General features: G+C 73.8%; 48 protein-coding genes and 1 tRNA gene (1 of these 49 cut by a window edge). 20 read left to right on the plus strand and 29 right to left on the minus strand.

Annotated features, from left to right (window positions below; genetic code table 11):
* Positions 1-151 precede the first annotated feature (151 nt).
* Positions 152-604, minus strand: a complete 453-nt coding sequence (locus ACIQTO_RS21500) for a GNAT family N-acetyltransferase (protein ID WP_402390248.1) — start codon at positions 602-604, stop codon at positions 152-154.
* 167 nt (positions 605-771) lie between these two features.
* A complete protein-coding gene (locus ACIQTO_RS21505; RefSeq protein ID WP_402390250.1) occupies positions 772-1,563 on the minus strand; it encodes a VOC family protein in 792 nt (263 codons plus the stop codon).
* Positions 1,564-1,719: 156 nt separating this feature from the next.
* On the opposite strand from ACIQTO_RS21505, the gene ACIQTO_RS21510 reads away from it, so the two are divergent.
* The 3 genes from ACIQTO_RS21510 (at position 1,720) to ACIQTO_RS21520 (ending at position 6,702) form a co-directional block, all read left to right on the plus strand.
* Positions 1,720-3,957: an ATP-dependent RecD-like DNA helicase gene (locus tag ACIQTO_RS21510; protein WP_402390253.1), complete on the plus strand. Its 2,238-nt coding sequence runs from the start codon at positions 1,720-1,722 to the stop codon at positions 3,955-3,957.
* A gap of 224 nt (positions 3,958-4,181) precedes the next feature.
* The gene (locus tag ACIQTO_RS21515; RefSeq protein WP_402390255.1) at positions 4,182-5,471 is read left to right on the plus strand and encodes a citrate synthase; all 1,290 of its coding nucleotides are present in this window, start codon (positions 4,182-4,184) and stop codon (positions 5,469-5,471) included.
* 511 nt (positions 5,472-5,982) lie between these two features.
* Positions 5,983-6,702, plus strand: coding sequence for an SDR family NAD(P)-dependent oxidoreductase (locus ACIQTO_RS21520; RefSeq protein ID WP_402390258.1), 720 nt, complete (start codon positions 5,983-5,985; stop codon positions 6,700-6,702).
* Between the two features lie 76 nt (positions 6,703-6,778).
* On the opposite strand, the gene ACIQTO_RS21525 is transcribed toward ACIQTO_RS21520, so the two are convergent.
* The 3 genes from ACIQTO_RS21525 to ACIQTO_RS21535 all read right to left on the minus strand — a co-directional run bounded on the left by ACIQTO_RS21525 (position 6,779) and on the right by ACIQTO_RS21535 (position 10,599).
* Complete coding sequence (locus ACIQTO_RS21525; RefSeq protein WP_402390261.1) at positions 6,779-9,118, minus strand: heavy metal translocating P-type ATPase; 2,340 nt, start codon at positions 9,116-9,118, stop codon at positions 6,779-6,781.
* Between the two features lie 70 nt (positions 9,119-9,188).
* A complete protein-coding gene (locus tag ACIQTO_RS21530) occupies positions 9,189-9,407 on the minus strand; it encodes a heavy-metal-associated domain-containing protein (protein ID WP_380579522.1) in 219 nt (72 codons plus the stop codon).
* Positions 9,408-9,657: 250 nt separating this feature from the next.
* Positions 9,658-10,599, minus strand: coding sequence for a PrsW family intramembrane metalloprotease (locus ACIQTO_RS21535; RefSeq protein ID WP_402390264.1), 942 nt, complete (start codon positions 10,597-10,599; stop codon positions 9,658-9,660).
* 151 nt (positions 10,600-10,750) lie between these two features.
* Here ACIQTO_RS21535 and ACIQTO_RS21540 point away from each other — a divergent pair, with 151 nt between their 5' ends.
* On the plus strand, positions 10,751-11,923 hold the full coding sequence (locus tag ACIQTO_RS21540; RefSeq protein WP_402390267.1) for a PP2C family protein-serine/threonine phosphatase: 1,173 nt from the start codon (positions 10,751-10,753) through the stop codon (positions 11,921-11,923).
* Between the two features lie 15 nt (positions 11,924-11,938).
* Here the strand turns inward: ACIQTO_RS21540 and dhaL are convergent, their stop codons facing one another.
* Together dhaL and dhaK are read right to left on the minus strand one after the other, a co-directional pair.
* Positions 11,939-12,574 (minus strand): dihydroxyacetone kinase subunit DhaL, encoded by a 636-nt coding sequence (gene dhaL / locus ACIQTO_RS21545; RefSeq protein WP_402390269.1) that lies wholly within the window; start codon positions 12,572-12,574, stop codon positions 11,939-11,941.
* Between the two features lie 16 nt (positions 12,575-12,590).
* A complete protein-coding gene (gene dhaK / locus ACIQTO_RS21550; protein ID WP_402390272.1) occupies positions 12,591-13,586 on the minus strand; it encodes a dihydroxyacetone kinase subunit DhaK in 996 nt (331 codons plus the stop codon).
* Between the two features lie 159 nt (positions 13,587-13,745).
* Here dhaK and dhaM point away from each other — a divergent pair, with 159 nt between their 5' ends.
* Positions 13,746-14,138, plus strand: coding sequence for a dihydroxyacetone kinase phosphoryl donor subunit DhaM (dhaM, locus tag ACIQTO_RS21555; RefSeq protein ID WP_402390275.1), 393 nt, complete (start codon positions 13,746-13,748; stop codon positions 14,136-14,138).
* 49 nt (positions 14,139-14,187) lie between these two features.
* On the opposite strand, the gene ACIQTO_RS21560 is transcribed toward dhaM, so the two are convergent.
* Positions 14,188-15,903: a bifunctional 3'-5' exonuclease/DNA polymerase gene (locus ACIQTO_RS21560; protein ID WP_402390278.1), complete on the minus strand. Its 1,716-nt coding sequence runs from the start codon at positions 15,901-15,903 to the stop codon at positions 14,188-14,190.
* A 169-nt stretch (positions 15,904-16,072) separates the two neighbouring features.
* On the opposite strand from ACIQTO_RS21560, the gene ACIQTO_RS21565 reads away from it, so the two are divergent.
* A complete protein-coding gene (locus ACIQTO_RS21565; RefSeq protein WP_402390280.1) occupies positions 16,073-18,097 on the plus strand; it encodes a M3 family metallopeptidase in 2,025 nt (674 codons plus the stop codon).
* A gap of 67 nt (positions 18,098-18,164) precedes the next feature.
* Here ACIQTO_RS21565 and ACIQTO_RS21570 read toward each other — a convergent pair whose 3' ends face one another.
* On the minus strand, positions 18,165-19,712 hold the full coding sequence (locus tag ACIQTO_RS21570) for a cellulase family glycosylhydrolase (protein ID WP_402390283.1): 1,548 nt from the start codon (positions 19,710-19,712) through the stop codon (positions 18,165-18,167).
* Between the two features lie 74 nt (positions 19,713-19,786).
* On the minus strand, positions 19,787-20,419 hold the full coding sequence (locus tag ACIQTO_RS21575) for a TetR family transcriptional regulator (protein WP_402390285.1): 633 nt from the start codon (positions 20,417-20,419) through the stop codon (positions 19,787-19,789).
* A gap of 268 nt (positions 20,420-20,687) precedes the next feature.
* Here ACIQTO_RS21575 and ACIQTO_RS21580 point away from each other — a divergent pair, with 268 nt between their 5' ends.
* Positions 20,688-21,911 (plus strand): acyl-CoA dehydrogenase family protein, encoded by a 1,224-nt coding sequence (locus ACIQTO_RS21580; RefSeq protein WP_402390288.1) that lies wholly within the window; start codon positions 20,688-20,690, stop codon positions 21,909-21,911.
* Between the two features lie 32 nt (positions 21,912-21,943).
* Here the strand turns inward: ACIQTO_RS21580 and ACIQTO_RS21585 are convergent, their stop codons facing one another.
* The 3 genes from ACIQTO_RS21585 to ACIQTO_RS21595 form a co-directional block, all read right to left on the minus strand.
* Positions 21,944-22,531: a hypothetical protein gene (locus ACIQTO_RS21585; RefSeq protein WP_402390290.1), complete on the minus strand. Its 588-nt coding sequence runs from the start codon at positions 22,529-22,531 to the stop codon at positions 21,944-21,946.
* A gap of 70 nt (positions 22,532-22,601) precedes the next feature.
* On the minus strand, positions 22,602-23,411 hold the full coding sequence (locus ACIQTO_RS21590) for an enoyl-CoA hydratase/isomerase family protein (protein WP_402390293.1): 810 nt from the start codon (positions 23,409-23,411) through the stop codon (positions 22,602-22,604).
* A 118-nt stretch (positions 23,412-23,529) separates the two neighbouring features.
* A complete protein-coding gene (locus ACIQTO_RS21595; RefSeq protein WP_402390296.1) occupies positions 23,530-24,228 on the minus strand; it encodes a TetR/AcrR family transcriptional regulator in 699 nt (232 codons plus the stop codon).
* Positions 24,229-24,450: 222 nt separating this feature from the next.
* On the opposite strand from ACIQTO_RS21595, the gene ACIQTO_RS21600 reads away from it, so the two are divergent.
* Positions 24,451-25,923 (plus strand): MFS transporter, encoded by a 1,473-nt coding sequence (locus tag ACIQTO_RS21600; RefSeq protein WP_402390299.1) that lies wholly within the window; start codon positions 24,451-24,453, stop codon positions 25,921-25,923.
* 57 nt (positions 25,924-25,980) lie between these two features.
* Here the strand turns inward: ACIQTO_RS21600 and ACIQTO_RS21605 are convergent, their stop codons facing one another.
* Positions 25,981-26,529, minus strand: coding sequence for a GNAT family N-acetyltransferase (locus ACIQTO_RS21605; RefSeq protein WP_402390302.1), 549 nt, complete (start codon positions 26,527-26,529; stop codon positions 25,981-25,983).
* A 149-nt stretch (positions 26,530-26,678) separates the two neighbouring features.
* On the opposite strand from ACIQTO_RS21605, the gene ACIQTO_RS21610 reads away from it, so the two are divergent.
* Complete coding sequence (locus tag ACIQTO_RS21610) at positions 26,679-27,302, plus strand: TetR/AcrR family transcriptional regulator (RefSeq protein ID WP_402390304.1); 624 nt, start codon at positions 26,679-26,681, stop codon at positions 27,300-27,302.
* 313 nt (positions 27,303-27,615) lie between these two features.
* Here the strand turns inward: ACIQTO_RS21610 and ACIQTO_RS21615 are convergent.
* Positions 27,616-27,688: transfer RNA gene (locus ACIQTO_RS21615), tRNA-Arg, on the minus strand.
* A gap of 636 nt (positions 27,689-28,324) precedes the next feature.
* Between ACIQTO_RS21615 and ACIQTO_RS21620 the strand changes: the two genes are divergently transcribed.
* From ACIQTO_RS21620 to ACIQTO_RS21640, 5 genes are all read left to right on the plus strand, one after another.
* A complete protein-coding gene (locus ACIQTO_RS21620; RefSeq protein ID WP_402390307.1) occupies positions 28,325-28,876 on the plus strand; it encodes a single-stranded DNA-binding protein in 552 nt (183 codons plus the stop codon).
* Positions 28,877-29,222: 346 nt separating this feature from the next.
* Positions 29,223-30,710: a Cys-Gln thioester bond-forming surface protein gene (locus ACIQTO_RS21625; RefSeq protein WP_402390310.1), complete on the plus strand. Its 1,488-nt coding sequence runs from the start codon at positions 29,223-29,225 to the stop codon at positions 30,708-30,710.
* 372 nt (positions 30,711-31,082) lie between these two features.
* Positions 31,083-32,747 carry an energy-dependent translational throttle protein EttA gene (ettA, locus tag ACIQTO_RS21630; protein WP_402390313.1) on the plus strand — a complete coding sequence of 555 codons (1,665 nt, stop codon included), beginning with the start codon at positions 31,083-31,085 and terminating at the stop codon, positions 32,745-32,747.
* A gap of 109 nt (positions 32,748-32,856) precedes the next feature.
* On the plus strand, positions 32,857-33,315 hold the full coding sequence (locus ACIQTO_RS21635; protein WP_380579483.1) for an acyl-CoA thioesterase: 459 nt from the start codon (positions 32,857-32,859) through the stop codon (positions 33,313-33,315).
* A 55-nt stretch (positions 33,316-33,370) separates the two neighbouring features.
* Complete coding sequence (locus ACIQTO_RS21640; protein WP_402390317.1) at positions 33,371-34,066, plus strand: hypothetical protein; 696 nt, start codon at positions 33,371-33,373, stop codon at positions 34,064-34,066.
* Between the two features lie 86 nt (positions 34,067-34,152).
* On the opposite strand, the gene ACIQTO_RS21645 is transcribed toward ACIQTO_RS21640, so the two are convergent.
* The 10 genes from ACIQTO_RS21645 to ACIQTO_RS21690 all read right to left on the minus strand — a co-directional run bounded on the left by ACIQTO_RS21645 (position 34,153) and on the right by ACIQTO_RS21690 (position 47,656).
* A complete protein-coding gene (locus ACIQTO_RS21645; protein ID WP_402390319.1) occupies positions 34,153-34,557 on the minus strand; it encodes a globin in 405 nt (134 codons plus the stop codon).
* Positions 34,558-34,649: 92 nt separating this feature from the next.
* The gene (locus tag ACIQTO_RS21650) at positions 34,650-35,810 is read right to left on the minus strand and encodes an ABC transporter permease (RefSeq protein WP_402390322.1); all 1,161 of its coding nucleotides are present in this window, start codon (positions 35,808-35,810) and stop codon (positions 34,650-34,652) included.
* A complete protein-coding gene (locus ACIQTO_RS21655) occupies positions 35,807-36,724 on the minus strand; it encodes an ATP-binding cassette domain-containing protein (RefSeq protein WP_402390325.1) in 918 nt (305 codons plus the stop codon). The genes ACIQTO_RS21650 and ACIQTO_RS21655 overlap by 4 nt, the downstream gene beginning before the upstream one ends.
* 242 nt (positions 36,725-36,966) lie before the next feature.
* Entirely contained in the window at positions 36,967-38,172 is a 1,206-nt protein-coding gene (locus ACIQTO_RS21660; protein ID WP_402390326.1) for an FHA domain-containing protein, read from the minus strand.
* Between the two features lie 72 nt (positions 38,173-38,244).
* Entirely contained in the window at positions 38,245-39,600 is a 1,356-nt protein-coding gene (locus tag ACIQTO_RS21665) for a VWA domain-containing protein (RefSeq protein ID WP_402390328.1), read from the minus strand.
* A gap of 68 nt (positions 39,601-39,668) precedes the next feature.
* Positions 39,669-41,015 (minus strand): PP2C family protein-serine/threonine phosphatase, encoded by a 1,347-nt coding sequence (locus ACIQTO_RS21670; RefSeq protein WP_402390329.1) that lies wholly within the window; start codon positions 41,013-41,015, stop codon positions 39,669-39,671.
* Between the two features lie 3 nt (positions 41,016-41,018).
* On the minus strand, positions 41,019-43,673 hold the full coding sequence (locus ACIQTO_RS21675) for a tetratricopeptide repeat protein (protein ID WP_402390332.1): 2,655 nt from the start codon (positions 43,671-43,673) through the stop codon (positions 41,019-41,021).
* A gap of 5 nt (positions 43,674-43,678) precedes the next feature.
* Positions 43,679-45,031 carry a hypothetical protein gene (locus ACIQTO_RS21680; protein WP_402390335.1) on the minus strand — a complete coding sequence of 451 codons (1,353 nt, stop codon included), beginning with the start codon at positions 45,029-45,031 and terminating at the stop codon, positions 43,679-43,681.
* Positions 45,032-45,289: 258 nt separating this feature from the next.
* The gene (locus ACIQTO_RS21685; RefSeq protein ID WP_402390337.1) at positions 45,290-46,246 is read right to left on the minus strand and encodes a glutamate ABC transporter substrate-binding protein; all 957 of its coding nucleotides are present in this window, start codon (positions 46,244-46,246) and stop codon (positions 45,290-45,292) included.
* A 15-nt stretch (positions 46,247-46,261) separates the two neighbouring features.
* Positions 46,262-47,656 (minus strand): hypothetical protein, encoded by a 1,395-nt coding sequence (locus tag ACIQTO_RS21690; RefSeq protein ID WP_402390339.1) that lies wholly within the window; start codon positions 47,654-47,656, stop codon positions 46,262-46,264.
* Positions 47,657-47,982: 326 nt separating this feature from the next.
* Here ACIQTO_RS21690 and ACIQTO_RS21695 point away from each other — a divergent pair, with 326 nt between their 5' ends.
* Positions 47,983-48,558 (plus strand): nucleosidase, encoded by a 576-nt coding sequence (locus ACIQTO_RS21695; RefSeq protein WP_402390342.1) that lies wholly within the window; start codon positions 47,983-47,985, stop codon positions 48,556-48,558.
* A gap of 45 nt (positions 48,559-48,603) precedes the next feature.
* Here ACIQTO_RS21695 and ACIQTO_RS21700 read toward each other — a convergent pair whose 3' ends face one another.
* A complete protein-coding gene (locus ACIQTO_RS21700) occupies positions 48,604-49,314 on the minus strand; it encodes a hypothetical protein (RefSeq protein WP_402390344.1) in 711 nt (236 codons plus the stop codon).
* A 137-nt stretch (positions 49,315-49,451) separates the two neighbouring features.
* Here ACIQTO_RS21700 and ACIQTO_RS21705 point away from each other — a divergent pair, with 137 nt between their 5' ends.
* Both ACIQTO_RS21705 and ACIQTO_RS21710 read left to right on the plus strand, forming a co-directional pair.
* Positions 49,452-49,970 (plus strand): DinB family protein, encoded by a 519-nt coding sequence (locus ACIQTO_RS21705; RefSeq protein WP_402390347.1) that lies wholly within the window; start codon positions 49,452-49,454, stop codon positions 49,968-49,970.
* Between the two features lie 107 nt (positions 49,971-50,077).
* Positions 50,078-51,505, plus strand: coding sequence for a trypsin-like serine peptidase (locus tag ACIQTO_RS21710; protein WP_402390350.1), 1,428 nt, complete (start codon positions 50,078-50,080; stop codon positions 51,503-51,505).
* A gap of 107 nt (positions 51,506-51,612) precedes the next feature.
* Here the strand turns inward: ACIQTO_RS21710 and sigJ are convergent, their stop codons facing one another.
* The gene (sigJ, locus tag ACIQTO_RS21715; RefSeq protein ID WP_402390353.1) at positions 51,613-52,500 is read right to left on the minus strand and encodes an RNA polymerase sigma factor SigJ; all 888 of its coding nucleotides are present in this window, start codon (positions 52,498-52,500) and stop codon (positions 51,613-51,615) included.
* Positions 52,501-52,604: 104 nt separating this feature from the next.
* On the opposite strand from sigJ, the gene ACIQTO_RS21720 reads away from it, so the two are divergent.
* Together ACIQTO_RS21720 and ACIQTO_RS21725 are read left to right on the plus strand one after the other, a co-directional pair.
* On the plus strand, positions 52,605-53,369 hold the full coding sequence (locus ACIQTO_RS21720; RefSeq protein ID WP_402390356.1) for an SDR family oxidoreductase: 765 nt from the start codon (positions 52,605-52,607) through the stop codon (positions 53,367-53,369).
* A 75-nt stretch (positions 53,370-53,444) separates the two neighbouring features.
* Positions 53,445-53,969 (plus strand): hypothetical protein, encoded by a 525-nt coding sequence (locus ACIQTO_RS21725; RefSeq protein ID WP_402390358.1) that lies wholly within the window; start codon positions 53,445-53,447, stop codon positions 53,967-53,969.
* A 38-nt stretch (positions 53,970-54,007) separates the two neighbouring features.
* On the opposite strand, the gene ACIQTO_RS21730 is transcribed toward ACIQTO_RS21725, so the two are convergent.
* The gene (locus ACIQTO_RS21730) at positions 54,008-54,625 is read right to left on the minus strand and encodes a cysteine hydrolase family protein (protein ID WP_402390361.1); all 618 of its coding nucleotides are present in this window, start codon (positions 54,623-54,625) and stop codon (positions 54,008-54,010) included.
* A 141-nt stretch (positions 54,626-54,766) separates the two neighbouring features.
* Between ACIQTO_RS21730 and ACIQTO_RS21735 the strand changes: the two genes are divergently transcribed.
* A complete protein-coding gene (locus ACIQTO_RS21735) occupies positions 54,767-55,831 on the plus strand; it encodes a GlxA family transcriptional regulator (protein WP_402390363.1) in 1,065 nt (354 codons plus the stop codon).
* Here the strand turns inward: ACIQTO_RS21735 and ACIQTO_RS21740 are convergent.
* On the minus strand, positions 55,723-56,452 hold the 3' portion of the coding sequence (locus ACIQTO_RS21740) for a TetR/AcrR family transcriptional regulator C-terminal domain-containing protein (protein WP_402390366.1). 281 nt of this gene lie beyond the right edge of the window; 730 of the gene's 1,011 nt are visible here — the last part of the coding sequence; its start codon lies off the right edge, out of view; the stop codon is at positions 55,723-55,725. The genes ACIQTO_RS21735 and ACIQTO_RS21740 overlap by 109 nt on opposite strands.

Here is a 56,452-nt window from a genome sequence, read left to right on the forward strand (position 1 = left end):
TACTGCAGGGGGGACCCTGTGGGAGAGTAGGACGCCGCCGAACAATCATTGTGAAGAACCCCCACCCGATTTCGGGTGGGGGTTCTTTGCGTTGTATCGGCAGCTGCTGCGGAATGCCGCGGAGCCGCCGGTGACGGAATCGCGGACGGAATTACAGCGGGAGCTTGAACCCCAGGTGCGAGGGGACGAAGCCGAGGCGCTCGTAGAAGCGGTGGGCGTCGGTCCGGGTCACGTCGGAGGTGAGCTGGACGAGGTCGGAGCCGAGCTCGCGGGACCGGTCGATCGCCCATCGGATCAGGTCGGTGCCGAGGCCGGTGCCGCGCTCGTCCGCGTGGATCCGGACCGCCTCGATGATGGTGCGGGTGGACCCCTTGCGGGAGAGTCCGGGCACGACGGTCAGCTGCAGTGTCCCGACGGTTCGGCCGGCCCGCTCGGCGACGACCAGGTGCTGGTGCGGATCGGCGTCGAGGCGGGCGAAGGCGGCCAGGTAGGGAGTGAGGTCGTCGGGGCTCTCGCGGGCGGCACCCAGGGGGTCGTCGGCGAGCATGGCCACTATCGCCGGCAGGTCGTCGGTGCTGGCGCGGCGGATCGTCAGGTCGGTCATGATCACAGCCTAGGCGGGCCCGTGGGGAGCCCGGGGGCTCGTCCGGCGACCGCAGGCCGCCCAGATCTCCCCGCTGGGTGCCACAGCCCCCGCAACGGCCGCCACAGGCCGTCCGGAGCCGCCCCGGGAGCCGCCCCGGGAGGTGGCCCCGTTCAGGTGATCCGGCGTCACGCGCCGGGCAGCGCACTGGTGATGACGGCGAAGACGGCGCCGTGCGGGTCGACGAGCTGGGCGAGGCGGCCGACGCCGTGCACGTCCGTCGCGGGGATGCGGACGGTCGCGCCCAGCTGACCGGCCAGGGCGAGCGCGGCGTCCACGTTCGTGACCTCGAAGTAGGGGAGCCAGTGCGAGGTGGTGCCGGCGGCCGTCTGCTCGGGCCCGAGCTGCACGATGCCGCCGTGCGCGTCGTCGGTGCCGCCGCCGGCGGGGGTGAGGACGGTGTACGTCACGTCGCCCAGCGGGACGTCCTGCTCCTGCCAGCCGAAGGTGGCGCGGTAGAAGGCCTTCGCCGCCTCGGCGTCGACGCTGTAGCACTCGGCCCAGCAGAAGGTGCCCTGTTCGGTGACGGTGTCCAGCCCGCGGGTGTCGTGCGGCTGCCAGACGGCGAAGTCGGCCCCGGTGGGGTCGCGGTAGCCGGCCATGCGGCCGCTGCTGAACACGTCGAACGGGGCGAAGCGGACCGTGCCGCCGGCGGCGTCGACGAGTGCGGTGGTGCGGTCCGCGTCACGGGTGCTGAAGTAGATGGTCCAGCCGGGGTGGGCGCTGTCGTCGGTGAGCGGCCCGAGGGCGGCGACCGTGCGGCCGCCCTGCTGGAAGAAGCCGTAGCCGCCGGCTTCGGGCCCGGCCGAGGCGAAGGTCCAGCCGAAGACGGTGCCGTAGAAGGCCTCGGACGCGATGGTGTCGGGGCTGGCGAGGTCGAGCCAGTTGGGGGAGCCGGGGGTGAAGTCGGTGCTGAGCATGGTGGCGGTGCTCCTTGGGAGGGCCCGTCGTGGCGGGGCACGGGCGGGGACGGCGCCCCCCGGTTCCCCTCCAGCCTGGCATCAGGACGTCCGCTGTCGCACCCGGGCGGTACGGTGCGTAGCGGAACTGCACCCGCACTGATAAAGGGGGGCCCGGTGGCCAGGCAGACGCAGGCGGACCAGGCGCCGGTGCCGCGCCAGCTCGCTCAGGTCGAGGGCGTGCTGGAGCGGATCACGTATGCCAACGAGGAGACCGGCTACACGGTCGCCCGGGTGGACACCGGGCGTGGTGCGAACGACCTGCTGACGGTGGTGGGCGCGCTGCTGGGGGCGCAGCCGGGGGAGTCGCTGCGGCTGCACGGGCGGTGGGGTTCGCACCCGCAGTACGGCAAGCAGTTCGTGGTGGAGAACTACACCACGGTGCTGCCCGCGACGATCCAGGGCATCCAGCGCTATCTCGGCTCGGGTCTGATCAAGGGGATCGGGCCGCGGTTCGCGGAGCGGATCGTGGAGCGGTTCGGGGTGGACACCCTGGAGGTGATCGAGAACGAGCCGGGCCGGCTGATCGAGGTGCCGGGGCTGGGACCGAAGCGCACCAAGAAGATCGCGGCGGCCTGGGAGGAGCAGAAGTCCATCAAGGAGGTGATGGTCTTCCTGCAGGGGGTCGGCGTGTCGACGTCGCTCGCGGTACGGATCTACAAGCAGTACGGGGACGGCTCGATCGGGGTGGTGAAGAACGAGCCGTACCGGCTGGCGTCGGACGTCTGGGGCATCGGCTTCCTGACGGCGGACCGGATCGCGCAGGCGGTGGGGATTCCGCACGACAGTCCGGAGCGGGTGAAGGCGGGCCTGCAGTACGCGCTGTCGCAGAGCAGCGACCAGGGGCACTGCTATCTGCCGGAGGAGCGGCTGATCGCGGACGGGGTGAAGTTGCTCCAGGTGGACGTGGGGCTGGTGATCGACTGCCTGGCGGAGCTGGTGGCGACGGAGGGGGTGGTGCGGGAGTCGGTGCCGGGGGAGGGGGGTGAGCCGATCACCGCGGTCTACCTGGTGCCCTTCCACCGGGCGGAGATCTCGCTGGCCAACCAGCTGCTGCGGTTGCTGCGCTCGGAGTCGGACCGGATGCCGTGGTTCGCGGACGTGGACTGGCCGGCGGCGCTGGGGTGGCTGGCGAAGCGGACCGGGGCGGAGCTGGCGCCGGAGCAGGAGCAGTCGGTGCGGTTGGCGCTGACGGAGAAGGTGGCGGTGCTGACGGGCGGTCCCGGCTGCGGCAAGTCGTTCACGGTGAAGTCGATCGTGACGCTGGCGCTGGCGAAGCGGGCGAAGGTCGTCCTGGCGGCGCCGACCGGCCGGGCGGCGAAGCGGCTGGCCGAGCTGACCGGGGTGGAGGCCTCGACGGTGCACCGGCTGCTGGAGCTGCGGCCGGGCGGGGACGCGGCCTACGACCGGGACCGCCCGCTGGACGCCGATCTGGTGGTGGTGGACGAGGCGTCGATGCTGGACCTGATCCTGGCGAACAAGCTGGTCAAGGCGGTGGCGCCGGGGGCGCACCTGCTGTTCGTGGGGGATGTGGACCAGCTGCCGTCGGTGGGGGCCGGCGAGGTGCTGCGGGACCTGCTGGCCGACGCCGGCCCGGTCCCGTCGGTGCGGTTGACCAGGATCTTCCGGCAGGCCCAGCAGTCGGGGGTGGTGACCAACGCGCACCGGATCAACGAGGGGCTGCCGCCGTTGACGGAGGGCCTGCCGGACTTCTTCCTGTTCGTGGAGGACGACGCCGAGCTGGCGGCCGGGCTGACGGTGGACGTGGTGGCACGGCGGATCCCGCAGCGGTTCGGGTTCGACGCGCGCCGGGACGTCCAGGTGCTGGCGCCGATGCACCGGGGGCCGGCGGGCGCGGGGAATCTGAACACGCTGCTGCAGGCGGCGGTGACGCCGGCCCGGGAGGGGCTGGCGGAGCGGCGGTTCGGCGGGCGGACGTTCCGGGTGGGGGACAAGGTCACGCAGATCCGCAACAACTACGACAAGGGGCGCAACGGTGTCTTCAACGGCACCGTGGGAGTGGTGACCTCGTTGAGCGTGGACGACCAGCGGTTGACGGTGGTCACCGACGAGGACGAGGAGGTGCCGTACGACTTCGACGAGTTGGACGAGTTGGCGCACGCGTACGCGGTGACGATCCACCGGTCGCAGGGCAGCGAGTATCCCGTGGTGGTGATTCCGGTCACCACCTCCGCGTGGACGATGCTCCAGCGGAACCTGCTGTACACGGCCGTGACCAGGGCACGGAAACTGGTAGTGCTGGTGGGGTCACGCAAGGCGATCGGGCAGGCGGTTCGCACCGTCAGCGCAGGTAGGAGGCACGCCGCGCTGGATCATCGGCTGGCGACTGGATGATTCTCCAACGGATGGTTGCCTCTATTGTTCTCTTGACGTGAAGAGATTTACGGCAGAGCCTGGGGTGGTGCCGATCTTGTCCGGTTCGTACCGGCTGCGGCGGCAGGTTTTGTAGGGGCGGTCCCTTTCGGGCCACCCCGGGTGCGCGGCTGTCCGCCAGATGGGGGATGGTAGAGACAGTCAGGGCACCTTGGAAGAGGATTCATTTCGTCGGTGAGGAAGACGTGAGCGACAACTCGGTAGTACTGCGGTACCAGGACGGCGAGTACGAGTACCCCGTCGTCGAGAGCACTGCGGGCAACGCCGGCTTCGACATCTCGAAGCTGCTCCCGCAGACCGGCCTGGTCACCCTGGACAACGGCTTCGGTAACACCGCCGCGTACAAGTCCGCGATCACCTTCGTGGACGGCGACAACGGCATCCTGCGGTACCGCGGCTACCCGATCGAGCAGCTCGCCGAGCAGGGCAGCTTCATCGAGACCGCGTACCTCCTGATCAACGGTGAGCTGCCGACGGCGGACCAGCTGTCGGAGTTCAACCGCGAGATCACCCAGCACACCCTGCTGCACGAGGACGTCAAGCGCTTCTACCAGGGCTTCCCGCGCGACGCCCACCCGATGGCGATGCTGTCCTCGGTGGTGGGTGCGCTGTCCACCTTCTACCAGGACAGCCACAACCCGTTCGACGCCGCCCAGCGCCACCTGTCGACGGTCCGCCTGCTGGCGAAGCTCCCGACCATCGCGGCCTACGCGTACAAGAAGTCGGTCGGCCAGCCCTTCGTCTACCCGCGCAACGACCTGAGCTACGTCGAGAACTTCCTGCGGATGACGTTCGCCGTCCCCGCCGAGGACTACGAGCTCAACCCGGTCGTCGTCAACGCGCTCGACAAGCTGCTGATCCTGCACGCGGACCACGAGCAGAACTGCTCGACCTCCACCGTGCGCCTGGTGGGTTCCAGCCACGCCAACCAGTTCGCCTCGATCTCGGCCGGTATCTCGGCGCTCTGGGGTCCGCTGCACGGCGGCGCCAACCAGGCCGTGCTGGAGATGCTGGAGAGCATCCAGAAGGACGGCGGCGACGTCGACGCGTTCATCCGCAAGGTGAAGAACCGCGAGGACGGCGTCAAGCTGATGGGCTTCGGCCACCGCGTGTACAAGGCGTTCGACCCGCGCGCCGCGCAGGTCAAGCTGCTGGCGCACGAGGTGCTCGGCCAGCTCGGCAAGTCCGACGAGCTGCTCGACATCGCGCTGAAGCTGGAGGAGCACGCGCTCCAGGACGACTTCTTCGTCTCGCGCAAGCTCTACCCGAACGTGGACTTCTACACCGGCCTGATCTACCGCGCCATGGGCTTCCCGACCAGCATGTTCACCGTGCTGTTCGCCCTCGGCCGGCTGCCGGGCTGGATCGCCCACTGGCACGAGATGATCAACGACCCGACCAGCCGGATCGGCCGTCCGCGCCAGATCTACACCGGCACCGCGATCCGCGACTACGTGGGCCTCGAGGGCCGCTGACGACGCAGGACCCGTCAAGGGCCCGGCCGCATCGCGCGGCCGGGCCCTTCGCCGTCCCGCGCGAGGGTGGGAGACGTACAGCGCACGACTCCGGGGCGGCCGCAGCCGGGGACGGCCGCTCAAAGCGTCCCTGACCCGCCACACCCCGGCGTCGTGCGCGAAGGCCGCCAACAGTCGGCGACCGACCCGGGGCCCGCCGGAGCCCCGTCGGCGGCAGTGGTGGCCGTGCGGCGACGTGATGCCGTTCGCCACGTCTCCGCCCACCGAAAAACTGCCGCACTACCAACCTAAGACGTATCAGGGTGCGAGAAGTTACGCCCGGGGGGTGTGACCTGCCTCTCGCCACGCTCCGTGTGCGGGCCGTGGCCCGCCCATAGCACACGTTCCGACGGCCGCGACGTCACCCTCCCCGCAGTCACGGCAACCGAGCGTGATAGGAATCGTGGCATTCCGGTACGGACCGTCCCGCACCCTCGCAGCGTGGCGGCGGAACTGGGGAGGGAGTGCGCAGATGGCCAGGAACGTCGTTGTCACCGGCGGTGGCACGGGTATCGGGTACGAAGTGGCGCGGCGGTTCGCCGAGGCGGGCGAACAGGTCGTGATCGTGGGCCGTCGGCGGGCGGTGCTCGAACGGGCCGCGGCCGATCTGGGGCCGAACGTCACCCCGCTGGTCCGCGACCTCGCCGATCCCGACGACGTCGAGGCGGCGCTCGGCGAACTGCCGGAGCGCGTCGACGTCCTGGTGAACAACGCCGGCAGCCGGGAGACCGTGATCGGCGGCGGGCCGCACGCCCTGCTGGCCCGCTGGCGCGGCGACTTCGAGCGCAACGTGCTGAGTGTGGTGCTGCTCACCGAGTCCATCCGCGACCGGCTCACCCCGGGGGAGGGCCGGGTGGTCACCGTCAGCTCGATCGCGGCGCTGAACGGGGCCGGCTCGTACGGGGCCGCCAAGGCCTCGCTGCACGCCTGGAACCACTTCCTGGCCGCCCAGCTCGGCACCTCGGGGATCACGGCCAACATCGTCGCCCCGGGCACCGTGGCGGGCACCGAGTTCTTCGGCCCGCGGCTGGACGAGGCCGAGGTGTCCCGCCGGGCGGCCCGTACGCTGCTCGGCCGGATCGGCGAGGCGGGTGAGGTCGCCGCCGCGGTCTACTTCCTGGCCTCGCCCGAGGCCGGGTTCATCACCGGCGAGATCATGCACTGCAACGGCGGGGAACTGCTCGGGCGCTGACCGCCGGGGAACGGCCGAGGGGCCCGCACCGCGTCGCTCGCGGTGCGGGCCCCTCGGCGTCGGGGCGTTCGAGGCCTCAGGGCCGGTCCGGGACGGCAGCCCGGAACCGGCGCAGCCGGAGGCTGTTGGTGACCACGAAGACGGAGGAGAAGGCCATCGCGGCCCCCGCGATCATGGGGTTGAGGAGTCCGGCGGCGGCCAGTGGCAGGGCGGCGATGTTGTAGCCGAAGGCCCAGAAGAGGTTGCCCTTGATGGTGGCCAGGGTGCGGCGGGAGAGCCGGACGGCGTCGGCGGCGGCGAGCAGGTCGCCGCGGACGAGGGTGAGGTCGCTTGCCTCGATGGCGGCGTCGGTGCCGGTGCCCATGGCGAGTCCGAGGTCGGCCTGGGCGAGGGCGGCGGCGTCGTTGACCCCGTCGCCGACCATGGCCACGACCCGGCCCTCGGCCTGGAGCCGCCGCACGGTGGCGACCTTGTCCTGCGGCAGCACCTCGGCGATCACGTCGGTCGCCGCGATACCGACCTCGGCGGCCACCGCCTCGGCGACCAGCCGGTTGTCGCCGGTCAGCAGGACGGGCCGCAGGCCCAGCGCGCGCAGGGCGCGGACCGCCTCGGCGCTGGTCGGCTTGACGGCGTCGGCGACCTCCAGCACGGCGCGCGCCCCGCCGTCCCAGCCGACCGCGACGGCGGTCCGCCCGGCGGCCTCGGCGGCCGACTTGGCGTCCGCCAGCGCCCGTGGCAGCTCCCACCCGGCCAGCAGTGCCGCCCGGCCGGCGACGACGCGGTGGCCCTCGACGACGCCCCGCACTCCCAGGCCGGGGACGTTCTCGAACGCCTCGACCGGCGGCAGAGCGCCGGGGCGCTGGAGCGCGGCCGCCGCGACAGCGGCCCCGATCGGGTGCTCGGAGGCGTGTTCCAGGGCGCCGGCCAGGCGCAGCGCCTCGGTCTCGGTGACGCCGTCGGCGGTGTGGACGGCGAGCAGGGTCATCCGGCCGGTGGTGACGGTGCCGGTCTTGTCCAGGACGACGGTGTCCACCCGGCGGGTCGACTCCAGCACCTCCGGGCCCTTGATCAGGATGCCCAGCTGCGCGCCCCGGCCGGTGCCGACCATCAACGCGGTCGGGGTGGCCAGGCCCAGGGCGCACGGGCAGGCGATGATCAGCACCGCGACCGCGGCCGTGAACGCCTCGGTCGGGCTGTCGGAGACCAGCAGCCAGCCGATCAGGGTGCCGAGCGCGATCAGGATGACGGCGGGGACGAAGACGGCGGAGATCCGGTCGGCCAGCCGCTGGGCGGCGGCCTTGCCGTTCTGGGCGTCCTCGACCAGCTTGGCCATCCGGGCGAGCTGGGTGTCGGCGCCGACCCGGGTGGCCTCGACGACCAGCCGGCCGCCGGCGTTGACGGTGGCGCCGGTGACGGTGTCGCCGACCGCGACCTCGACCGGGACGGACTCGCCGGTCAGCATCGAGGCGTCCACCGCGGAGGACCCCTCGACCACGGTGCCGTCGGTGGCGATCTTCTCGCCCGGACGGACCACGAAGCGCGTCCCGGGGGTCAGCCGGTCCACCGGCAGCCGGATCTCGGCGCCGTCCCGGAGTACCGAGACGTCCTTGGCCCCCAGGTCGAGCAGGGCGTGCAGGGCGGCGCCGGCGCGGCGCTTGGAGCGCGCCTCCAGGTAGCGGCCGAGCAGGATCAGCACGGTGACGGCGGCGGCCGTCTCCAGGTAGAGGGTGGAGGAGGCGTCGGTGTCGCCGATCGACAGCGAGAACGCGTGCCGCATCCCGGTCATCCCGGCGTGGCCCCAGAACAGGGCCCAGAAGGACCAGCCGAAGGCGGCCAGGGTGCCGAGCGAGACCAGGGTGTCCATGGTCGCGGCGCCGTGCTTCAGGTTGGTCCAGGCGGCCCGGTGGAACGGCAGCCCGCCGTAGACGACGACCGGACCGGTGAGGGCGAAGGCCAGCCACTGCCAGTTGGCGAACTGCAGGGACGGGATCATCGACAGCATGACCACCGGCACACTGAGGACGGCGCTGATCAGCAGCCGGTCCAGCAGCGGGTCGGCGGCGGGCCGCTCCGGGGCGGGGGCCGGCCCGGCGGGGTCGGCGGTCGGTTCGGCGGCCGGTGGCGCGGGGAGTTCGGCGCTGTAGCCGGTGTTCTCGACGGTGGTGATGAGGTCGGCCACGCTCACGCCCGGTCCGAAGTCGATCCGGGCCTTCTCGGTGGCGTAGTTGACCGTGGCCTCGACGCCCTCCATCCGGTTGAGCTTCTTCTCGATCCGGGCCGCGCAGGAGGCACAGGTCATCCCGCCGATCGACAGCTCGACGCGGTCCCGTACCGCGGCTCCGCCGTCCTGGTCACGCGGGCCGCCCGCGGCGGCGGCCGGGTCCGCGGCGGTGTCGGCCGGGGTGGAGGCGCTCATGCTGATCAGCTCCTTGGGGAGGGTGCGCGGCGGGGGCCGGGGCGAGCGGCCCCCGCCGCGCCGAGGGGGCTCAGACGGAGCGGCCGACCAGCTCGTAGCCGGCCTCGTCGACGGCCGCGCGGATCTGGTCGTCGTCGAGCGGGGCCGCGGAGGAGACCGTCACGGTGCCGGCCTTGGCGTCGGCCGCCACCTGGGTGACGCCGGCCAGCGCGGTGAGCTCCTTGCTGACCGAGCTCTCGCAGTGGCCGCAGCTCATGCCGGTCACGGTGTAGGTGATGGTGCTGGACATCGGGGCCTCCGGGAGGTCTGTACGGCCGCGGGCATGCGCCCGGGCTCTCACTCTTGATGACACCATACCCCTGCGGGGTATTCCCCAAAGAAGGGGGTGGTGTGGTGTGGATCGCATCGGGACGCGGTCCGACAGCAGAGCGTATGCGCCTGGACACGCTGCGCCCGAATCCGCGCCGGGTGGCGGGCGGATTCGGGCGCGACGGGTGGCGCGGAGGGCCCGGCGGGGGCGGCGGGGGCGGCCGGGTCCGCTAGGCGGGCGCCGACGGGTACTGGGCCGGGATCGGGGTGGCCCGCTCGCGGCGGACCAGCAGGCGCAGCCAGAGCAGGCCGCCGAGCGAGACCACGATCAGCCCCAGCGTGTCGTAGAGCGTGTAGAGGTGGACCTGCTCGGTGGTCGGGTTCGGCATGTAGCCGAGGTCGAACAGCGCGCGCTGCCAGTCGCTGGTGGTGGTCCGGGCGACCAGCCAGACGGCGATGCCGCTCATGCTGTCCCAGCACGCGTGCAGCAGCGCGACGCCCAGGTAGGTGAGCACGACCGGGAGCGTGCAGCGGAAGTGGCCCCCGCGCCGCTCGCGGAACAGCACCCCGCCGAGGATGGCCGTCCACAGGATGTGGCCGACCGGTGCCAGTACCCCGCGCAGGATCTCCGTCTCCACCAGGTTCTTGAGCGAGAGGCCCTGGATGCTGAGCACCGCGTTGAAGGCGTACCCGGCGCTCTCGAAGGCGGCGAAGCCGGCGCCGACGGTGGCGCCCAGGACCAGCCCGTAGCGCGTTCCGCCGACCCGCAGTCGCCGGCAGATCATGATCAGGGCGGCGAGCTTGACCGCCTCCTCGATCAGGCCGACGCCGACGTACATCCAGATCGAGGGGGAGAGCAGGTAGGTCTCCAGGACCGAGGCGCCGAGGACACCGATGATCCCGCCGATGCCGAAGCAGGCGAAGATCCGGTCCGGGCCCAGGTCGGCGGCGTACCGCTCGTACGCCCAGACCACCATCGTGGCCGGTACGAGGAAGCTGCCGAGCAGCACGATCGTCGGCACCAGGTTGCTGTTCCCGGTGAGGAAGGTGACGGCGACGGTGGCGATCCAGAGCAGTAGGCCGATCAGGAAGACCCTGAGCCATTGGTCGGACCGTGCCGCCGTGCGCGTCGGCGGGGCGGAGATGCGGGGGGTGTTGCGGTATCCGGACACCGTTGATGGCCTCCCTTGTGTAGCCGCTTTAGTCGCACTGTATGACAAATAGGTCATTTCGGTACCGATTGGCCCAGTGCGGCGGGCGTGGGTCGGCCCACCGGTCCGGAGTGCGGGGGTGGCGGCGCTGATCGTCCGTTATGTTCGAGAGGTGTTCCCGATCCGCCGAGCCCAGTCGCCCGCGGTCCCCACCGCCACGGGACTGCCGCCGGCGCGGCGGCGCGGCGCGCTGCTGGCGGCCGACCTCCAGGACGTGCCGTTCTGGCGCCGGGCCAGCCCCGCCCTGGTCGCGGTCCTGCTGGTCGGGCTCGCCGACCTGCTCTCCGGCAAGGACCGCTACCTCGCGCCGCTGATGACGGTGGTGCCCACCATCGCCGCGCTCACCCTGCGGCCGCTCGAACTGCTGATGGTCTGCCTGCTCGGCCTGTTCACGGTGTTCGGCCTCAGCCACTACGACGAGGTCGACAACGTCAACGACGAGCGCTTCCTCTACGGCGCGATGGTCAGCTACCTGCTGCTCACCGTGTTCTCCGCCTGGGTGGCCAAGATCCGCATGCGCCGGGCCGCCGCCTTCGCGGCCGTGAGCTCCGTCGCGGAGGCCGCTCAGCGGGCGCTGCTGCGGCTGCCGGGGCCGGTGGTCGGACCGCTGCACCTCGCGGTGCGGTACGTGTCGGCCGCCGACGCCTCCCGGATCGGCGGGGACCTCTACTCGGTGCTGGAGACCCCGCACGGCACCCGCGTGGTGGTCGGGGACGTCCGGGGCAAGGGGCTCGGCGCGGTGCAGACCGCCGCCGTGGTGCTCGGGTCCTTCCGCGAGGCCGCCTACGACGAGGCCGGGCTGCGCGGGGTCGCGGCCCGGATCGAGGCCAGCGTCGAGCGGCACGCCCCCGACGGCGAGTTCACCACCGCGCTGTTCGCCGAGTTCCGCACACCGGGGGTGATGGAGCTGCTGCAGTACGGGCACGTCCCGCCGATCCGGGTGGACCACGAGGGCGGGGCGCACGTGCTGCACGCGCCCGACCCCTGGGTGCCGCTCGGCCTGGGCCGGCTGGCCGTCGGGGAGCCGGCCAGCTGGAACCAGCCGTTCGGCCCCGAGGACGTGCTGGTGCTCTGCACCGACGGCGTGATCGAGGCCCGGCACCGGGCGAACGGCGACTTCTATCCGCTGGCGGAGCGGGTCGGCCCACTGGTCCGGGGCGCGGCCCGCTCCGCGGCGGAGCTGGAGGCGGCGGTCGGCCGGGTCTACGCCGACCTGCTGGAGCACACCGGCGGGGAACTGCGGGACGACGCGCTGCTGCTGCTGATCACCCGGACGGACCGGTAGGGCGGGAGGGCCGGCCTAACCCCGCTCTCCCGCGGCGACCTCCGCGAGGGCGCGGAAGAGCAGGGCGGTGGAGGTGGCGCCCGGGTCCTGGTGGCCGACGCTGCGCGGGCCGAGGTAGGAGGCGCGGCCCTTGCGCGCCTGGAGCGGCACCGTCGCCAGCGCACCCTGCTCGGCGGCGTCCGCCGCGGCCCCGGCGGCCCGCGGCAGGTCGGCGCCCGCCGCCACCGCCCCGCGGTACGCGGCCAGGGCCGGGGTGTAGGCGTCCACGATGGTCTTGTCGCCCGGCTCGGCCTTGCCGAGGGCCTGGACCGCCCGCAGCCCCTCGGCCAGCGCCTCGCCGAACGCGGCCGGGCCGGCCGGTCCGGGCAGGGCGGCGCCCAGGGCGCGGAAGGCCTTCCCGTACAGCGGGCCGGAGGCCCCGCCGACCTTGGAGATCAGCGTGCTGCCGACCTTGGTCAGCACCGCCCCGGGGCTGTCGGGGGTGAGCGCGTCCAGCGCGGCGAGCACGGCGGTGAAGCCGCGCCGCAGGTTGCTGCCGTGGTCGCCGTCCCCGATCGCCGAGTCCAGCTCGGTGAGCCGCCCCTGTTCCTTCTCGACCGCGACCGCGATCGCGCGCACCCAGGCCTCGGCCAGCGCGGTGTCGAACTCCATGACCGTTCCTCCTCCGTCAGGCCCGCTTGAGCGCGGGGGTGTCCACCGGGGCGTCCCAGAGGTCCAGCAGCCGGGCGTCGGCCTTGGTCAGGGTGAGCGAGAAGCCCGCCATGTCCAGGCTGGTCACGTAGTTCCCGACCAGACTGCGGGCCACCGTGATGCCGCGCTCGGCCAACCGGGCGCTGACCTCGCCGTAGACGATGTACAGCTCCAGCAGGGGGGTGGCGCCGAGGCCGTTCAGCAGGGCGATCACCTCGTCGCCGGCGGTCAGCCGGTGGTCGGCGAGCACGGTCTCCACCACCTCGGTGGCGAGCTCGCGGGCCGGGCGGAGCTTCTCGCGCCGGCGGCCGGGCTCGCCGTGGATGCCGACGCCGACCTCGATCTCGTCCTCCGGCAGGTCGAAACCGGGCTTGCCGGCGGCCGGGGCGGTCGCGGCGGTCAGCGCGATCGCGAACGACCGGGAGGCGGCGTTGACCTCCGCGCCCACGGCGGCCACCTCGTCCAGCGCGGCGCCGCGTTCGGCCAGCGCGCCGGCGATCTTCTCCACCAGCACGGTCGCGCCGGTGCCCCGCCGGCCGGCCGTCCAGGTCGAGTCCTCGACCGCGACGTCGTCGTCGACCAGCACCGTGCGGACCTCGATGCCCTCCTCGGCGGCCAGTTCGGCGGCGAGCTCGAAGTTCATCACGTCGCCGGTGTAATTCTTCACGACGAAGACCACCCCGGCGCCGGAGTCCACGGCCTTGGCGGCGGCCAGCATCTGGTCCGGCACGGGGGAGGTGAACACCTCGCCCGGACAGGCGGCGTCCAGCATGCCCGGGCCGACGAAACCGCCGTGCAGCGGTTCGTGGCCGGAACCGCCGCCGGACACCAGCGCGACCTTCGACGCGTCCGGGCGGACCGCGCGGGTGATCACCCGGTTCGCGACATCCACCGTCAACTCCGGGTGGGCGGCGGCGACTCCGGCCAAGGCGTCCTCCAGGACGCTCTCCGGGGTATTGATCAGCTTCTTCACGGCGCTTCGCTCCCTCGGCAGACGGTGCTGACCCGACGCTACGCCAGACGGGGGCGGCCGGCACGGGGTGCGACACGCGCGCGGACGGGCCGCGGTACGACACGCGGGGCCGGGCGGCCCACTCCCGCGGAGCCGCGGGGCGGTCGTAGGGTCGGCGGTATGAGCGACTACGTGGGCATCGTCCTGGTCTCGCACAGCGCACAGCTCGCCGCCGGGCTGCGGGAGTTGCTGGCGGAACTCGCCTCGGACGCGGTACGGGTGGTGGTGGCGGCCGGCACCGAGGACGGCGGGCTCGGGACGAGCTACGACCTGATCGCCCGCGCCGTCGCGGAGGCGGACGGCGGGGCGGGCGCGGTGGTCCTGGCGGACCTCGGCAGCTCGGTGCTGACCGCCGTCGCGCTGCTGGAGGACGAGCCGCGCCCCGGGGTGGTGCTGGTGGACGCGCCGTTCGTGGAGGGCGCGGTCGCGGCCGCGGTGACGGCGTCCACCGGGGCGGCCGTCGCCGAGGTGGCCGCGGCCGCCGAGGACGCGCGGGCGTTCCGCAAGCTGTAGCCGGTGCCGGTGCGGCGGCCGGGCCGGGCCGGGCCGGTGCCGGGCCCGGCTACTTGGCGTCGGCGTAGCAGTCCACCACGGCGGTGGTGAGCGGGAACCGGACCGGGGTGTCCCCGAACACCAGCCGGCGGGCCTCGTCGGCCGCCTCGGCGACGGCGGCGGCCACCTGGTCCGCCAGGTTCGCCGGGGTGTGCACCACCACCTCGTCGTGCTGGAAGAACACCAGGTGCGGCCGGTCGGCCGGGTCGGCGGCGGGCAGCGCGCCCAGCCGCCGGCGCAGCGCCGCGAGCAGGGCGAGCGCCCAGTCCGCCGCGCTGGCCTGGATCACGAAGTTGCGGGTGAAGCGGCCCCGGGCGCGCGCCGAGCGGCCGCCGGCGTCCCCCGCCGTCTCGGGCGCCTCGGTGAGGTCGAGCCAGTCGGCGGAGGGCGGCGGGCAGACCCGGCCCAGCCGGGAGGCGACCACGCCGCCGTCCTCGCCGGTCCGGGCGGCCGCCTCGACGTAGCCCATGGCGGCCGGGTAGCGGCGGCGCAGAGTCGCGAGCAGCGGGCCGATGTCCCCGCCGGTCTGGCCGTACATGGCGCCGAGCAGGCCGAGCTTGGCCTTGTCGCGGTCCCCCTGGAAGGCGGAGGCGGCCAGCGCCTCGTACAGGTCGCCGGCGGCGGCGGCGCGGGCCAGCGCGGCGTCCTGGGAGAGCGCGGCCAGCACCCGCGGCTCCAACTGGGCGGCGTCGGCGACGACGAGCAGCCACCCGGGGTCGGCGACGACGGCGCGGCGCAGGATGCGCGGGATCTGCAGGGCGCCGCCGCCCCGGCTGGCCCAGCGGCCGGAGACCACGCCGCCGACCACGTACTCGGGCCGGAACCGGCCGGCGCGGGCCCAGGCGTCCTGCCAGGCCCAGCCGTGCGCGGCGTGGATCCGGGCGAGCTCCTTGTAACGGACCATCAGCGCGGCGGCCGGGTGGTCCACGGCCTTCAGCTCCCAGGACCGGGTGGAGCCGAGCTGGATGCCCCGGTCGGCGAAGGCGCGCAGTACCTGGCTGTGCGAGTCGGGGTTGAACGGGCGGCCGCCGAGGGCGTCCTGGAGCTCGACGGACAGCTCGGCGAGCCGCCTGGGCTGGGTGCCGGGAACGGTCGGACGGGGGCCGAGCAGCTCGGTGAGCAGCCGGTCGTGGATGTCGGTGCGCCAGGGCAGGCCGTCGTGGGCCATCTCGGCGGCCACCAGCGCGCCGGCCGACTCGGCGGCGACCAGCAGCCGGAACCGGGAGCGGGCACCCGGATCGGTGATCGCGGCGAGCCGGCGCTGCTGCTCGGCGTGCACGGCGGCCACGGCGGCCAGTGCGTCGGCCCCGGGCGGCAGTTGGAGCCGGTCGGGGGCGAACAGGGTGTCCTGGCCGTCCCCGGCCTCCGCGGTGCCGGGCTCGGGAAGGTCGGCCGGGACAGGCAGCCCGTGCAGCCGGGCCCAGGCGGCGCCGAGCGAGCGGGGCGCGCCGAACCGGCCCTCCTGTCCCAGCAGCAGGGCCTCGACCAGCCGCAGGTCATGGCAGCGGGCGAGCCGCTCGGGCAGCCGGGGGAGCAGGGGCGCGTAGGCGCTGTCGGTGGCCGCCCAGACCCAGCGGGGGTGTTCGGCGGCCTCCCGCTCGGCGACGGCGGCCGCGAGGTCCGCCACGGCGGCGGGCGGGCCGAGCGGCGCGCCGGCGTCGTCGAGAGGCTGCAACCGCCCGCCCGGGCCGTGCGGGTCGGGGACGAGGGCGATCCGGGGTGCCACCGGGGGCTCCTCCTCTCGTGCGTACGGGCTGCGGACCTCGACGGTAACCGGTGGGTACGACAACCGGTGTAGGCGCGCGTACCGGCCGATGCGCCGGTGTCCGGGCCGTGCGCCACCCGCCCGGCCGGGGGCGTTTGCCGGGCCGTTGCCACGGCGTAGGGTCGGCGAAATGACCGAGAACCCGTTCTTCAGGCCCAGCACCCTGGTCTACGAACTGCCCCCCTTCGCCGAGATCCGGGAAGAGCACTACCTGCCCGCCTTCGAGCGCGGGATGGCCGAGCAGCTCGCCGAGATCGCCGAGATCGCCGCCAACCCGGAGCCGCCGACCTTCGACAACACCCTGATCGCGCTGGAGCGCTCGGGTGCGCTGCTGAAGCGGGTCGGCGCGGTCTTCGACAACCAGGTCTCCTCGGACACCACGCCCGGCGTGGACGGCGTGGACGCCGAGGTCAGCCCGCGGCTGGCGGCGCACCGGGACGCGATCCACCTGGACGCGGCGCTGTTCGCCCGGATCGAGGAGCTGTACGGGCGGCGGGCCGGGCTCGGCCTGGACGAGGAGTCGCTGCGGCTGCTGGAGCGGCGGCACACCGCCTTCGTCCGGGCCGGTGCCCGGCTCGGCGCCGCCGACCAGCGGCGGCTGCGCGAGCTGAACGCCGAACTGGCCGCCGGCGCGTCGGCGTTCCGGCGCAATGTGTCGGCGGACTCGAAGGCGCGGGCGCTGGTGCTGGACTCCGCGGCGGAGCTGGCCGGGCTCTCGCCGGACGCGATCGCCGGCGCGGCCGAGAACGCCCGGGCACTCGGGCACGACGGCAAGTACGTGCTGAGCCTGAAGAACTTCTCCAACCAGACCGAGCTGGCCTTCCTCACCGACCGCTCGGTGCGCGAGCGCCTGCTGGCGGCCTCGCTGGGTCGCGCGGCACGGACCAACGGCCCGCTGGCGATCCGGATGTCCGCGCTGCGCGCCGAGCGCGCCCGGCTGCTCGGGTACGACACGCACGCGGCCTACGTGGTGGCGGACGAGACGGCCGGCACGGTCGAGGCGGTCGACGCACTGCTGGCCCGGCTGGTGCCGCCGGCGGTGGCCAACGCCCGGCGGGAGGCGGTGGAGCTGGCCGGGGCGGCGGCCGCCGACGGGATCGAGGAGATCGCCGCGCACGACTGGGCGTACTACGCGGAGCTGGTCCGGCAGTCCTCGTACCGGGTGGACGCGGCGGCGCTGCGCCCCTGGTTCGAGCTGGAGCGGGTGCTGCGCGACGGCGTCTTCTTCGCCGCCACCCTGGCGTACGGGGTGACCTTCACCGAGCGTCCGGACCTCACCGCGTACCACCCGGACGTGCGGGTCTTCGAGGTGTTCGAGGAGGACGGCGGTTCGCTCGGCCTGTTCCTCGGGGACTTCCACGCCCGGGCGTCCAAGCGCGGCGGCGCCTGGATGGACGAACTGGTCACCCAGTCGCGGCTGCTGGGCCGGCGCCCGGTGGTGATGAACAACCTGAACGTGGCCCGCCCGGCGCCGGGCGAGCCGGTGCTGCTCTCCTGGGACGAGGTGCGCACGCTGTTCCACGAGTTCGGCCACGCGCTGCACGGGCTCTTCTCCGACGTGCGCTACCCGTACTTCGCCGGGACGGACGTGCCGCGGGACTTCGTGGAGTTCCCCTCGCAGGTCAACGAGATGTGGATGGTCCGGCCCGAGGTGCTGGCCAACTACGCCAAGCACCATGTGACCGGCGAGCCGCTGCCGGCCGAACTGGTCGGGCGGATGGCGGCGGCCGAGGGCTTCGGACAGGGCCAGCGGACCGTCGAGTACCTGGCGGCGACGCTGCTCGACCTGGCCTGGCACACCGTGCCGCAGGGCCAGGAGATCGCGGACGCCGAGGAGTTCGAGGCGCGGGCGCTGGCGAAGGCCGGGCTCGCGGTGGCGGCGATCCCGCCGCGCTACCGGACGGCGTACTTCTCGCACGTCTTCGCCGGCGGGTACAGCGCGGGCTACTACGCGTACATCTGGTCCGAGGTGCTGGACGCCGAGACGGTGGACTGGTTCCGGGACAACGGCCGCGGCGTGCGGGAGAGCGGCGAGGTGTTCCGCCGCGAGCTGCTGTCGCGCGGGGACAGCCGGGACGCACTGGACTCCTTCCGCGCGGTGGTCGGGCGCGACCCGCGGACCGGTCCGCTGCTGGCCCGCCGCGGTCTGGCGTAACGGTGGCCCGCCCCGCCGGGCCCGCCACCGGGGCCCGGTGGGGGTCGGCGGGGCGGGGCACCGGGCCTCAGCGGGGTGTGAGGGTCACCGTGACCGGGGTGCCCGGGCGGCTGTGCGGCAGGCGGATCCGGGCGGTGCCGGCCCGGCCGCCGGCCGGCTGGTCGAGCTCGACCCGGGCGCCCGCCGGGGTGACGGAGATCCGCGCGCCGGCGGGGAACGCGGTGGCGGGCAGCACCAGTTCGGTGCTCCGGCCGGTGCCGTCGGCGGTCCACCGCACGAGGTGGCCGCCCGGGGCCGGGCCGGTGCGCACGGCCGTCCCGGCGACCGCCACCGGGTAGGGGCCGAAGGCCGGTTCGTCGCCGGGGGCGGGGCGGCCGGCCGGATCGAGCGCGCAGTACCCGCCGTCGCCCCGGCACCAGTACCACATCGCCCAGCCGGCGGCGAAGCCGTCCATGGCCGCGACCTGACGGCGGACCAGCTGGGCGTTGCCCGGGGTCCGCGCGCTCGGCGGCCCCCACTCGCCGACCAGGACCGGCAGGTGGTGGGCGGCGGGGTAGGCGGTGATCGCGGCGGTGTAGTTCTCGACGAAGCCGCCGGAGGCGTCCCAGTCGGCGCCGTTCTCGACGGCGGTGTCGTAGAAGTGCGGCGCGTAGCCGAGCCGGGGCGCGCCGGGGCGCGGGTCGGTGAAGCCGGGCAGCCGGGTGGGCACGCCCTGGCCGACCAGCACGGTCGGCTCCACGAACAGCCAGGCGCGGGAGTCCACCCGGCGCACGGCCCGGATCAGCCGGCGGTACATGTCGGCGAGGCGGCCCTGTTCGAGGGCGGCGGACGCGGCGGCGAGCACGGCCGGGTCGGTCGGGTCGCCGTCGACCGGTCCGAACGGCTCGTTGAACAGGTCGTAGCCCAGGAGCGAGGGGTGGTCGCGCAGTTCGCGGGCCAGCCGGGTGTAGAAGTCGGCCTGCCAGGCGCGCAGGTCCGGGTCGTCGTAGAGGTGGCGGAAGGCGGCCTGGACGGCGGGCTGGAAGTAGCCGGCGAACCAGTCGTCCGGGTCCGGGGTGAACGGCAGCCCGTCGTCGCGGGTGGCCCAGAGCGGGATGCCGCGGTCGCCGCCGCCGTACTTCGGCCCGTAGACGTCCTGGTGGAAGTCGACCAGGGTCAGCACCCGGTGGCGGTCGGCCCAGTCGAGCACCTGGTTCAGGCGGCGCAGTTCGGCCGGGTCGAGGTGCCCTCGGGTGGGCTCCAGCCTGGTCCAGGAGACGGCCACCCGGATCAGCGTGAAGCCCTGGGCGGCCAGGGACGCGATGTCCTGCTCGGTGGCCTCGGCGTACTTGTCGAGGTTGAAGCCGCGGAGCCGGAGCCGGCGGCCGGTGGCGTCGGTGAGGTCGGTGGTGCCGTCCGGGGCGGTGGCGGTGCCGGTGGGGAACCCGGCCCGGGCGGGCCGGCCGCGGTCGTGGGGGCTGTCCTGGGCGCTGTCCCGTGTGCTGTCCCGGGCGGCGCTGTCCGGGGCCTGGACCCCGGGTCGGTCCGGGCGCGCGGTCGCGGACGCGGAGGTCGGGGCGGCCAGGGCGGCGGTGGTGGCGAGCAGGAGGGCAACGGCGGTGCGGCGCAGGCGCATCGGGACCTCGCGGGATCTCGCGGAGCGGGGCTGGGGCCCGATGATGCCCGGATTGCCGTGTACCGCACAAGGGTTCAGACCGGCGGTACGTCCGCGGCCGGGGCGGGCAGGGCGGCGGTCGGCAGATCGGCGGCGGCCGCGAGCCGGCCCCAGAGCAGGTCGGCGAGCGCCTGCACCATCCGGGTGCGCGAGCAGGGTCTGGACTCCAGCCACCAGTCGCCGGCCGCCAGCACCATGCCGGTGATGCCCCGGCCCCAGGCCTCGGCGAGTAGTTCACGGTCGGCCCCGAGGTCGACCTGGCTCTGGACGGCCCGGGTGATCTCCTCGGCGATCTGGCGCAGCGCCGGGGCGAGCGCGTTGCCGATCCCGGACGGGTCGCCCGGCTCGGGGTGGGTCAGCAGCCGGTAGACCTGCGGGCGGGCCTCGATCCCGGCGAGGTAGGTGTCCAGCACGTGCTCGACGCGGTCGCGGCGCTCCAGCGGTTCGCTCAGCGCGGCCCGTACGGCGGCCAGCAGACCGCTGGTGTGGCGCTCGGTCAGCGCCCGGATCAGGCCGGTCCGGTCGCCGAAGTGGCGGTACAGGATCGGCTTGGTGATCCCGGCCTCGGCGGCGATGGCGTTCATGCTGGCGCCCGGGCCCTCCCGCTGGACCACCCGGTCGGCGGCGTTGAGCAGCTGCTCCCGGCGGGGTTCGTCGGCGGGCGGCATGGGGGCTCCTGGCGGGTCTGGCCGACGGGGTTCCGGCTGCGGGAGGGGGGCGGTGCTGGGGCGGGGCGGTGGTGCGGGTGATGCGGGTGGTGCGGAGTGCGGGGCGGGTGCGCCGCGGCGCCGCCGGGTGGTGGACGTTGACATTCCTACCTATGAGTAGCAGACTCCCCGCGATGTTACCCCCGGTAACACCTGTCCGACACCGCTTCAGCCCGCCCTCGCACCCGCCGCCGGTCCGGCGGCGGGGGCCCCTTCGACCGGAGGCATCATGAGCACGTTCTCGCTGGACCCGGGCGCGGACCAGCTCGCCGTACGCGACTGGCTGCACGGCTTCGCCGCCGAGGTGATGCGCCCCGCCGCGGCCGAGTGGGACGAGCGCGAGGAGACCCCCTGGCCGGTCATCCAGGAGGCCGCCAAGATCGGCGTCTACTCGCTGGACTTCTACGCCCAGCAGTACTTCGACCCCTCCGGCGTGGGCATCCCGATCGCCATGGAGGAACTGTTCTGGGGCGACGCGGGCATCGGCCTGTCCATCGTCGGCACCACGCTGGCCGCCGTCGCCGTGCTGGCCAACGGCACCGAGGAGCAGATCGGCACCTGGGCGCCGCAGATGTTCGGCACCCCGGACGACGTCAAGGTGGCCGCGTTCTGCTCCTCCGAGCCGGACGCCGGCTCGGACGTCTCCGCGCTGCGCACCAAGGCCGTCTACGACGAGGCCAAGGACGAGTGGGTGCTGAACGGCACCAAGACCTGGGCGACCAACGGCGGGATCGCCGCCGTCCACGTGGTGGTGGCCACCGTCGACCCGGCGCTCGGCGCGCGCGGGCAGGCCTCCTTCGTGGTGCCGCCGGGCACACCCGGGCTCAGCCAGGGCCAGAAGTTCAAGAAGCACGGCATCCGCGCCTCGCACACCGCCGAGGTGGTCCTGGACGGCGTCCGGCTGCCCGGGCACTGCCTGCTCGGCGGCAAGGAGCGGCTGGACGAGCGGCTGGCCCGGGCCCGCGAGGGGGCCGAGCGCGGCGGCGGCCGGGGCAACGCGGCGATGGCCACCTTCGAGGCCTCCCGGCCGGCCGTCGGGGCGCAGGCGATCGGGATCGCCCGGGCCGCGTACGAGGTGGCGCTGGACTACGCGAAGACCCGGGTGCAGTTCGGCCGCCCGATCATCGACAACCAGGGGGTGGCCTTCCAGCTCGCGGACATGAGGACCCGGATCGACGCCGCGCGGCTGCTGGTCTGGCGGGCCTCCTGGATGGCGGCGAACAACCAGCCGTTCACCGCGGCCGAGGGCTCGATGTCCAAGCTCTACGCGGGTGAGACCGCCAAGTGGGTCACCGCGCAGGCGATGCAGATCCTCGGCGGCAACGGCTTCACCCGCGAGTACCCGGTCGAGCGGATGCACCGGGACAGTGCGATCTACTCGATCTTCGAGGGCACCAGTGAGATCCAGCGGCTGGTGATCGCCCGCGCGATCTCGGGGATGCCGATCCGCTGAGCGCGCGGGTCGGGCGGGGCCCGGGGCGGACCCTAGCGTGCCGCCCAGAAGGTGAGCCCGGCGGTGAGGGCGCCCACCACCGCGCCGACCACGGTCTGCGCGGTGGTGTGGTCCCGCAGCACCACCCGGGACCAGCCGATCAGCGCGACCAGCGGGCCGAGCAGCAGCCACCAGGGGCCGAGCGCGACGGCCAGGCAGACCACCGCGCCGCTCGCCACCGCGGTGTGCACCGAGACCTTCCACCAGACGGTGATCACCAGGATCGGGACCAGCGAGGCGAACATCGCCAGCACCACGGCGGTCAGGTCGGCCGGCGCGTCCAGCCGGAGCATCACCGCGAAGCTGGTCAGCACCGACCCCATGATGAACGGGATCACCGTCAGCCGCCGCCGTCGGTGGCCGACGTGCCGGTCCTCCAGGGTCCCCTTGCGGATGCCGCGCCGGATGAACAGGGTCGGCACGACGGCCGCGAACAGAGCGGCGAACGCCGCCCAGCCGAGGCCCTCCCAGCCGTAGCGCAGCACGCCCAGCAGCGGCAGCATCGCGATGATCACGTTCTTCGGCTCGACGCCGTCGGTGACCCGGCGGGCCCAGATCGTGGTGCTCGTCGGTGCGGTCATCGCGCGGGGTGCTCCTGGCGGCTTGGCTGGACTTTCGATCGGATGATCGTAATGGTCGCCGCGCGAGGGGTCAGAACCGGGGCGGGCGGCCCTCCAGGAAGGCCGCGAGGCCCTCGCGGATGTCCGGGGTCTCGCGCGCCCGCAGCTCCCAGGGGCGCACCGCCTCGGCGGCCCGCTCCGGCGGGACGGCCAGCGCCGCCTTGACCGCGCCGATCGTCTGCGGCGAGCGCGTGGTCAGCAGCCGGGCGAACTCCAGGGCCGCGGCGTCCAGTTCGGCGTCCGGCAGGACCCGGTCGGCGAGACCGGTCGCGGCGCTCTCCCGGCCGGTCACCAACTCGCCCGAGAAGAGCAGGTACTTGGCGCGGGACGGGCCCACCAGCCGGGCCAGCCGCACGGTCGGCACCGCCCGGTAGACCACGCCGAGCTTGGCCGGGGTGATGCCCAGCCGGGCGTCCTCGGCGACGAACCGCAGGTCGCAGGCGACGGCCAGCTGGCAGCCGCCGCCGACACAGGCACCGTGCACCACCGCGACCGTCGGGTGCGGGAAGGCCGCCAGCGCCTCCTCGGCGGCGACGTTGGCGGTGTGGTAGTCGTCGGCGCGGTCCGGGTCGGCGTAGATCTCCGCCATCTCGGCGATGTCCGCGCCGGCGCTGAAGGTGCCGCCCGCACCGGTCACCAGCAGGGCCCGCAGACCGGGCTGTTCGGCGAGCCGGAGCAGGACCTTCGGCAGCGCCTGCCAGATCGCCAGGGTGACGGCGTTGCGCCGGTGCGGCCGGTCGAACTCCAGCACCGCGACGCCGTCCTCGCCGGTGTAGGCGTTGAGGCCGTCGACCTGGGTGGGCAGGGGGGAGCGGTCCCGCGTGAGCAGCGGCTGGTTCATGCGCACCTCCGGAGTCGTGGTGCGGACACTCTCTCAGGCCCGGCCGCGGGCCGGTCGGGCGGACCGGCCACCCAGCCGGCCACCCGGTCCGGTCGATGGCCGGGCCGGGGGCGGGGGTTCAGACGGGCCGGGTGCCGTAGGCGCCGAGGCCGTGCTCGACCAGGGCGAAGCCGCGGCGGGCGTTCTCGACGGCCTCCGGGAGCACGTCGGCCGCCCGTTCGCCGGCCAGCATCCGGCGGTGGTTCTCGTCGATCAGCGCCAGCCGCACGCCCATCAGCTGGGCGGCCGCGACCCGGGCCGTGAGCCGGTCGCCGGCCGGGTCCTGGGCGAGCAGCTCGGTGGCGAGCAAGTCGTTGGCCGCGACGCCCCACCCGGTGGTGGCGCGCAGCGCCAGCGCGGGCGTCCGGTGGATCAGCCGGACCACGTCGAGCACGAAGCGGTCGTCGCTCAGGCCGGTGGTCGGGTCGAACCGCTCCAGGGCGGTCAGGAAGTGGGTGCGCACCGCGGCCACCGCCGAGACGCCGGGGGCGCGATCGCGGACCACCTCGGCGGCTTCGCCGGTGTGCTGCTCCATCGGGCCCATGACCAGGTCTTCCTTGGAGGGGAAGTAGTTGAAGACGGTCATCTTCGAGACCTCGGCCGCGGCGGCGATCTCGGCGACCGAGACCTCGTCGAAGCTCCGCTCGGCGAACAGGCTGATCGCGCTGCGCCAGATCCGGATGGCGGTCTGGCGCTTCTTGCGTTCGCGCAGGCCCAGGGCCGCGTCTGCCGGCTCTGCTGCTTCGGGGTCGGTGGTGGTCGCGGTGCGCTTCGCCATGACAGGACTGTACCAGGATCAAAGATTGACCGGGATGAATGATGGACTCGGATGAAGAGTTGACCCCAGCGAAGAATTGACCGAGTCAAAAATCCCTGCCATGGTGAGGGCGGGCCGCCGAGCCGCACCCTCCCGGTGCCGTTCGGTCCGCCTCCGAACGCCCGAATTCCACGATCCCCGGGGGGACTTCCGATGGCCGCCACCGCGCCGGCAGCAGCTCTGATGACGGAGCCCCAGCGCAAGCTGGGCATGCTGCTCTGCCTGATCACGATCATCCTGGCGGTGCTCGACATGAACATCGTGTCGGCCGCCACCGTGCCGATCGTCCGGGACCTCGACCCGGTCCACGGCGTCGACCGGCTGCCCTGGCTGGTCAGCGCCTTCGCGCTGGCGGCGACGGCGCTGCTGCCGCTCTACGGCAAGCTCTGCGACGTGTACGGCGCCAAGCGGGCGCTGCTCGGCGCGGTCGGCGTCTTCCTGCTCGGCTCGGCACTCTGCGGAGCGGCGCAGTCGATGACCCAGCTGATCGCCTTCCGGGCCGTCCAGGGCATCGGCGGCGGCGGGCTGATGAGCGTGACCATGGTGGTGATGGCGCAGCTCAAGGATCCGGGGGAGGCGAAGGGCGGCGGAGGCGGCATGGGCGGGTTGGTCGGCGGTGCCGGCATGGCCGTCGGCCCGCTGATCGGCGCGCTCCTGGCGGACCACCTCGACTGGCGCTGGATCTTCTACGTCAACCTGCCGCTCGGCCTGCTCGTCCTGGTCGGCTCCGCGGTGCTGCTCAAGCTCCCGCGCTCGGCCGGCCGGCGCGGTCTGGACTTCCCCGGGGCCGCCCTGGCGGCCGCGTTCGCCACCGGGCTGCTGCTGGTGACCGAATGGGGCGGCAAGACCTACGCCTGGACCTCTCCCGAACTCCTCGCCCTGGCCGCCGGAACCCTCGCCGCACTCGGCCTCTTCCTGTGGCGCCAGGCCACCGTCGCGGAGCCGGTACTGCCGCTCTCGCTCTTCCGCGTCCCGGAGATCCGGATCGGCTTCGCGGTGCAGGGGCTGGTCGGGATGGGCCTGATGGGCGCGATCATGTACGTGATGCTGTACCTGCAGGTGGCCCGGGGGGTCGCCGCGACCTCGGCCAGCCTCTACCTGATCCCGATGGCGCTCGGTATGACGGCGGTCGGGCTCGTGGTCGACCGGCTGACCGCGCGGGGCTGGTCGGTCCGCGCGGTCCTGGTCTCCGGCGCGGCCTGCGCCACGGCGGCCCTGCTGCTGCTCGGGCTGAGCGGCCCGGACACCTCGCTCTGGCTGGTGCGGGCCGAACTCGTCCTGCTCGGTCTCGGCCTGGGCCAGCTGATCGGCCACCTCATCGGTGTCGTCCAGGAGGCCGCCCCGGCACACCAGTTGGGGGTCGCGACCACGGGCATCCGGTTCTTCCAGACGCTCGGCAGCGCGCTGGGTGCCGCGTTCTTCGGCACCGTGCTGGCCCGGGCCTTCGACAGCGGCGAGCCCGGCACCGCGCTCGGCGCGGTGGGCGGTCTGACCGGCGCGGCCCGGTCCCACGCGGTGCACAGCTTCATCGACGCGGTGGACGTGGTGTTCTTCTCGGCGGCGGGGGTGATGGCGCTGGCCCTGGTGCTCGCGCTGCGGCTTCGCCCGCGCCCGGTGGCCGAGCCGCTGCCGGAGCGGCAGGTGCTCGCCGCCTGAGCGGGAGCGGGTGGAGCGGGGCCCCGGCGGACGCCTGTCCGCCGGGGCCCGCGGGCGTCAGGGGGTGGGCTTCCACTCGCGTGCGAGCAGCGACCAGATCTCGGAGTCCTGGTGGACGCCGTTGGCCAGGTACGCCTCCCGCAGCGTGCCGTCGAGCCGCATGCCCAGCCGCTGGGCGAGCGACCGGCTGCGGATGTTCGCCGGGCTGGTGTGCCACTCGATCCGGTGCAGGCCGCGGGTGGTGAACGCGTAGTCGATCAGGTGGCGGACGGCGGCGGCGACCAGGCCCCGGCCCTCGCCGGCGGGCTCCGTCCAGACCCCGATCTCGGCGGTGCCGGTGGCGGTGCTGAAGGTCACGAACATCGTGCCGCCGACCAGCGTGCCGTCCAGCCAGATCCCGTAGAGGCGGGCGGCGTCGGCGGCCTGCCGGTCGGCGTAGCCCTGCAGGGTGGCGCGGGCCGACTCCAGGTCGGTGGAGCGGTCGGCCCAGCTGATCCACGGCTTCAGGTGGGCGCGGGAGCGGTCCATGTTGGCCAGGAACTCGGCGGCCTGCCACGGTTCCAGGGGGCGCAGCTCGGCATGGTCGGCGAGCGGGACGGCGAACATCGGCGGGCCTTTCGGGGGGTGGGGCTGCGGGCGGTGGTGCCGCGTGGGACGGGGCTTCGTGCGGCGGTGTGCCGCGGGAGGGGCGGTGGTCCGGCCGGGCCGGTCGTCCCAACATACATAACAAACGTTTGGTAGGTACCATAGCGCCCATGACACCAGCCCGGGGAGACCATGAAGCCCGACGTCGCGATGTGTCCGAGGCGGTCTGGCGGGTGCTGTCCGCGCGGGGCTTCGAGGGGCTGACGCTGCGCGCCGTGGCCGCCGAAATGGGCGCCTCCACCGGACTGTTGACGCACTACTTCCCCAACAAGCGGGCGCTCGTGGCGCACGCCCTCGACGTCCTGGACCGGCGCTCCCAGGAGCGGCCGCGCCGGATCGCCCCGGGGGACGGCAGCCCGCCGCCGCCCGCCGGACTGCCCCGGCTGCGGGCGGCGCTGCTCGACATCCTCCCGCTGGACGGGGCCGCCGCGGCCGGCAACCGGATCTGGGTCGGCTCCTGGGACGTGGCGCTGGCCGACCCGGAGCTGGCCACCGCGCACGCGGCGCGGTACGGGCGGGCGCGGGCGCTGCTGACCGAGTCGGCGGCCGACGCGCAGCGGCTCGGGGAACTGCCGGGCGACGTGCCGGCCGAGCAGCTCGCGGCGGGGGCGCAGGCCTTCGCGCTGGGCCTGGTCGTGCAGGCGCTGTTCGCGCCGGGGGAGTTCCCGCCCGAGCGGCAGACGGCACTGCTGGACGCCTACCTGGCGGGACTGACCGGGGCCGCGGGGGCCTGAACGGCGGGGGTTTCGGCAGCGGGCGCGGGTGAGCGGGGCCGGGAGCGGCGGGGCCGGACGGCGCGGGTCCGAGCGGCGGGGTGCGGGTGACCCCGGGCGGCATTGTCTGATTCGCCCGTTGTTTCCGTTCGGACCGTTGTTTCCCGTCCGAGCCGTACGGCCGGTTCGTGCCGGTGTTTCCGGCGGGCCCGTTTCCGGCGCAGCCATGACACGCATTGTCACGGGTTATGTGCGTTCGGTGTCCGGAATTCCCCGGCGGGGCGGTCGTGCTTAGCCCTCGCGGGCGGTGTGGCCTGCGGGAATTCGGGCGCGGTGCCCCCAGCAGGATTCGAACCTGCGACCTACCGCTTAGAAGGCGGGTGCTCTATCCGCTGAGCTATGGGGGCGGGACGGACGGCGCCCTGATGGGCGTGACCGTTGCCGGGATCGGGCGACGAGCGCGCGGGGCGCCCGCTGTCCGGCCCCGTGCCTGAGGGTGGGGTGGGGGTTGGCGGGGCCTTGCCCTGTCGGGGACAGGATAAGGGTGTCCAGATCCTCGGCCGGGTGTAACGACACCGTCGCGGGTGTGTCGGCTTCGGTGGAGCGGTCCGATAATCGCAGGTGAAGGCCGTGCGTGCAGCGGTCTGGCGCTCTTCGGCGCCGGACGTTGTGCACTCGTTACGGGGCTGCCGCCCCACCCGTTATGGATTCGGCACGGAGAAAGTACCCCGGTCGGCGCGGGTGGGGGGCCGTATTCGGGTTCGTTCGGTCGGATGACGTGGGCGGACGTCCGGGCAGGCCACCCCTGGGGGTGTGCCGGTAGGGCGGGAAGCGGGGCGTTTGTTGTCATGGCCGCGCAGAAGTCAGGCTGAAAGTAGGACCGGAAGGGCCGAAATTCACCCCTGTGAGTGACACCGGTTTTCCACAGGGCCGAGTTGTCCACAGGATTTCCGATCTCTCTGGTGCGCATTTCCCGGGAAGCGCACTCTCAACTCGCACCGGTTGATTCCGTACGGTGCATCGGAGAGAACGGAGCGTGTTCTGTGAACGAGACCCAGGTGACGGTGATCGGCAATGTCGCGACCGAGGTGAGCTGCACCCGGACGGCCGACGGGGTGGCGGTGGCCAACTTCCGGCTGGCGTCGACGGAGCGCCGCTACGACCGGCTGCGGGAGGGCTGGGTGGACGGCGAGACGCAGTGGGTGACGGTGACGGCCTGGCGGGCGCTGGCGGGTCATCTGATCGGCTCGCTGTCGAAGGGCGATCCGGTGGTGGTGAGCGGCCGGCTGAGGGTGCGGGAGTGGACGGAGGGGGAGGCGCGGCGCAGCAGGGTCGAGATCGACGCCCGGTCGGTCGGACACGATCTCAGTCGTGGCACCGCCGTCTTCACCTGGAGCGCGGGGCCGCGGGGCGAGCCGTCGGGGGGTCGGGAGGTGACCGTGGGCGAGGCCGTGCCGGGTTGGATCGCGGACGCACTGCAGGCGCGGAAGGCCTCGGTGGAGCCCCTGGTGGCACCCGTGCCGGTGGGCGCGGGGCCGGGCGCGGGGGTGGACGACGCGGGAACGGGAGGTGACGAGCCGGTCCCTTCGGGCTGACCGCCAGTCGGCCCCAACTGTCGACAAATATGTTGATCGAGACGGTTGTTGAACCCGCGCGCAATCACCGCACCGGTTTAGCGAAAGATCCAAAGTTTCTGGCTGATCGTCAGTTTGTGTGGATGATGGGAGCATTGATAACGATACAGATACGGAATCGTCCTGATTTCGCATGGGGGTTTGCGGACCTCTGCAGCTCAATAGGATTCGTCTGGTTCACACACATGCAGCGGCGCCACAGGGGGCGCAGCAATGCACGGCGGGCTGCCCATCGGCGCGGCCCGGCCCGGAGGGATCCCAGATGTTCCAGAGGCAGGGGCGGAGTCTTCCGCGCATAACCACTGTCATGCTCACGACCAGCGTAGCGCTGGGCGGGAGCCTGCTCGCGGCCGGTGCGGCGGCTGCGGCCGACGCACCGGGTGCGGGCGTCACGGCGGTGATCCAGCCGACCATGCAGAGCGAGGAGATCGCCATCGAGGGCGGTCACTCCGTTCAGGGTGGTCTGTTCACCCTCAAGACGGCCAACGGCGTGCTCCGTACGTACTGCATCGACATCGACCACCCGGTCGACATCACGAGCGGCGTCGAGTACCGGGAGTCGGACTGGAAGTCGAGCTCGCTCGGCCGTAAGGAGAAGGCTCAGGACGCGGCCAAGATCCGTTGGATCCTGGAGAACTCCTACCCGCAGGTCACCGACCTCAAGAAGCTGGCCGACGCGGCCGGCGTCAAGGAGGGCGAGCTCACCGCCGACGACGCCGCCGCGGGCACCCAGGCCGCGATCTGGAAGTTCTCCGACGGCAAGAACGCCACCCCGGTGGACGCGCAGGCCAAGAAGCTGCGCGACTACCTGGTCAGCGACAGCAACAAGGGCATCGCCGCCGAGCCCAAGCCCTCGCTGAGCCTCACCCCGGACTCGGTGTCGGGCAAGCCGGGCGGCAAGCTCGGTCCGTTCACCATCAACTCCAGCGCCTCCGAGGTGAAGCTCGCCCTCTCCGGTGACGCCGGGGACAAGGTGAAGCTGGTCGACAAGGACGGCAAGCCGGTCGCCGGTCTGACCGGTGGGGTCGCCAAGGACACCCAGCTGTTCCTGGACGTGCCGGCCGGCACCCCGGACGGCACGGCCACCGTGACGGCCTCGGCCGAGACCGTGGTGCCCAACGGCCGGGTCTTCCTGAGCAAGGGCTACACCCCCGAGAAGCACAGCCAGACCATGATCCTGGCCGGCTCCACCAAGCTCAGCGTGGTGGACGCGGCCAAGGCCGGCTGGAAGGCCGGCAAGGGCCCGCTGCTCGACAGCAACGCCCAGGTCGAGTGCGACTCCAACGGCGTCCGCGTCAACGTCACCAACGGCGGCGACGAGGCGGCCGGCGTGACCGTCCAGCCGGGCAAGACGGTCACCGTCCAGCCGGGCAAGAGCGAGAGCGTGGTCGTCCCGGTCGCCGAGGACACCGCCTACGCCATCACCGTCACCGGCCCGAACGGCTTCTCCAAGGAGTTCAAGGGCGTCCTGGACTGCAAGGTCACCAGCGTGACCACGCCGACCGGCAGCCCGTCGGCCAGCAAGAGCGCCTCGGCCACCCCGACCCCGAGCGGTGCGCCGACGAGCGCGGCGCCGACGACCGGTGCGCCGACCGTCGCCCCGTCCGCCTCGGCCGCGCACCCGGCTCCGGCGGCCAGCAGCCCGGCCGCGGGCACCACGGGCGGCCTGGCCGCCACCGGTGGTAACGACGCCACTCCGGTGCTCGCCGCCGTCGCCGGTGGTCTGGTCGTGGCCGGCGGTGCCGCGGTCTTCGTCCTGCGCCGCCGCGGTCGCCACGGTCGCAGCGCCGCCTGAGGCAGTGCCGCACCGAAGTACCCGAAGTACCGAATCACCGAAGTGCTGAGGCACCGGGGCACCTGAGTGCCGAGGTGCCGACGCGGTGACATGAGAGGCGCCCGCCGTCGCGGCGGGCGCCGACCACCCGGCCCGGTTCCCCGCACCCGTTGCGGGGAGCCGGGCCGCGGTGCGTCCGGAGGCGGTGCGGGGAACCGGGCCGCGGTGCGTCCGGAGGCGGTGTGTCCGGCGGCTGGGGTCGCGGGTCGGGGCGGGCGGTCCGGGGCGGATGCCCCGGCGGGGCAAGGCTGGCGGTTCGGGCTTCCGGCCGGGTGCGGCACAATGGAAGGCTGCAAGCCGAATAACTCCCCGACGACGCCGGAGCGATCTCACGTGGCGGAATACATCTACACGATGCGCAAGGTGCGCAAGGCGCACGGCGACAAGGTCATCCTTGACGACGTGACGCTCAGCTTCCTCCCCGGAGCGAAGATCGGCGTCCTCGGTCCCAACGGCGCCGGCAAGTCCACCGTGCTCAAGATGATGGCCGGTCTGGAGCAGCCCTCCAACGGCGACGCCTTCCTCTCGCCCGGTTACACCGTCGGCATGCTGCTCCAGGAGCCGCCGCTCGACGAGAGCAAGACGGTCCTGGAGAACGTCGAGGACGGCGTCAGGGAGGTCAAGGGGAAGCTCGACCGCTTCAACGAGATCGCCGAGCTGATGGCCACCGACTACTCGGACGCCCTGCTGGACGAGATGGGCAAGCTCCAGGAGGAGCTGGACCACGCCAACGCGTGGGACCTCGAGGCGCAGCTGGAGCAGGCCATGGACGCGCTGGGCTGCCCGCCCGGCGACTGGGCCGTCACCAAGCTCTCCGGTGGCGAGAAGCGCCGCGTGGCGCTCTGCAAGCTGCTGCTGGAGGCGCCCGACCTGCTGCTGCTCGACGAGCCCACCAACCACCTGGACGCCGAGTCGGTGAACTGGCTGGAGCAGCACCTGGCCAAGTACGCCGGCACCGTCGTCGCCGTCACCCACGACCGGTACTTCCTGGACAACGTGGCCGGCTGGATCCTGGAGCTCGACCGCGGCCGCGCCATCGGTTACGAGGGCAACTACTCCACCTACCTGGAGAGCAAGCAGTCGCGCCTCAAGGTCGAGGGCCAGAAGGACGCGAAGCGTGCCAAGCGGCTCCGCGAGGAGCTGGAGTGGGTCCGCTCCAACGCCAAGGGCCGGCAGGTGAAGTCCAAGGCACGTCTCGCCCGTTACGAGGAGATGGCGGCCGAGGCGGACAAGATGCGGAAGCTGGACTTCGAGGAGATCCAGATCCCGCCGGGCCCGCGTCTGGGCAGCATCGTGGTCGAGGTGGAGAACCTCAACAAGGCCTTCGGCGAGAAGGTCCTGATCGACGACCTGAGCTTCACCCTGCCGCGCAACGGCATCGTCGGCGTGATCGGCCCGAACGGTGCCGGCAAGACCACGCTGTTCAAGATGCTGCAGGACATGGAGACGCCGGACTCGGGCAAGGTCAAGATCGGCGAGACGGTCAAGATCAGCTACGTCGACCAGTCGCGCGCCAACATCGACCCGAAGAAGACGCTCTGGGAGGTCGTCTCCGACGGTCTGGACTGGATCAACGTCGGCCAGGTCGAGATGCCGTCCCGCGCCTACGTGTCGGCGTTCGGCTTCAAGGGTCCGGACCAGCAGAAGCCGGCCGGCGTGCTCTCCGGCGGTGAGCGCAACCGCCTGAACCTGGCGCTCACCCTCAAGCAGGGCGGCAACCTGCTGCTCCTCGACGAGCCGACCAACGACCTCGACGTCGAGACCCTGTCCTCGCTGGAGAACGCGCTGCTGGAGTTCCCCGGCTGCGCCGTGGTCATCTCCCACGACCGCTGGTTCCTGGACCGGGTGGCCACCCACATCCTCGCCTACGAGGGCGAGAGCAAGTGGTTCTGGTTCGAGGGCAACTTCGAGTCGTACGAGAAGAACAAGATCGAGCGGCTGGGCGCCGACGCCGCCCGTCCGCACCGGGCCACCTACAAGAAGCTGACCCGAGGCTGACACCCAGCTGTCACATCGGCCCGGCAGACTGCCCCCCGGGGCGGCCTGCCGGGCCGCGGCCCGCCGCCGATGCCTTCCGGCGGGTCACCGGACGTCGAGGAGAACACCCGTGGCACGCCACATCTACGCCTGTCCGCTGCGTTGGTCCGACATGGACGCCTTCGGGCACGTCAACAACGTGGTCTTCCTGCGCTACCTGGAGGAGGCCCGGATCGACTTCATGTTCACCCAGGCCGCCGCGGCCGGTGCCGGGGAGTTCGCGGGTGGCTCGGTGGTGGCCCGCCACGAGATCGACTACAAGCGTCCGCTGGTGCACCGGCCCGAGCCGGTCACCATCGAGACCTGGGTGACCAAGATCGGCGGTGCCTCGCTGACCGTCTCGTACGAGATCAAGGACACCGCCGAGGACGGCACCGAGACGGTGTACGTCCGGGCGTCCACCGTGGTCGTCCCCTACGACCTGGTCGAGGGCCGTCCGCGCCGGATCAGCCCGGTGGAGCGCGAGTTCCTGGGCCGCTTCACGGACGAGCCGAGCAGGGACGAGGAGCCGGCCGTCGCGGCGGCCTGAGCCCCCGGCCCGCACCACCACCCGTCACCGATACACGGATTCGAGCTGAAGCGCGTTGACCGTCACCGCCTCCCTCGCCCTCGCCGACGCCGGGGAGGCCGCCGATCTGGGCGCCTTCCTGGTCCGTCTGCTGCGCTTCGACCGGGCGGCGGCGGTGCGTCTGCAGGCGGTGGCCCCCCAGGCCGGCGGCGACGGCGTGCTGGCCGTCTTCGGCCGGCTGCCGCTGGGCAGTTCCGGCGCGCTGGCCGTCCGGACCGCACGGCTGGCCGAGCTGGTCGGCCCGGCGGACCGCACGGTCTCGGCGGGTCAGCTGCTGGACGGCCTGGACAGCGCGGAGAACACCGTGGCGCTGCCCGCGCCCGTCACCGGCCCGGCCTGGGCCGGCCTGCTGCCGCCGCGCTCCGGCTGGCGTCTGGTCGGTGAGCCGCCGGTGGTCGAGGTGTACCCCGAACTGATGGCGGGGGTGCGGGAGTTCCGCGAGCGCAGCGAGGCCGTGCCGGTCCACCACCGGACCCGTGCGGTGCTGGACGGGCTGGCCGACGAGATCTGGTCCCGGCCGGTGACCGCGCTGCCCGAGCTGCCGCTGCGTGCCGCGCACGCGGCCTATGTGATCGGCTTCCTGAAGCCGGGGGCACCGCTGACCGTGCACCGCGCCGGCGGCTGGCTGCGGCTGAGTGCCCCGGCGGGGTCGGTGGCGGTCCGTACGGCGGCCGCGCCCGGTGCCGGGCTGGGTCTCAGCCCGATGCGCTAGCGGCGGACCGGGCCCGGCGGCCACCGAACGGCAGCGACCGAACGGCGGCCGCCCAACGGCGGCGACCGACCGGTCGCGGGCGGGGTTCAGCCCGCGGTGTTGACCATCGAGGCGGCGGCGTAGGTGAGGTAGTCCCAGAGCTGCCGCTCGGCGTCGGCCGGCAGCGCCAGTTCGTCCACCGCCACCCGCATGTGCTTGAGCCAGGCGTCGTGCGCCGCGCGGTCCACCGTGAACGGCACGTGGCGCATCCGCAGCCGCGGGTGACCGCGCTGCTCGCTGTAGGTGCGCGGGCCGCCCCAGTACTGCATCAGGAAGAGGGTGAGCCGCTCCTCGGCCGGGCCGAGGTCCTCCTCGGGGTACATCGGCCGCAGCAACTCGTCCTGCGCGACGCCCTGGTAGAACCGGTGCACCAGCCGCCGGAAGGTCGGTTCGCCGCCGACCTGTTCGAAGAAGGTCTCCTCGCTGAGCGTGCCACGCCGGATCTCTTTCACCCGACCATGGTCGCAGACGGCGGCGGGGCCGTACACCGGGACCTGGGGACCAGGACCACGGGCGTACGACCCCGCCACCGTCAGGAGCCGGCTCAGACGTCTTCCCAGCGGAAGAACCGCCAGGCGATCGCGGTGAGCACGGCGGCGAACGCCAGCAGCCCGCCCATGGTGGGCAGCGCGTCCATCACGCCGCCGCCCCGGGAGAGCACCGACTGGGCCGCGGTGACCAGGTGCTTCAGCGGCAGCGCCTCGGAGATCGCCTTCAGCCAGCCGGGCATGGAGTCGGTCGGGAAGAACGATCCGGACAGGAACGACATCGGCAGCACGATGATCTGCGAGATGCCGTTGGCCGCCTCCTCGGTCTTGGCCAGCGACCCGGCCAGCAGGCCGATCGACATGAAGGCGATCGTCGCGCAGACCACCAGCGGGATGATCAGCCACCAGTCGCCGGTGAGCTGCAGCCCGAAGAACGGCAGGGTGGCGACGGCCAGGAAGACGGTCGTCTGGACCAGGGCAGTCAGCACCGAGACGGCGATCCGGGACGCCACGATCGATCCGGCGCTCACCGGGGCCAGCCGCAGCCGGCGCAGCACCTTCTTCTGCCGCCAGGACACCAGGGTCAGCGAGGCGCCGAACACCGCTCCGGTGGCCACCGCCCAGCCCAGCAGGCCGGGGGTGAGGAACTGGATCGGCTTCAGCGCGTTGTCCTCGACCTGGCCGGCGTCCAGCACGAAGGTCGCCGGCTTGCCGCTGGCGGCCTGGTTGGCCTGCTGGACGACCGAGTTGACGATGCCCTGGACGGAGCCGGCGCGGACCTGGTCCGCGGCGCTGAAGCGCAGCACGACCCTGCCGTCCGGGCCTTCCTTGATCATCGCGTCCAGGTCGCCCTTGCGGACCATCTCCAGTGCGCCGGCCTCGTCCTCGCTCCGGCTGATGGTGAGGACCTTCTCCAGCGCGGCCCGGCCGTCGCCCTGCACCGAGTCCAGCACCTGGACGGCGCCGACCTGCACCACCTTGGCGTGCGGGCTGGACGCGCCCTTGAACAGGGTGCCGAGCAGCATCAGGAACATCAGCGGGAAGAGGATCACGAAGAAGACGGCGGCGCGGTCCCGGAGGAAGGCGACCACCATCACCCGGGAGAGGCTGGCGAACGCGCTCACCCGCTCGCGCTCCGGCTGCCCGTCGGTCGCGCCGGGGGTGCCGGGGGTGCGCTGGGCGGGAACGGTCGCGCCCCGCGTGCGTTCGGCGCTCATGCGCGGTACTCCCGTCCGGTGAGCTGGAGGAAGACGTCCTCCAGGGTGGCGCCGCGGACTTCGAGCCCGCGCAGCGCGTTCTGCTCGGCCAGCACGGAGAGCACCGGGGCCGGGAGGCGGGTGGAGACGGAGAGCGAGACGCCGTCGTCCTCGACCGAGGCGATCTCGGCGTCCGTCGCCGCGAGCAGTTCGCGGGCCCGCTCGACGGTCAGCAGCCCGGACTCCACGCTGATCCGCACGGTGTCGTCGATCTCGCGCACCAGGGCGGCCGGTGCGCCGGTGCGCAGGACCTTCCCGCGGTCCATCACCGAGACGCGGTCGCAGAGCACCTCGGCCTCGTCCAGGTAGTGGGTGGTCAGCACGACCGTGCGGCCCTCGGCGTTGATGTCCCGCAGGAGGTCCCAGAGGTTGCGGCGGGCCTGCGGGTCGAGGCCGGTGGTGGGCTCGTCCAGGAAGACCAGCTCCGGGGCGTGGACCAGCGCGCAGGCGATCGAGAGGCGCTGGGCCTGCCCGCCGGACATCTTGTCGGTCATCACCCCGGCCGACTCGGTGAGGCCCACCCGCTCCAGCATCGCGTCGGCCCGCTTGGGGCCGACGCCGTAGAAGGAACCGAAGGTGCGGATCGTCTCCCGCGCCGTCAGTTTGTTGAAGAAGGCCGAGGCCTGGAACTGCACGCCGATGCGCGGCAGTAGTTTCGGATTGCGGGGCCAGGGCGCCAGCCCCAGCAGTTCGATCCGGCCCTCGTCGGGCTTGCGGATTCCTTCCAGAATCTCCAGTGTGGTGGTCTTCCCGGCGCCGTTCGGGCCCAGGATCCCGTAGAACTCGCCGACCTCGACGGTGAGGGAAACCCCGTCGACGGCCTGCACATCCCCGTACCGCTGACGGATTCCGTCGGCGGATATAGCTGCAGTCATGGGGCCTGAGCGTAGGGGTATCCGGGGGGTACGGGGGAGACCGGACGTGGGTGATTTGAAGATCATTTTGCCGGGGGTGCGCGGGGGAGCCCCGGGAGCCGTCGCGGGGGAGTCCCGGAAGCGTCCCGCCCTGGTCCGGGACCTCCGAGCCGTGCGTGTACGGCGCTACGGGCCCGCCCGGGGGACGACGACGGCGGGGCGGGACGGGAGAGGCTCCCGTCCCGCCCCGCCGTCGTCCGGGGTCAGGCGCGGTGCAGGGTGATGGTGGTCCACGCCCCGATGTGGATCCGGTCGCCGTCGTTCAGCGGGATCGCGGTGTGCGGGGCGAGCGTCTCGGCGCCGCCGTTCATCGTGGTGCCGTTGGTGGAGTCCTGGTCGACCAGCACCCAGCTGCCGTCCGCCTGTTCGGCGAGCAGCGCGTGCTGGTGCGAGGCGCCCGGGTCCTCCGGCGGGACGGAGAGGTCGATCTCCGGCACGGTGCCGCGGTGCTGGCTGCGCCGGCCGATCCGCAGCTGGCCGCGGCCGGTCAGCGGGATGCGCCGCTCGGGGCAGTACGGCGGGAAGAAGAGACCCGTCGCCTCCGGCCCGCTGCGCGCCATCATGTCGGTGAAGTAGTCGCGGTCGGCCGAGACCACCGCGATCCAGTTGGTCCGGACCGGCTCGGGCGGGGCGGGCCGGTACGGCGGCTGGTGCGCCTGCTGGGCCTGCTCCGGGTGCTGGACCGGTGGGGCCTGCTGGGCCTGCGGGGCCTGCTGGCCGTGCGGCGCGACCGGCGGAGCCAGGTTGAACGAGGTGCCGAACTCGCCGCCGCGCCCGGTCGGACCGGGCTGGGCGTAGACCGGGCCGGAGTCCTCGCGCGGCTGCTCCTGGTACGGGCGTTCCTGGTAGGAGGCCTCCTGGTACGGCTGCTCCTGGAACGGCCTGGCGGCCGGCTGCGGGTAGCCGAAGCCGGGCCCCGCCTGCTCCTGGGCGTGCGGCGGCTGGGTGGGCGGCTGCGGGCCGCCGTACGACGCCGGGATGTTGAGCGGGGGCTGCCCGGCCGCGGGCGGGGCCGCCGGGTGCGGGCCGGGGGGCGGGGGCTGGCGCAGCGCGGGCGAGGAGAGGTCGTAGTCGTACCCGCACTCCTCGCAGAACCGCCCGGTCTGCGGGCTGCGGCAGATCGGGCAGATCACCAGACCCTCGGTGAGGTCGGGGAAGCCCGGCGCGGCCGGCTGGCCGGCACCCGGCTGCACCGGCCCGCCGAACGGCGTGCCGCCGTGGCCGGGGTGCCCGTGACCGCCGTGCGCCCCCTGGCCGCCGTGACCGTCGTGACCGCCGTGCTGCGCCCCGGGCCCGCCCGGAAGGGTGCCGGGCGGCGGCGGGATCGGCGGCGGCGGTGTCATCGGGAAGCCGCAGAAGTCGCACCAGTCCTCGGCCTGCGACTCATGCCCCCTCGGGCAGATCGGCATCAGGTCCCCCCTCGTTTCCAGCCAGCTGGGGCAGCGTCCGGCCGGGCCGCGGCCCGGCCGGTACTTCAGCGGTCACTTCTTCACACGGACGGTTTTGGTCGACCGGGTCTCGAGGGTCATCGAGTCGGCCTCACTCACATTCTTACGGAACCGAACCGTACCCTCCTTCGGGTCGACCACATCCACCACCTTCTGCAACAGCTTGAACGTGCCCTCGTTCCCGGTCGCGTGCGCGATCCGGACGGCGGCGCCGAGCTTGGCGGTGGCGCGGTCGACGTCCCCGGCGCGGTGCGCCTCCAGGCCCTCCTGGATCGACGAGGCCAGCTCGGCCTGCCCGGTGTAGTGGGCGACCTGCGGGCTGATCCGGGTGGACGAGGCCAGGTCGTCCGTCCAGACCGCCTTGACCAGGCCCTGGGACAGCACCTCGGGGGTGCTTCCGGTCAGCGGCGGCAGGACGAGGCTGATCCGGGCGGCGAGCATCTCGTTGCCGACGGCGGCGGCCGGGACCTCCACGCAGACGTGGTAGTCGCGGCTCTCGTCCCCCCAGGAGCCGGTCGGGTAGTCGCCGGCCCGGGGACCGGCCTCGGTGCGGCGGCCGGTGAGGTCCTCCACGGTGGGGGCGACCTGCTTGACGAAGGTGACCACGGCGTTGGCCGGCGTCCAGATCCGCAGGGCGACATCGGCGACCTGCTTGCCCATGGCGCCTTCCATCATGGCGCGGAAGTCCTCGGCGAGGCCGGACGGTTCGGCGACGATGTCGACGGTGCCGAGCAGCGCGGAGGAGATCTTGCGCAGCTCGTCCACCCGCCAGTCGGTGCCCACCCCCCGGCAGTCGGCGGTGAAGTGGCCGGAGACCCGTTCGATGACGCGCTCCAGGTCGGCCGGCGACTCGTGCTCGTTCTTGCCGTCGGTGAGCAGGATGGCGTGCCGGATGGCGATGTCGCGGCGGGTGAGGAAGAGCGTGTCCGCCTTGGCGAGCCAGGTGCCCATCGCGGTGCCGCCGGCCGCGCTGAGCCGGCGCAGCGCCTCCTTGGCCTGGGCCCGGGTGGCCGCCGAGGCGACCGCGAGGGTGCCGTCGCCGGGGTAGATGTCCCGGGCCTCGTGGGTGCCGGCCACCACGGCGAAGGCGACGCCGTCGCGGACGGTGTCGATGGCGGCGGCGGTGGCCTCCCGGGCGCCGCGCATCTTGCTGGCCGGGTAGTCCATCGAGCCGGAGCAGTCCACCATGATCACCACGGCGGCGGAGTGCGCTCCCGCGTCCAGCGGCCCGCTGTCGGTCGCCCCGAGCGGGCGTCCGCCGGAGGTGCCGCCGCCGGTCGCGGTGACGGTGACGATGGCGTTCACCTCGCGGGCGCCGTCGGCGAGGAACGCGTTCTGGAAGATGTCCACGTCGAACCTGGGCAGGTTCGGCTTAGCCAGTGTTGCCATGGGCCGGTGGCTCCCGTCGGGTGGTCGGTTGGTGCGAACGGTCGGTGGGGGTGGGCGGCGGGCGGGTGTCAGCCCAACGGGGGGCGCGGCGGCTGCGGCGGGACGCCCGGCGGGGCGGGGGGAACCGGCGGGGCGGGCCGCAGGGGCGCGGCGGGCGAGCCGATCACCGGCAGGTCCGGCAGCGTCGGGTCGTGCTCGTCCTCGTCCCCCGGTGCGGCCGCCGGCCGGATCACCGACAGGTCCACCGCGGTGGCCGTGCGCTCGTCCTCGGCCTCCGGCCGCCCGGCACCGGCCAGTCCGGCCGGCGGGTCGATCGGCAGCACGGCGACGGTGATGTTGTCGTGCCCGCCGGCCGCGACCGCGAACTTCACCAGGGTCCGGGCGGCGGCGAGCGGCTCGGTCCGGGCGTCCTGGCGGACGTAGTGGGCGAGGTCGGTGGCGGCCTCGGCGTAGTTCCACAGGCCGTCGGTGCAGATCAGCAGGACACCGGGGACGTGCGGGGTGAAGTCCAGGGTGTGCGGGACCACCTCCTCGGCGTCCGCGCCGAGCCAGCCGGTGATGGCGTGGGCCCGCGGGTCCGCGTAGGCCTCGGCCTCGCCCATCAGCCCGGCCTCGACCATCCGGGCGGCCCAGGAGTCGTCCTGGGTGAGCCGGAACGGCTCGGCGGCGACCCGGTCGTCCGGGATCCAGTACGCCCGGGTGTCGCCGACCCAGCCGATGGTGACCCGGCCGCCGGACGCTATCGCGCTGACGTAGGTGCAGGCGGGGGCGTTGAGGTCGGGCCGGGCCGGCGAGGCGCCGTCCTCGGCCAGGGCGGCGACGGCGGCGGCCGCGTCGGCGATCGCCCCGCGCATCGCGGCGTCGAAGTCGCGGCCGGCCTCCAGCGCGGTCAGCAGCGACTCGGACGCGGCGTCGACGGCGGTCTCGGAGGCCTCGTCGGGCCGGTCCGAGGAGGAGACCCCGTCACAGACCACGGCCACCACGACCGGCTCGCCGCCCGGCAGCGAGGAGGCGGCGACGGTGAACGAGTCCTCGTTGCGGTGGTGGCGCAGGCCCCGGTCGCTGACCCCGGCGACGCCCCCGAGGGCCTTCTCCATGTGGTCGCGCGGACGCGGCTGGGCGCCGCCGCAGGCCTCGCAGTAGCCGTCGGAGGTGACCTGCGGCAGGCCGCAGTGGACGCACCCGGGCCCGCCCTGCGCGGGCACCGCGGACCCGGACGCGGCGGCGGCGGACACCACCGGCACCGGGACGGTCGGCGCGTGGTCCGCGCCGCCGGAGCCCTGCGCGGCGGACCAGCTCGCGGGCATCGCGCCCGGCGCCGGCCGGCCGTTCCGGCTCGCGCCGCAGGAGCCGCAATAGGCGTCCTCCTGGTCCAGCGGCTCGGAACAGCTCTGGCACACGGTCTGCTGCGGCATTCGCTACACCCACGTCCTGGGGCGGGCACGGTTGGCCCGCTCCACCATCTCGATCCTGATCTCGGCCCGGTCGGCCAACCGGGCGAGTACCCGGTAGGACTGCTCCAGTGCGAGCCGCAGTTCCCGTTCGGCGGCCGGCCGTCCGAGCACGGTGACCGCGCCGGTCCCGCCGGTCCCGCCGGTCCCGCCGGTCACCCGGGCCACCTCCGTGCCGCCGGCCTCGCCGGTCTCCCCGGACGAGCCCGTCCCCCCGGGTGCGCCGGCACCGCCGGGCGAACCGGCCGTCACCCAGCCGAGCGCGGCGTCGAGCACCTCGACGGAGAGCTCCTCACGGGTCCGGTCGTCGAGCCGCAGGGCGGTCAGCTGCTCGGAGGACGCGCCGAGGTCGGCGCCGAGCGGGTCGGTGGCGGGCCGTTCGCGCAGCCGGGCCCGGACGGCGGCGATCCGGGCGGCGGTGAACTGGCTGGAGGTGGCGGGCACCGACTCCAGCACCCGGACGGCGCCGGACCGGTCCCCGTCGGCGAGGAGCACCCGGGCGAGGCCGAAGGCGGCGCTGAGGTAGGCCTGGTCGGTGGTCCACACCAGGCGGTAGAGCTCGGCCGCGTCGCCGCCGCCGCCGAGCAGTTCGGCGCAGATCGCGAGGGCCAGCTTCGGCGCGCTCTCGCCGGGGAAGGCGTCGTAGACGGCGTCGAAGGCCTCGGCCGCGGCGCGCAGCTTCGTCTCGTCGGGGCCGTCGTGCGGGCTGCCGAGGGAGCCGACCAGGGCGGTGAGGCCGCGGTACCAGACCACCCGCCAGTCGTCCAGGTGGTCCTTCTCCAGCGCGGTCAGCGTCCGGTCGGCGTCGGCGCGGGCGCGCAGTTCGAGGTGGGCGCGCAGTTCGCGCAGCCGGCGCTCGGCGGAGTCGGCGGGGGCGCCGGCCAGCGCGGTGAGGGCTTCCGCCGGGTCGGCGGCCAGCAGGGTGGCCAGGAAGCCGGCGTTCGGGTCGCCCGGGTCGACCCGGGGGACGGGCAGCGACAGGGCGGCGGCGGCCGGGTCCAGCGCGGTCACCAGCAGCTCGCCGGGGGTGACCGTCGGGAGGACCAACTCGTTGTCGACCACGCGCAGTTCCGGGCCGAAGAGGGTGGAGGGCGCGGGCCGGGGCCGCTGGTCCTGGAGCGCCAGCACCTCGCGCAGCACACCGGTGAGCTGGTCGGCCATCTCCTCGGCGGAGCCGAAGCGGCGGGCCGGGTCCGGGTCGGTGGCACGGACCAGGAAGCGGTAGTACGACTCGAACGCGGCGAAGGCCGGCACCGACTCGGGGCCGGGCAGGCTGTCGCGGTAGGTGGTGCTGTAGCCCTGGAAGTCGAAGGTGAGCACGGCCAGGGTGCGGGCCACCGTGTAGAGGTCGGAGGCGGGGGTGGGGCCGTCGGTGGCGATCTCCGGGGCCTGGTAGCCGATGGTGCCGTAGATCGGGCCGTCGTCGTCGAGGCGGCGGACGGCGCCCATGTCGATGATCTTGAGCGCGTCGCCGCTCTGGATCACGTTGTCGATCTTGAAGTCGCAGTAGACCAGACCACGGCTGTGCAGGTACCCGAGCGCCGGCAGTGCCTCCAGCGCGTACGCGATCCCCTGCTCCACCGGCAGCGGCAGCCGCCGGCCGTCCGGCGTCCGGCGCTCGTTGGCGATGTCCTTGAGCGACTTGCCGCCGACGTACTCCATCACGATGTAGCCGTCGGTGGAGCCGGTGCGCAGGTCCGGGTGCTCGGCGAAGTTGATGATGCGCACGATGTTGGGGTGGTCCACCTCGGCGAGGAAGCGCCGCTCGGCGACGGCCACCGCGAGCGCGTCCTCGTCGCCGGTGTCCAGCAGGCCCTTGAGGACCACCCACTTGTCGTTGACCCGCCGGTCCACCGCCAGGTAGATCCAGCCGAGCCCGCCGTGCGCCAGGCAGCCCACCACCTCGTACTGCCCGCCGACCAGGTCCCCCCGGCGGAGCTTGGGCGTGAACGAGTACGGCGTGCCGCACTTGGTGCAGAAGCCGTCGGGGCGCCCCGGCCGGCCGTTCTTCTCCCGGCCCACCGGGGTCTCGCACTTGGAGCAGAACCGCTTGCGCTCCGGCACCTCCGGGTTGGCCAGCACCGCCCGGGCCGGATCGGCCGCCGGCACGGTCGGCACCGTCACCAGGCCGGCGCCGAGCCGGTGGCGGGTGCCCGCGCTGACGCTGCCCCGGCTGCTGCGCACCGACACCGAGCGGGCGCTGCCGGTCCGGGTGGAGCGGTGCGAGCGGGAGCGGCCGGACACCGAACGGGACGAACCGGTACGGGTCGAGCGCGCCGAGTCGGGGTCGACCCGGGCGGACGGCACGTACGGCTGGGTGAGCCCGGTGTCACCGCCGGGGGCGGTCAGGCCGCACTCGTCGCAGTAGCCGTCGTCGTCGATGGTGCCGGCGCACTCCCGGGGGCAGGACGAACCGGGGCCCGCCGCCGTCCTCACCGAGGAGGTACCGGCCGGCCGCGCCGCGGACGGGCCCGCCGCCTCCGCCGGGGTGCCGCCCGTCCGCACCGGGGTGCTGCCGGCCGAGGAGGCGCCCGCCGGAGCGAGCCCGCACTCGTCGCAGTAGCCGTCCGGGTCGATCGTCCCGTCGCCGGTGCACTCCGGCCGTACGCACGCCTGCGCCATGAACCTCAGCCCCCCAGTCCCTGTTGCTGTGTCTGTCCGTCGACCGGCCCGCCGGGCGGCTCGGCCTGCGCCGGCCGCAGCGACTGCTGGAAGCGGGCCACGGCGCCGGCCGCCGCCCGCAGGTCGCAGGGCGCGCTCCAGAGCAGCCAGCGCGCCTTCTCGTACCGCTCGATCACCACCGGGTCCTCGGCCACCCGCAGCCGGGCCGCCATCGCCTTGTACGCGTCCAGGCGCCCCCGCAGCTCGGCCCGGACGGCCAGCGGCTGGGTGACCTCGGTCAGCGACTGCCGGGCCCGGCCCAGCTCCTTGGCGGCCGCGTCCTCCAGCGCGTCCAGCAGTGGCGCCAGCCGGTGCCACTGGCCGCTCTGGCGCAACTCCAGCGCCAGCACGATCCGTTCGCGCAGTGCCGAGGCCGGCCCCGGTACGGCCGGCACCTCGGTGGCGGCTATCTTCGCCAGCACCTCGCCGCGCGCCCGGCGGGCCTCCGCCAGGGTGGCGTCGGCCCGTTGCAGCAGGTCGCCGACGCCCTGCAGCCGCTCCTCCGCGTCGTCGCGCAGCCGCAGCAGGTCCTCCAGCTCCACCCGGACGCCGTCCAGCGCCCGCCCGGCGCGGTCGAAGCGCTCGGTGTCCACCACGCCGGACGGTGTGGCGAGCGCGGTGCCGTCCGGGCGGGTGCCGCGCTGGGCCGGTACCCGGGCCGGCCGCCAGAGCGCCAGCGGGTCGCCGCGGACCTCGGTGCGCAGCTCCGTCAGATCGGTCTCCAGCCCGGCCAGGTCGTCGCCGAGCGGATGGTTGCCGGTGTGCACGCCGAGCGAGCCGGCCAGCGTCTGCACCCGGCGCAGTTCGGCCAGCAGCAGGTCGATCCGGGCCGGCAGCGCCGACCAGACGGCGTCGGCGGCGCTCACCACCTCCAGCACGGTGGCGTACCAGGAGTTCATCCTGGTCATCAGGTCGTCCAGGCTGATCCGCTCGACCAGCTTGGCGGGCGCGCCGAGCAGGTGCGGGCCGTCCGGCACCGCGCCGCCGGGCACGGTGACCGCCTCGCCGGTCAGCAGCTCGCTCAGCTCGGCGAGTTCGGCCCCACCCGGCCGGCTCTTCCGGGCGCGTACCGCGCGGGCCGAGGCCAGCGCCTCCGAGTAGCGGTCGAACAGTGCCCAGAGCAGTGGCAGGCCCTGTCCGGCGACCGACCAGCGCTCCTGCGTCCGCCCGGCGAGTACGGCGCCGTCGAGCAGCCGCAGGCCCGGGTGGTCCTGGAGCGAGAGCAGCGCCGACTCGACCGCGTCGCGGTCCGCGCCGAGGCGCGCCAGCGCACGGTCCACCTCCTCCCGGCTCAGCACCGGGCCAGCGGAAGCTGCCAACGCCCTGTCTCCTTCGTCTCTGTCCTGGTTCCGCGGTCCCGCGTTTCCCGGTCCCGCGTTTCCCTGTCCTGCGTGTGCCGGCCCTGCGTGTGCCGGTCCCGCGTTCTCCGGTCCCGGGTCGATCCGCCCCGACCCTAGCCTGTGGCCGCAGGTCCGGACCGGCCCCGGGCGTCAACGAGCCGTCAACGCGCCGCCGCCCGGCCGGACGCGCCGCCGGACCGCGCCGGACACCCCGGACGCGCCGCCGGACCGCGCCGGTCAACGCTGCGTCGGCCAGTAGTGCTCCGCGTCGTTCAGCATGTACGGCTTGAGCCAGCGGTCGTAGCCCGCCCGCCAGGCGCCGCCGGCGTGGTAGTCGGCGAGCACCTGGTTCACCCGGGCCGTCAGGTCGGTGCTGTTCTTGAGCATCGCGATGCCCATCACCGCGGGCCTGACCTCGCCGTCCACCAGGCGCACCGTCTGGTCCTGGGCGGCCTGGCTGGCCGCGAGGCCGTCGTCGGTCATGGTCGCGTCGACCTTGCCGAGCTGCATCAGCACCAGGCAGTCGAGGTGGTTCTCCACCGAGACGATCTTCCCGACCTTCGGCCGGGCCTTCAGCTCGTCCTCGGCCGAGGAGCTGGTCGCCGCGCAGACGGTCTTGCCGTCCACCGCCTCGTCGATGGTCTTGGCCGGGGACGACCGGGGCACCACGACGCGCTGGCTGGTGGTGAAGTACGGCTTGGAGAAGGCGACCTGTTGGAGCCGGTCGCAGGTGATGGTCATGGTCCGGACGATCAGGTCGACCCGGCCCTCCTGGACGAACTTGACCCGCTCGGCGGTGGGGACCGCCTTGAGGGTCACCTTGTCCGGGTCGCCCATCACGGCGGCGCCGATCGCCCGGGCGAGGTCGATGTCGAAGCCCTCGATCTGGCCCGTGTTGGGGTTGCGGGCGCCCCAGCGGAAGCTGTTCTGGTCGACGCCGATCACCAGGCTGCGCTTGGCCTTGATGGCCTTCACCGCCGGGCCGTCCTCGCTGCTCGGCGGCACGCTCCGGTAGACGTCGCAGTCGTTGCCGGCCTGCTCCTGCTGAAGTGCCTGCGGTGCCTGCGGTGCCTGCGCCGGCGCGGCCGCCGGCAGGACGGCGCCCTGCGGACTTCCCGCGCCGAGCACCGCCGCGCAGGACGCCAGCAGCGCCACCGCCGTCACCGACCTGGCCCGTACCGTGGTCTTGCCCATCGTGTCCGTCCCCCTCTACCGGTACTCGGCCAGTCGACGGCCGAGGCCGCGGACCGCCGAGGCGGCCGCCACCAGGGCCAGCAGCGCGACCGCCGCGGCGGCGGTGCGCAGGTCCCCGTCGGTGCCCTCGGCGGCCCGCCTGAACTGCTGCAGCTCGGTCTCGGCGGCCCGGGCCAGCCCCTGGTCGACGGCGTTGAACGCGGCGTCGGCGCTCTTCGGCACGTCCGCCTCCTTGACGGTCACCGTGGCGTCCAGCGCGCCCTGGTAGTCCGCGTCGACGTTCTCCAGCGTGCTCGCCGCCAGGTGCCGTTCGCGCCACTGCTGGTACTGCCGCTGCGCTTCGTCGATGGCGGCCCCGGCGTCCGCCGGGGCCAGTCGCAGGGCCTCCGGCAGGGTGCCGGCGTACCGGTTGGCCGGGGGGTTCGAGGCGGACAGGTGCTCGGTGGTCTTCGACCAGAGGTCCGCGTACTGGGTGCTGGAGCCGCGGGCGACGAAGTGCAGGTTCTCCGCCAGCCGGGCGGTCAGCACGTCGACCCGGGCGGCGTTGAGCGCCCGCAGCGGGCCGGCGCCCTTGCGCTCGCTGTCGTGCAGCGCGGAGTTCGCGCCCGTCCCGGTCACCGTCAGCCAGAGCACCGCGGACAGCACGGCGGCGGTCGCGCCGACCAGTCCGATGTTGAACACCCGGTTGGTCCGCCGGTACAGCGTCACCTGTACCCAGGCCAGCGCCGCGAGCGCCAGCACGCCCAGCCCGTACGCGGCCCACGGGACGGCCCTGGCCTCGGCGTAGTCGTCCGCGAGCGCCTGGTTCTCGGCGGCGCTGAGGGCGGCGGCGGCCGGCAGCAGCACGGTGCGCATCTGGTCCGAGGCGTAGCGCAGGTAGGCGCCGCCGAGCGGGAAGCCCTGGCGGTTGTCGGCCCGCGCGCCCTCCACCAGCCCGGCGTACACCGGGATCTGCTGGTTGAGCGCGGCGAGCCAGCCCTGGGCGGGGGAGGAGGCGGTGGTCCGCGCCGCCGCCTCGGCGATCAGCCGGGACGCCGTCGCGAGGTCCTGCTCGTAGCGGTCCCGGACGGCCTTCGGCTCGGCGCCCGCCAGCAGGAAGCCGGTGGCCGCCGTGGTGTCCGCGTCGGCCAGCGAGCGGTGGATGTCGGCGGCCGCCTGGCTCAGCGGCTGGCTGTACGAGACCACGCGCTCCGCCGCCTGCGCGCGGGAGTTGACCTGCCAGGCGGTGAGCGCGCCGAACGCCACGGTGAGCACCGTGAGCAGCGCTCCGGCCAGCCGCAGCCGGCCCGGCGCCGTCCGGCCGGCCTGCCTGAGCCGGCCGAGCGGGCCGGCCCGTCGGGCCGCGGCCGGGCCGCCGGGCCGAGCCGGCGCCACCGTGCGGGGCCGCTCCGTACGTACTGGTGTCGCCACCGGCCTCACCCTCCCCTGTGGCCGGCTCCGTCGTCCGGGGCCCGGCCTGTGCCAGCAGTATGGCCGTCACTCCCCGCGGCCACACCCGACTTGCGCCGATCTTGAGCATCGCCGGGCCCGCTCTCCGGACCCGCTCCGCGGGCGTTCTTCCGATCAACTGGTGCCGGTGCCGCCGAGTACCGTCCGGGACGGCCCCCCGGCGGCGGGGGCGGGTGGCGATCGGGTCGACGCGCGATGCACCCTATGCGGTTCCCCGGACAGCCGGAGGAGAGGGGTCCGGTTGTGCCGTCCGGGCCTCCGGGAGGGGCCGTCCGTACCATGGCGGCATGCGTCTTCTGGGAACGATCTCCGCCGACCGCCCGCTGCTCGTCGTCGCCGTCCGGGAGGAGGCCGTGTACCTGGGGGACCGGCTTCCGGTCCTGCTGACCGGCATCGGCAAGGTCAACGCGGCCGCCGCGCTGGCGACCGTCCTCGCCCGCGGCGAGCACCCCAGCGAGGTGGTCAACATCGGTACCGCCGGGGCCCTGCGCCCCGGCTGGGAGGGCACCCACACGGTCGTCCAGGTGATCCAGCACGACCTCGACAGCCCCGCCCTGCTGGAGCTCACCGGCCGTACCTACGGCGCCCCGCTGATGGTCGGCAAGGGTGACGGTCCGGTGCTGGCCACCGGTGACCTCTTCGTCTCCGGCGCGGCCGCCCGCGACCGCCTCGCCGAGCACGCGGACCTCGTCGACATGGAGGGCTACGCCGTCGCCACCGTCGCCCACCGGGCCGGACTGCCCGTGCGCCTGGTGAAGCACGTCAGCGACGAGGCCGGCGAAGGCGCGGCGCACAGCTGGCGCGAGTCCGTCGACGACTGCGCGCGCCACCTCGCGGACTGGGTCCACCACCAGGGGTGGTGACGGTACGCCGGGGCGGCCCGGCCGCGGCGTACCGCCGGGGCACGGTCAGACGACGGTCCCGGTCGGGGCGGCGAAGGTCTCGGCCGGGCCGAAGTCGCTGAAGGCGATCCTGGCGACCACCGCCTTCCCGTTCACGGTCAGCCGTTCCTCGACGTAGCGGGTACGCCCCTGCGCGTCTATCCACTGGTCCAGGTCGAGGCCGGCGGTGCCCTGGAGCTTCGCCGCGGAGGCCGTCGCGGCGGACGCCCGGGCGAGCTGGTCGTGGTCCAGATGCCCGGCGAGGTGGTAGACCGGCAGGCCGTCCCGGGTCTCCATGCCCTTGCGGGCGGCCGGGCCCTCGGCCAGCAGCACCGGGGCGTAGCCACCGAAGTCGAACTCCGAGCCCTCGGAGGACCGTCGGGTCTTCAGCCAGGAGCCGGTGGCGTCATGGCCGCGCACGTACTCGGCGTCGGCGGTGGTGACGAACTCCAGGGTCGTGCCGTCGGGCCGCTTGATCTCCCGGTGGCCGGTGTACACCGTGTTGACGTTCTGCCGCGCCGTGATCACGCCGTCGTCGGGGCCGCCCGTGCCCCGGACCGAGACGGCGTACGGCTCCTTGCCCGCCTTCGCCACGGCCTCCGCCGGGTCGAAGGCGGCCGGCGCGCCGGTCGCGGCGGAGGACGCGGCGGACTCGGCCCGGCCGCCGCTGTCGCAGCCGGTGAGCGCGGTCAGCGCGGCGGTGGCCAGGGCGGTGGCGAGGAGGAGGTGTCGGCGCACGGTGGAACGGCTCCCTGCGGGGTCGGTGGTCGCGGCGGCCGAGCCTGCCATGAACCGGGGTCCGCGTCGACGCGGTTTCTCCGGGGAGTTGCCGTCCGCCGGGGCCGATCTGACGCGGCGCCACTAGGGTGACGGGTGTGACCGACGATACCGCTGCCGGCAAGCTCGGTGATGTCCGCCCGCCCGGCATCGAGGCCGACGAGCCGACCACCCTGCTGACCTTTCTCGACTACCTGCGCGAAGCCGTCATCGGCAAGACCGAGGGCCTCACGGACGAGGACGCCCGCCGCCCCGGCGTCGCCTCCGGCACCAGCCTGCTCTGGCTGGTCCGGCACCTCACCGCGGTCGAACTCAACTGGTTCCTCTGGGCGTACCGCGGCGAGGGCGGCGAACCGTGGGACGACGACGCGCCCTCGCCCGGCGACGAGTCGGTGGCCGGATCGGTCGCCGCCTACCGGGCCGCGATCGCCCGCGCCAACGAGGTGATCGCCGCCGCGTCCGGTCACCTCGACCGCCCCGGCGTTCGCTCGCTGCGCCCCAACGCCACGGCGCCGTCGATGCGTTGGCTGCTGGTCCACATGATCGAGGAGACCGGCCGGCACGCCGGTCACGCCGACATCCTTCGTGAACAGCTGGACGGCGCGGTCGGCCGGTAGCGGGGGCGGCTGCGTCCGCGCCTGACGGGCAGTGGAATACTCCCCCGCGCACCACGGCGCCGCTCGGCCGGCGCCGCGCGTTTTCACACAGGGGGATTCAAAAGTTCATGTCATCGTCAGGTAGAACCACGCGTTCCGCTCGGGCCGTTCTCGGGGCGTCGGTCCTCGCGCTCACCCTGCTCGGCACCTCGGCGTGCGGGCCGGACAACAGCTCGGCCGACTCCGCCGCCGTGGCGGGCGCGCCCGATCTCGGCCTCCCGTCCAATCTCGACGACCTGAAGAAGTGGAAGTTCGAGGACTGGGAGAAGTGGGCGAAGGACTACGCCCTCCCGGCCGCCACCAAGGGTTTCTGGACCCTGGAGAAGCTGCTCCAGGCCAAGCCGGACGAGCCGATCGCGCCACCGGCCCCGCAGCCCGCGGGCACCCAGGCCCCGGCCCCGGCCCAACCGTCGCCTCCCGGGCCCGCCACCTCGGCACCGGGCACCAAGCCGCCGGCCGGCCAGCCCACCCAGCCGGGGCACCCGACCACGCCGGCGGCGCCGAAGGCGTCCAGCACCCAGCAGCCGGCCTCGCAGGCCCCGGCGCCGCCCAAGCAGCCTTCGCAGCAGCCGCCCGCCGCGCCGCAACAGCCGTCCCAGGCACCGGCCCAGTCACCGGCGCAGCCGCCCGCGCAGCCGTCGCAGCCGGGCCAGCCGCCGGCCCAGCCGGCCGACAACGGCAACGACCCGCTGCCGAAGACCGTCAACGCCCAGCCCCTGCAGCACCCGTACACCAAGCTCGCCGTGCACGGGAAGCTGTTCGCCGACGCGCCGGGCTCCGGTCCGGCGGCCGCGGCCGGCCTGAACCACGCGCAGTGCTCCGCGACCGTGGTGGCCGACCCGGCCCACCCCGGCAAGAGCAACCTGGTCTGGACGGCCGGCCACTGCGTCCACCAGGGCAAGGGCGGTTCGTTCTACAGCAACATCACCTTCATCCCGGCCTTCAACAGCAACGCGGCGCTGAGCGGCGGCAAGCAGGCGGACGAGTCCCAGTACGCGCCGTTCGGCATCTGGGGCGCGACGCAGGCCGTGACCTCCCCGCAGTGGAAGGCCGAGGGCGGCAAGACCGGCGACGCGGCCACCCACTACGACTTCGCGATCGTCCGGGTGAAGCCCGCGGACGGCGCCAAGTCGCTGGAGGAGACGGTCGGAGGTGCGGTGCCGGTCTGGTTCAACGCCCCGCGCGACCAGCTGAGCATCAGCGAGTACGGGTACCCGGCCGCCCCGCCGTACGACGGCATGGAGCTGAACCGCTGCGAGAGCGGCAAGCCGGGCCGGCTGTCGTACGAGCCCACGCGTCCGCCGATGATGGTCATCGGCTGCACCATGACCGCGGGCTCCAGCGGCGGCGGCTGGCTGGCCGTCAAGGACGGCAAGCCGGCGCTGGTCAGCAACGTCTCGGTGGGCAAGCACACCGGTGACCCGATGTACCAGGCCGGCCCGTACCTGGACGACGTCGCGGCCGGAGCGTACGACTTCCTCTCCAAGAAGGGCTGAGCCCCTCGGAGGACCGGGCCCGGCCGTGGTCCGGCCCTCCGGTCGTACCGGCCGCCCCCGCACGAGGCCGTGCGGGGGCGGCCGTTGCCGTCGGGCCCCGAACGCGGTCAGGCGCCGAACGCCGCCAGGTCGAGCCCGGCCAGCCGCTCCGGGTCGGCCAGCACGTCGATGGCGACGATCGTGCCCTCCACCACGGTGAACGCCATGATCGAGACCGGCCTGCCGTCGGCCCCGACCACCACGACGCCGGCGGCGCCGTTGACCAGCGCCGGGCGGACGAACGGCGCCAGCGACCGGACCATGACCGCCTGGCCCGACACCGTGGCGGCGCCCCTGAGCACCACCGTCTGACGGGCCCGCGCCACCCCGCCGTCCGAGCGCAGCACCACGTCGGGGTCGAGCACCGCGAGCAGCGCGTCCAGGTCGCCGTTCCGGGTGGCGGCGAAGAACGCGTCGACGGCCGCCCGTTGGCGGGCGAGGTCGCGGTCGGGCGCCGGGGCCTGGCCCCGGACCTTCCGGCGGGCCCGGCCGGCCAGTTGCCGGGTCGCGGCCGCCGTCTTCTCGATCAGCGGGGCGATCTCGTCGAACGGTACCGAGAACAGGTCGTGCAGCACGAAGGCCACCCGCTCGGCCGGGGACAGCTCCGCCAGCACGACCATCAGCGCCAGCCCGACCGCGTCGGCCAGCAGCACCTGCTGCTCCGGGTCGACCACGCCCTCCCGGCCGAGCACCGGATCGGGGAGCCGCGACTCCAACGGGTCCTCACGCCGCTGCTCGCGCGAGCGCAGCAGGTTCAGGCAGACCCGCCCCACCACCGTGGTCAGCCACCCGCCGAGGTTGGCGACCTCGCGGGTGTCGGTGCGGTCGTACCGCAGCCAGGCCTCCTGGACGGCGTCGTCGGCCTCGCTGATCGAGCCGAGCATCCGGTACGCCACGGCGCGCAGGTGCGGCCGATGCTCCTCGAAGCGCGCGGTCGGCACAGATGTCTCGTCCACCGAGTCACATTCCTTCGTCGCCGCGGGTCATAGCTGCGGAAGCACGAAACCTAGCGGCTGTGACCGGGAGACCAGGATCCGGTCAGGACGAACCGGAGGCGATCATGACGAACTCCCCGCTCCTCGTGACGGGTGGCACCGGCACCCTCGGCGGGCACGTCCTGCCGCTGCTGCGCGCGGCCGGCCACGACGTCCGGGTGCTCACCCGCGGCGTGCGCCCGGACGCGGACGGCGTCCACCAGGTGACCGGTGACCTGCTCAAGGACGAGGGGATCGAGGCGGCGGTGGACGGCGTCGGGACGGTGCTGCACCTCGCCGGCGGTGCCAAGGGCGACGACGTGGCGACCGGCCGTCCGGTGCGGGCCGCGCGGCGGGCCGGGGTGCGGTACCTGGTGTCCATCTCGGTCGTCGGGGCGGACCGGCTCCCGCTCGCCTACTTCCGGTCCAAGTCCGGCGCGGAGCGGGCGGTCGCCGACTCCGGCCTGCCGTACAGCATGCTGCGCGCCGCCCAGTTCCACGACCTCGCGCTGAAGGTGGCGGCGGGAACGGGCAGGCTGCCGGTGGTGCCGGCGCCGGGCGGCCTGCGGTGGCAGCCGGTCGACGCGCGGGACGTGGCGGCCCGGCTGGTGGAGCTGGCCCTGGACGAGCCGGCCGGTCTCGTCCCCGACCTGGTCGGGCCGGCCGTGTACCCGCTGTCCGAACTCGTCCGCGGCTACCTGAAGGCGCGCGGCAGGAGCCGGCCGGCGCTGCCGGTCCGCGTCCCCGGCAGGGTCGGCCGTGCCTACCGGGCGGGTGAGAACCTGACCCTCGCCGGTGCGGAGCGGGGCCGGCGGACCTGGGAGGCCTTCCTGGCCGAGCGGGTGGGGTGAGGGGCTGCCGCGGGTGGCCCGGGGGCCGGCCCTCCGGCGCCGGGGCTGTCGGTGCGGGTACCTAGAGTGGCGGGCATGACGTACTCGCTGCTCGCCGCCGTCCGGGCCACCGCCGTCGCCGCCGACTTCCTGTTCTGGCCGGGCGACTTCGACCTCGGCCGGACGGAGCACGTGGAGGAGGTCGTGCTGGCCTCCGGCGAGCCGTTGGAGCCGATCGCCGGGGACGGCGCGGGCGGCACCTACTTCTTCTGCGGGGCCGGCGGCGAGGAGCGGCCCGTCCTCTACGCCGACTCCGAGGGCGGCGCCGCCCTGGTGGCGATCGGCCTGCCGGAGCTGGTCCGGCTGCTGCTGACCGTGCCGTGGTGGCGGGACTGCCCGGGCTTCACCGCCGAGGAGAGCGCCGAGGCGGCCGCGCAGTACCTGGAGGACGAGCCCGGCCTGCTCGCCGACCGGGACGCGGCGGCCGCCGCGCTGGGGATCGAACTCCCCACCGAAGCCGAGGCGTTGGCCCGGCTCCGCGAGGTGGCCATCGGGCCGGGTCAGGGCGTCGTCCTGCTCAACGCGGTGGAGCGGACGGCCTATGACGCGCTGATCAGCTGACCGGCCGGCCTGGCGACCGGCCGGTCCGGGGCGCCCGGTCAGCCGATCGCCGCCGCCCGGTCGGCCGTGGCCGCCGCCAGGACGGCCCCGGTGGTGACCACCTTCGCGAACCGCATCGCGTGCAGCACCGTCGCGGTGGCCCGGGCGAGTTCGGCGGCCGGGACGGTCACCCCGTCCGGGCCGACCATGTCGAAGGTGTGCATGGCATCGGTCGGGAAGACCGCGTCGTACCCGAGGTTGCCCGCCATTCGCGCCGTCGTCTCGTTGCACACATTGGTCATGATCCCGACGATCACCACCTGCCGGGCGCCCCGCTCCCGGAGCCAGGCGTGCAGGTCGGGGGTGCCGTAGAAGGCGCTGTTCACCGGCTTGGTGATGTGCAGGTCCGCCCGCACCCGCGCGACCACGTCCTTCAGCTCGTACCCCGGGGTGCCCGGCACCAGCGGCCCGGACTGCGAGGCGTGCTGCACCACGACGACCGGGCGGTCGGTGGCCTGCCAGGCGTCGATCAGCTCACCGATCCGCCGCTCGGCCTCCGGGTTGTCCCGCGGGCCCCAGAACGTGTGGTCCTCGAAGCCCTTCTGGACGTCGATGACGACGAGTACGGCGTCGGGGTCGATGGTCAGCGGGGCGTCGAATGCTGCGGTGTTCGTCATGCGTCCATCGTGCTCGCGCCCGAACATCCTTCGTGAGGGGCGCCGCCGCCACCCATCGATCGATTCCTGCCAGCACGCCGGGGCCGCCCGGCGGCCGGTCCGGGCGGACGCGGTCCAGGGGCGCGTCGCTAGATTTCTGCCATGCGGACTGTGGGTTGCCTGATCTTCGACGGCGTGCGGGCGTTCGACTACGCGGTGATCGGCGAGGTGTGGTCGAACCGGGTCAGCCGGCCCGGGCTGCCCGGTTTCGAGCTGCGGGTCTGCGGGCCGCGGGGCGCCCGGGTGCGGCTCGGCGGCGGCCTGGAGCGGGTGCCGGACTTCGGCCTGGAGACGCTCCAGGAGTGCGATCTGGTCATCGTCCCGGGGGTGGAGCGGGTGCACGAGGCGCGCGACCCGGCGGTGCTCGCCGCGCTGCGCGCCGCCCACGGGCGGGGCGTCACCGTCGCCTCGCTCTGCGCGGGCGCCTTCGTGCTCGCCGAGGCCGGTCTGCTGGACGGTCGGACCGCCACCACCCACTGGGCGCTCGCCGCCGAACTGGCCCGGAGCTTCCCGGCGGTGGACGTTCGCCCGGAGGTGCTCTTCACCGGCGACGGCGAGCTCTGGACCTCCGCCGGGGTGGCGGCCGGGATCGACCTCTGCCTGCACCTGGTCCGCGCCGCGCACGGGCAGCAGGCGGCCGCCACGATCGCCCGCGCGATGGTCACCGCGCCCTTCCGGGCGGGCGGCCAGGCGCAGTTCATCCCGTCGCCGGTCCCCGAGGACGGCGGCGACGACGCCCTGGCCCGGGTCCGCGCCGAGGTGCTGGGCGCGCTCGACACCCCGTGGACGGTCCGTGGGATGGCCGGGCTGGCGGTGATGTCGGAGCGCTCGTTCGCCCGCCGTTTCGTCGGGGCGACCGGCACCACGCCGCTGCGCTGGCTGCTGGAGCAACGGGTGCTGCTGGCCCAGCGGTTGCTGGAGGAGACGGACCTGCCGGTGGACGCGGTCGCGGTCCGGTGCGGCTTCGGCGCGGCGGTCTCGCTGCGGCCCGCCTTCGTGGCCCGGGTCGGGGTCGCCCCGCGCGAGTACCGCCGGGCCTTCCGGGGGCGCGAGGAGGGTCAGGGTCCGGCCGGCGCACCCGGGGCGGTCGGGCCGACGCGGGGGGCCAGCCCGTCCAGCAGGTTGGCCAGGCCGAACTCGAACAGGGTGTCCAGGTCCAGGTCGTAGCCGCCGGGGAGGTCGGCCATCAGCCGGCCGAACACCGGGAAGCGGCCGGAGTCGACGAGCGCGCCCATGGCGGGGAGCCGGCGGTCCATCCACTGCTCCTCGGTGACGCCGGTGGTGGCCAGGGTCTGGTCCTCGCGCTCCAGGTTGACGGCGATGCCCTCGATGTAGCTGTACAGCAGCACGTGGATGTCCAGCATGGCCGGGCCGGAGAGGCCGTGGCCGTCGAGCGCGGCGAGCGCCCATTCGGCGTGCGTCATCAGGTTGGGCAGCAGCAGCGGCCGGGTGACCGGGCTGAGGTGCGCGAGCCAGGGGTGTCGGCGGAACAGTGCCCAGAGGGTCCGGGCGCCCAGCTCCAGGCGGGGCCGCCAGCCGGCAGGGGGTTCGGCCGGGTAGGAGGCCTCGCCGAAGGCCGCGTCGGCGGCCAGCAGGACGAGCTCCTCCTTGCTGGTGACGTAGCGGTACGGGGACATCGCGGACACCCCGAGCCGCCCGGCGACGGCGCGCATCGAGAGCGAGGTCAGCCCTTCGGTGTCGGCCAGGTCCAGGGCGGCCCGGACGATCCGCTCCCGGCTCAACTCGCCGTTGCCGTTGCCGTTGCCGTCATCGGCGGCGGCGGGCGCT

It is taken from the genome of Kitasatospora sp. NPDC091207, from assembly GCF_044768625.1.
In the GTDB taxonomy this organism is placed as follows: Bacteria; Actinomycetota; Actinomycetes; order Streptomycetales; family Streptomycetaceae; genus Kitasatospora.

Excerpts from the sequence above, each read along its gene's own strand:
- ACIQTO_RS21710 (WP_402390350.1), top strand. The coding sequence starts at position 50,078 with ATGTCATCGTCAGGTAGAACCACGCGTTCCGCTCGGGCCGTTCTCGGG.
- ACIQTO_RS21520 (WP_402390258.1), top strand. The coding sequence starts at position 5,983 with ATGGCCAGGAACGTCGTTGTCACCGGCGGTGGCACGGGTATCGGGTAC.
- dhaL (WP_402390269.1), bottom strand. The coding sequence starts at position 12,574 with ATGGAGTTCGACACCGCGCTGGCCGAGGCCTGGGTGCGCGCGATCGCG.
- ACIQTO_RS21660 (WP_402390326.1), bottom strand. The coding sequence starts at position 38,172 with ATGCCGATCTGCCCGAGGGGGCATGAGTCGCAGGCCGAGGACTGGTGC.
- ACIQTO_RS21725 (WP_402390358.1), top strand. The coding sequence starts at position 53,445 with ATGACGTACTCGCTGCTCGCCGCCGTCCGGGCCACCGCCGTCGCCGCC.
- ACIQTO_RS21730 (WP_402390361.1), bottom strand. The coding sequence starts at position 54,625 with ATGACGAACACCGCAGCATTCGACGCCCCGCTGACCATCGACCCCGAC.
- ACIQTO_RS21585 (WP_402390290.1), bottom strand. The coding sequence starts at position 22,531 with ATGACCGCACCGACGAGCACCACGATCTGGGCCCGCCGGGTCACCGAC.
- ACIQTO_RS21580 (WP_402390288.1), top strand. The coding sequence starts at position 20,688 with ATGAGCACGTTCTCGCTGGACCCGGGCGCGGACCAGCTCGCCGTACGC.
- ACIQTO_RS21610 (WP_402390304.1), top strand. The coding sequence starts at position 26,679 with ATGACACCAGCCCGGGGAGACCATGAAGCCCGACGTCGCGATGTGTCC.
- ACIQTO_RS21665 (WP_402390328.1), bottom strand. The coding sequence starts at position 39,600 with ATGGCAACACTGGCTAAGCCGAACCTGCCCAGGTTCGACGTGGACATC.
- ACIQTO_RS21655 (WP_402390325.1), bottom strand. The coding sequence starts at position 36,724 with ATGACTGCAGCTATATCCGCCGACGGAATCCGTCAGCGGTACGGGGAT.
- ACIQTO_RS21625 (WP_402390310.1), top strand. The coding sequence starts at position 29,223 with ATGCTCACGACCAGCGTAGCGCTGGGCGGGAGCCTGCTCGCGGCCGGT.
- ACIQTO_RS21670 (WP_402390329.1), bottom strand. The coding sequence starts at position 41,015 with ATGCCGCAGCAGACCGTGTGCCAGAGCTGTTCCGAGCCGCTGGACCAG.
- ACIQTO_RS21565 (WP_402390280.1), top strand. The coding sequence starts at position 16,073 with ATGACCGAGAACCCGTTCTTCAGGCCCAGCACCCTGGTCTACGAACTG.
- ACIQTO_RS21675 (WP_402390332.1), bottom strand. The coding sequence starts at position 43,673 with ATGGCGCAGGCGTGCGTACGGCCGGAGTGCACCGGCGACGGGACGATC.
- dhaM (WP_402390275.1), top strand. The coding sequence starts at position 13,746 with ATGAGCGACTACGTGGGCATCGTCCTGGTCTCGCACAGCGCACAGCTC.
- ACIQTO_RS21500 (WP_402390248.1), bottom strand. The coding sequence starts at position 604 with ATGACCGACCTGACGATCCGCCGCGCCAGCACCGACGACCTGCCGGCG.
- ACIQTO_RS21595 (WP_402390296.1), bottom strand. The coding sequence starts at position 24,228 with ATGGCGAAGCGCACCGCGACCACCACCGACCCCGAAGCAGCAGAGCCG.
- ACIQTO_RS21590 (WP_402390293.1), bottom strand. The coding sequence starts at position 23,411 with ATGAACCAGCCGCTGCTCACGCGGGACCGCTCCCCCCTGCCCACCCAG.
- ACIQTO_RS21570 (WP_402390283.1), bottom strand. The coding sequence starts at position 19,712 with ATGCGCCTGCGCCGCACCGCCGTTGCCCTCCTGCTCGCCACCACCGCC.
- ACIQTO_RS21720 (WP_402390356.1), top strand. The coding sequence starts at position 52,605 with ATGACGAACTCCCCGCTCCTCGTGACGGGTGGCACCGGCACCCTCGGC.
- ACIQTO_RS21575 (WP_402390285.1), bottom strand. The coding sequence starts at position 20,419 with ATGCCGCCCGCCGACGAACCCCGCCGGGAGCAGCTGCTCAACGCCGCC.
- ACIQTO_RS21505 (WP_402390250.1), bottom strand. The coding sequence starts at position 1,563 with ATGCTCAGCACCGACTTCACCCCCGGCTCCCCCAACTGGCTCGACCTC.
- ACIQTO_RS21685 (WP_402390337.1), bottom strand. The coding sequence starts at position 46,246 with ATGGGCAAGACCACGGTACGGGCCAGGTCGGTGACGGCGGTGGCGCTG.
- ACIQTO_RS21525 (WP_402390261.1), bottom strand. The coding sequence starts at position 9,118 with ATGAGCGCCTCCACCCCGGCCGACACCGCCGCGGACCCGGCCGCCGCC.
- ACIQTO_RS21650 (WP_402390322.1), bottom strand. The coding sequence starts at position 35,810 with ATGAGCGCCGAACGCACGCGGGGCGCGACCGTTCCCGCCCAGCGCACC.
- ACIQTO_RS21530 (WP_380579522.1), bottom strand. The coding sequence starts at position 9,407 with ATGTCCAGCACCATCACCTACACCGTGACCGGCATGAGCTGCGGCCAC.
- ACIQTO_RS21695 (WP_402390342.1), top strand. The coding sequence starts at position 47,983 with ATGCGTCTTCTGGGAACGATCTCCGCCGACCGCCCGCTGCTCGTCGTC.
- ACIQTO_RS21600 (WP_402390299.1), top strand. The coding sequence starts at position 24,451 with ATGACGGAGCCCCAGCGCAAGCTGGGCATGCTGCTCTGCCTGATCACG.
- ACIQTO_RS21735 (WP_402390363.1), top strand. The coding sequence starts at position 54,767 with ATGCGGACTGTGGGTTGCCTGATCTTCGACGGCGTGCGGGCGTTCGAC.
- ACIQTO_RS21605 (WP_402390302.1), bottom strand. The coding sequence starts at position 26,529 with ATGTTCGCCGTCCCGCTCGCCGACCATGCCGAGCTGCGCCCCCTGGAA.